Origin of the sequence: Phenylobacterium sp. (assembly GCF_004799515.1) — a bacterium.
In the GTDB taxonomy this organism is placed as follows: domain Bacteria; phylum Pseudomonadota; class Alphaproteobacteria; order Caulobacterales; family Caulobacteraceae; genus Phenylobacterium.
Genome location: NZ_SSMX01000054.1, coordinates 1 through 52930, shown reverse-complemented (window position 1 = coordinate 52930; position 52930 = coordinate 1). Strand labels below are relative to the sequence as shown.

59 protein-coding genes are annotated in these 52930 nt (G+C 70.1%); 25 read left to right on the top strand and 34 right to left on the bottom strand.

What is annotated here, in order from left to right; all coding sequences use genetic code 11:
• Positions 1-76: 76 nt before the first annotated feature.
• Complete coding sequence (locus tag E8A49_RS21590; RefSeq protein WP_293386366.1) at positions 77-271, top strand: hypothetical protein; 195 nt, start codon at positions 77-79, stop codon at positions 269-271.
• A gap of 75 nt (positions 272-346) precedes the next feature.
• Here E8A49_RS21590 and E8A49_RS21585 read toward each other — a convergent pair whose 3' ends face one another.
• On the bottom strand, positions 347-613 hold the full coding sequence (locus E8A49_RS21585) for a hypothetical protein (RefSeq protein WP_293386365.1): 267 nt from the start codon (positions 611-613) through the stop codon (positions 347-349).
• 346 nt (positions 614-959) lie between these two features.
• On the opposite strand from E8A49_RS21585, the gene E8A49_RS21580 reads away from it, so the two are divergent.
• Together E8A49_RS21580 and E8A49_RS21575 are read left to right on the top strand one after the other, a co-directional pair.
• Positions 960-1343, top strand: coding sequence for an AprI/Inh family metalloprotease inhibitor (locus E8A49_RS21580; RefSeq protein WP_293386364.1), 384 nt, complete (start codon positions 960-962; stop codon positions 1341-1343).
• Positions 1344-1476: 133 nt separating this feature from the next.
• Positions 1477-2433 carry a choice-of-anchor A family protein gene (locus E8A49_RS21575; protein ID WP_293386363.1) on the top strand — a complete coding sequence of 319 codons (957 nt, stop codon included), beginning with the start codon at positions 1477-1479 and terminating at the stop codon, positions 2431-2433.
• A 21-nt stretch (positions 2434-2454) separates the two neighbouring features.
• Here E8A49_RS21575 and E8A49_RS21570 read toward each other — a convergent pair whose 3' ends face one another.
• Positions 2455-4638 carry a primosomal protein N' gene (locus E8A49_RS21570; RefSeq protein WP_293386362.1) on the bottom strand — a complete coding sequence of 728 codons (2184 nt, stop codon included), beginning with the start codon at positions 4636-4638 and terminating at the stop codon, positions 2455-2457.
• Between the two features lie 46 nt (positions 4639-4684).
• On the opposite strand from E8A49_RS21570, the gene fsa reads away from it, so the two are divergent.
• Genes fsa through E8A49_RS21555 form a run of 3 tightly spaced genes read left to right on the top strand, consistent with a single transcriptional unit; the run spans position 4685 to position 6960 of the window.
• Complete coding sequence (gene fsa / locus E8A49_RS21565) at positions 4685-5338, top strand: fructose-6-phosphate aldolase (RefSeq protein WP_293386361.1); 654 nt, start codon at positions 4685-4687, stop codon at positions 5336-5338.
• Positions 5339-5351: 13 nt separating this feature from the next.
• Positions 5352-6035, top strand: a complete 684-nt coding sequence (locus E8A49_RS21560; RefSeq protein ID WP_293386360.1) for a DUF484 family protein — start codon at positions 5352-5354, stop codon at positions 6033-6035.
• A gap of 10 nt (positions 6036-6045) precedes the next feature.
• Positions 6046-6960, top strand: a complete 915-nt coding sequence (locus E8A49_RS21555; protein ID WP_293386359.1) for a tyrosine recombinase XerC — start codon at positions 6046-6048, stop codon at positions 6958-6960.
• On the opposite strand, the gene E8A49_RS21550 is transcribed toward E8A49_RS21555, so the two are convergent.
• From E8A49_RS21550 to E8A49_RS21490, 13 genes are all read right to left on the bottom strand, one after another.
• Positions 6926-7222, bottom strand: coding sequence for a hypothetical protein (locus tag E8A49_RS21550; protein ID WP_293386358.1), 297 nt, complete (start codon positions 7220-7222; stop codon positions 6926-6928). The two genes, E8A49_RS21555 and E8A49_RS21550, sit on opposite strands and share 35 nt — an antisense overlap.
• Positions 7219-7494, bottom strand: a complete 276-nt coding sequence (locus tag E8A49_RS21545; RefSeq protein ID WP_293386357.1) for a hypothetical protein — start codon at positions 7492-7494, stop codon at positions 7219-7221. Before E8A49_RS21545 ends, E8A49_RS21550 begins: the two co-directional genes overlap by 4 nt.
• 72 nt (positions 7495-7566) lie before the next feature.
• Positions 7567-7998, bottom strand: a complete 432-nt coding sequence (locus tag E8A49_RS21540; RefSeq protein ID WP_293386356.1) for a GNAT family N-acetyltransferase — start codon at positions 7996-7998, stop codon at positions 7567-7569.
• Positions 7999-8020: 22 nt separating this feature from the next.
• Complete coding sequence (gene lpdA / locus E8A49_RS21535; RefSeq protein ID WP_293386355.1) at positions 8021-9442, bottom strand: dihydrolipoyl dehydrogenase; 1422 nt, start codon at positions 9440-9442, stop codon at positions 8021-8023.
• Positions 9443-9445: 3 nt separating this feature from the next.
• Entirely contained in the window at positions 9446-9913 is a 468-nt protein-coding gene (locus E8A49_RS21530) for a PIN domain-containing protein (RefSeq protein ID WP_293386354.1), read from the bottom strand.
• Positions 9910-10161 carry an antitoxin gene (gene vapB / locus E8A49_RS21525; RefSeq protein WP_293386353.1) on the bottom strand — a complete coding sequence of 84 codons (252 nt, stop codon included), beginning with the start codon at positions 10159-10161 and terminating at the stop codon, positions 9910-9912. Before vapB ends, E8A49_RS21530 begins: the two co-directional genes overlap by 4 nt.
• Positions 10162-10223: 62 nt before the next feature.
• Positions 10224-11489, bottom strand: coding sequence for a 2-oxoglutarate dehydrogenase complex dihydrolipoyllysine-residue succinyltransferase (gene odhB / locus E8A49_RS21520; protein WP_293386352.1), 1266 nt, complete (start codon positions 11487-11489; stop codon positions 10224-10226).
• Positions 11490-11554: 65 nt separating this feature from the next.
• Positions 11555-14551 (bottom strand): 2-oxoglutarate dehydrogenase E1 component, encoded by a 2997-nt coding sequence (locus tag E8A49_RS21515; RefSeq protein WP_293386351.1) that lies wholly within the window; start codon positions 14549-14551, stop codon positions 11555-11557.
• A gap of 87 nt (positions 14552-14638) precedes the next feature.
• Positions 14639-15517 carry a succinate--CoA ligase subunit alpha gene (gene sucD, locus E8A49_RS21510; RefSeq protein WP_293386350.1) on the bottom strand — a complete coding sequence of 293 codons (879 nt, stop codon included), beginning with the start codon at positions 15515-15517 and terminating at the stop codon, positions 14639-14641.
• The gene (locus E8A49_RS21505) at positions 15517-16104 is read right to left on the bottom strand and encodes a hypothetical protein (RefSeq protein WP_293386349.1); all 588 of its coding nucleotides are present in this window, start codon (positions 16102-16104) and stop codon (positions 15517-15519) included. Before E8A49_RS21505 ends, sucD begins: the two co-directional genes overlap by 1 nt.
• The gene (sucC, locus tag E8A49_RS21500; protein WP_293386348.1) at positions 16104-17303 is read right to left on the bottom strand and encodes an ADP-forming succinate--CoA ligase subunit beta; all 1200 of its coding nucleotides are present in this window, start codon (positions 17301-17303) and stop codon (positions 16104-16106) included. Before sucC ends, E8A49_RS21505 begins: the two co-directional genes overlap by 1 nt.
• Positions 17304-17418: 115 nt before the next feature.
• Positions 17419-20787 carry a glycosyltransferase gene (locus E8A49_RS21495; RefSeq protein ID WP_293386347.1) on the bottom strand — a complete coding sequence of 1123 codons (3369 nt, stop codon included), beginning with the start codon at positions 20785-20787 and terminating at the stop codon, positions 17419-17421.
• A gap of 113 nt (positions 20788-20900) precedes the next feature.
• Positions 20901-21461, bottom strand: coding sequence for a hypothetical protein (locus tag E8A49_RS21490; RefSeq protein ID WP_293386346.1), 561 nt, complete (start codon positions 21459-21461; stop codon positions 20901-20903).
• Positions 21462-21625: 164 nt separating this feature from the next.
• Between E8A49_RS21490 and E8A49_RS21485 the strand changes: the two genes are divergently transcribed.
• Complete coding sequence (locus tag E8A49_RS21485; RefSeq protein WP_293386345.1) at positions 21626-22396, top strand: LytTR family DNA-binding domain-containing protein; 771 nt, start codon at positions 21626-21628, stop codon at positions 22394-22396.
• On the opposite strand, the gene E8A49_RS21480 is transcribed toward E8A49_RS21485, so the two are convergent.
• Positions 22393-22941: a GNAT family N-acetyltransferase gene (locus E8A49_RS21480; RefSeq protein WP_293386344.1), complete on the bottom strand. Its 549-nt coding sequence runs from the start codon at positions 22939-22941 to the stop codon at positions 22393-22395. The two genes, E8A49_RS21485 and E8A49_RS21480, sit on opposite strands and share 4 nt — an antisense overlap.
• Before the next feature lie 121 nt (positions 22942-23062).
• Between E8A49_RS21480 and E8A49_RS21475 the strand changes: the two genes are divergently transcribed.
• Complete coding sequence (locus E8A49_RS21475) at positions 23063-24733, top strand: pentapeptide repeat-containing protein (protein WP_293386343.1); 1671 nt, start codon at positions 23063-23065, stop codon at positions 24731-24733.
• A gap of 25 nt (positions 24734-24758) precedes the next feature.
• Here the strand turns inward: E8A49_RS21475 and E8A49_RS21470 are convergent, their stop codons facing one another.
• Positions 24759-25742: a malate dehydrogenase gene (locus E8A49_RS21470; RefSeq protein WP_293386342.1), complete on the bottom strand. Its 984-nt coding sequence runs from the start codon at positions 25740-25742 to the stop codon at positions 24759-24761.
• Positions 25743-25859: 117 nt separating this feature from the next.
• Here E8A49_RS21470 and E8A49_RS21465 point away from each other — a divergent pair, with 117 nt between their 5' ends.
• A complete protein-coding gene (locus E8A49_RS21465; protein ID WP_293386341.1) occupies positions 25860-26279 on the top strand; it encodes an HIT domain-containing protein in 420 nt (139 codons plus the stop codon).
• A 126-nt stretch (positions 26280-26405) separates the two neighbouring features.
• On the opposite strand, the gene E8A49_RS21460 is transcribed toward E8A49_RS21465, so the two are convergent.
• Both E8A49_RS21460 and E8A49_RS21455 read right to left on the bottom strand, forming a co-directional pair.
• On the bottom strand, positions 26406-27125 hold the full coding sequence (locus E8A49_RS21460; RefSeq protein ID WP_293386340.1) for a hypothetical protein: 720 nt from the start codon (positions 27123-27125) through the stop codon (positions 26406-26408).
• Between the two features lie 5 nt (positions 27126-27130).
• Positions 27131-28027 (bottom strand): CoA ester lyase, encoded by an 897-nt coding sequence (locus E8A49_RS21455; RefSeq protein ID WP_293386339.1) that lies wholly within the window; start codon positions 28025-28027, stop codon positions 27131-27133.
• Between the two features lie 53 nt (positions 28028-28080).
• On the opposite strand from E8A49_RS21455, the gene E8A49_RS21450 reads away from it, so the two are divergent.
• Complete coding sequence (locus E8A49_RS21450; protein WP_293386338.1) at positions 28081-28464, top strand: DUF2237 domain-containing protein; 384 nt, start codon at positions 28081-28083, stop codon at positions 28462-28464.
• Between the two features lie 24 nt (positions 28465-28488).
• On the opposite strand, the gene thpR is transcribed toward E8A49_RS21450, so the two are convergent.
• Positions 28489-29025, bottom strand: a complete 537-nt coding sequence (gene thpR / locus E8A49_RS21445) for an RNA 2',3'-cyclic phosphodiesterase (RefSeq protein WP_293386337.1) — start codon at positions 29023-29025, stop codon at positions 28489-28491.
• 148 nt (positions 29026-29173) lie between these two features.
• Here thpR and E8A49_RS21440 point away from each other — a divergent pair, with 148 nt between their 5' ends.
• A complete protein-coding gene (locus tag E8A49_RS21440) occupies positions 29174-29920 on the top strand; it encodes a Bax inhibitor-1/YccA family protein (protein ID WP_293386336.1) in 747 nt (248 codons plus the stop codon).
• Positions 29921-29999: 79 nt separating this feature from the next.
• Here the strand turns inward: E8A49_RS21440 and E8A49_RS21435 are convergent, their stop codons facing one another.
• The 3 genes from E8A49_RS21435 to acnA all read right to left on the bottom strand — a co-directional run bounded on the left by E8A49_RS21435 (position 30000) and on the right by acnA (position 34127).
• A complete protein-coding gene (locus E8A49_RS21435; RefSeq protein ID WP_293386335.1) occupies positions 30000-30335 on the bottom strand; it encodes a DUF2794 domain-containing protein in 336 nt (111 codons plus the stop codon).
• A 298-nt stretch (positions 30336-30633) separates the two neighbouring features.
• Positions 30634-31341, bottom strand: a complete 708-nt coding sequence (locus E8A49_RS21430; protein WP_293386532.1) for a DUF1223 domain-containing protein — start codon at positions 31339-31341, stop codon at positions 30634-30636.
• A 95-nt stretch (positions 31342-31436) separates the two neighbouring features.
• Entirely contained in the window at positions 31437-34127 is a 2691-nt protein-coding gene (gene acnA, locus E8A49_RS21425; protein WP_293386334.1) for an aconitate hydratase AcnA, read from the bottom strand.
• 187 nt (positions 34128-34314) lie between these two features.
• Here acnA and ccmA point away from each other — a divergent pair, with 187 nt between their 5' ends.
• The 7 genes from ccmA to E8A49_RS21390 all read left to right on the top strand — a co-directional run bounded on the left by ccmA (position 34315) and on the right by E8A49_RS21390 (position 37714).
• A complete protein-coding gene (gene ccmA, locus E8A49_RS21420) occupies positions 34315-34932 on the top strand; it encodes a heme ABC exporter ATP-binding protein CcmA (protein WP_293386333.1) in 618 nt (205 codons plus the stop codon).
• Positions 34929-35594, top strand: a complete 666-nt coding sequence (ccmB, locus tag E8A49_RS21415; protein ID WP_293386332.1) for a heme exporter protein CcmB — start codon at positions 34929-34931, stop codon at positions 35592-35594. The genes ccmA and ccmB overlap by 4 nt, the downstream gene beginning before the upstream one ends.
• A gap of 55 nt (positions 35595-35649) precedes the next feature.
• Positions 35650-36378, top strand: a complete 729-nt coding sequence (ccmC, locus tag E8A49_RS21410) for a heme ABC transporter permease CcmC (RefSeq protein WP_293386331.1) — start codon at positions 35650-35652, stop codon at positions 36376-36378.
• 5 nt (positions 36379-36383) lie between these two features.
• Positions 36384-36542, top strand: coding sequence for a heme exporter protein CcmD (ccmD, locus tag E8A49_RS21405; protein ID WP_293386330.1), 159 nt, complete (start codon positions 36384-36386; stop codon positions 36540-36542).
• Entirely contained in the window at positions 36539-37069 is a 531-nt protein-coding gene (locus E8A49_RS21400; RefSeq protein WP_293386329.1) for a DsbE family thiol:disulfide interchange protein, read from the top strand. The genes ccmD and E8A49_RS21400 overlap by 4 nt, the downstream gene beginning before the upstream one ends.
• 65 nt (positions 37070-37134) lie before the next feature.
• On the top strand, positions 37135-37410 hold the full coding sequence (locus E8A49_RS21395) for a hypothetical protein (RefSeq protein ID WP_293386328.1): 276 nt from the start codon (positions 37135-37137) through the stop codon (positions 37408-37410).
• A gap of 85 nt (positions 37411-37495) precedes the next feature.
• Positions 37496-37714, top strand: coding sequence for a hypothetical protein (locus E8A49_RS21390; RefSeq protein ID WP_293386327.1), 219 nt, complete (start codon positions 37496-37498; stop codon positions 37712-37714).
• 6 nt (positions 37715-37720) lie between these two features.
• Here the strand turns inward: E8A49_RS21390 and E8A49_RS21385 are convergent, their stop codons facing one another.
• The 3 genes from E8A49_RS21385 to ftsY form a co-directional block, all read right to left on the bottom strand.
• Positions 37721-38293, bottom strand: coding sequence for a MarR family transcriptional regulator (locus E8A49_RS21385; protein ID WP_293386326.1), 573 nt, complete (start codon positions 38291-38293; stop codon positions 37721-37723).
• A 90-nt stretch (positions 38294-38383) separates the two neighbouring features.
• Positions 38384-39055: an inner membrane-spanning protein YciB gene (locus E8A49_RS21380; protein WP_293386325.1), complete on the bottom strand. Its 672-nt coding sequence runs from the start codon at positions 39053-39055 to the stop codon at positions 38384-38386.
• A complete protein-coding gene (gene ftsY, locus E8A49_RS21375) occupies positions 39052-39996 on the bottom strand; it encodes a signal recognition particle-docking protein FtsY (RefSeq protein ID WP_293386324.1) in 945 nt (314 codons plus the stop codon). Before ftsY ends, E8A49_RS21380 begins: the two co-directional genes overlap by 4 nt.
• 59 nt (positions 39997-40055) lie before the next feature.
• On the opposite strand from ftsY, the gene E8A49_RS21370 reads away from it, so the two are divergent.
• Both E8A49_RS21370 and E8A49_RS21365 read left to right on the top strand, forming a co-directional pair.
• A complete protein-coding gene (locus E8A49_RS21370) occupies positions 40056-40685 on the top strand; it encodes a trimeric intracellular cation channel family protein (RefSeq protein WP_293386323.1) in 630 nt (209 codons plus the stop codon).
• Between the two features lie 96 nt (positions 40686-40781).
• Entirely contained in the window at positions 40782-41390 is a 609-nt protein-coding gene (locus E8A49_RS21365; protein WP_293386322.1) for a PEPxxWA-CTERM sorting domain-containing protein, read from the top strand.
• 19 nt (positions 41391-41409) lie between these two features.
• On the opposite strand, the gene mtaB is transcribed toward E8A49_RS21365, so the two are convergent.
• Together mtaB and dapF are read right to left on the bottom strand one after the other, a co-directional pair.
• Positions 41410-42690, bottom strand: coding sequence for a tRNA (N(6)-L-threonylcarbamoyladenosine(37)-C(2))-methylthiotransferase MtaB (gene mtaB / locus E8A49_RS21360; protein ID WP_366928845.1), 1281 nt, complete (start codon positions 42688-42690; stop codon positions 41410-41412).
• Positions 42687-43520: a diaminopimelate epimerase gene (gene dapF, locus E8A49_RS21355; RefSeq protein WP_293386321.1), complete on the bottom strand. Its 834-nt coding sequence runs from the start codon at positions 43518-43520 to the stop codon at positions 42687-42689. The genes mtaB and dapF overlap by 4 nt, the downstream gene beginning before the upstream one ends.
• A 126-nt stretch (positions 43521-43646) precedes the next feature.
• On the opposite strand from dapF, the gene E8A49_RS21350 reads away from it, so the two are divergent.
• The gene (locus E8A49_RS21350) at positions 43647-45773 is read left to right on the top strand and encodes a prolyl oligopeptidase family serine peptidase (RefSeq protein ID WP_293386320.1); all 2127 of its coding nucleotides are present in this window, start codon (positions 43647-43649) and stop codon (positions 45771-45773) included.
• Here the strand turns inward: E8A49_RS21350 and E8A49_RS21345 are convergent, their stop codons facing one another.
• The 4 genes from E8A49_RS21345 to E8A49_RS21330 form a co-directional block, all read right to left on the bottom strand.
• Entirely contained in the window at positions 45774-46139 is a 366-nt protein-coding gene (locus E8A49_RS21345) for a ferredoxin family protein (protein WP_293386319.1), read from the bottom strand.
• Positions 46140-46182: 43 nt separating this feature from the next.
• Entirely contained in the window at positions 46183-46479 is a 297-nt protein-coding gene (locus E8A49_RS21340) for a DUF2218 domain-containing protein (RefSeq protein WP_293386318.1), read from the bottom strand.
• Between the two features lie 11 nt (positions 46480-46490).
• Positions 46491-47066 carry a PadR family transcriptional regulator gene (locus tag E8A49_RS21335; protein WP_293386317.1) on the bottom strand — a complete coding sequence of 192 codons (576 nt, stop codon included), beginning with the start codon at positions 47064-47066 and terminating at the stop codon, positions 46491-46493.
• Between the two features lie 266 nt (positions 47067-47332).
• Positions 47333-48226 carry a hydrogen peroxide-inducible genes activator gene (locus E8A49_RS21330; RefSeq protein ID WP_293386316.1) on the bottom strand — a complete coding sequence of 298 codons (894 nt, stop codon included), beginning with the start codon at positions 48224-48226 and terminating at the stop codon, positions 47333-47335.
• A gap of 129 nt (positions 48227-48355) precedes the next feature.
• Between E8A49_RS21330 and E8A49_RS21325 the strand changes: the two genes are divergently transcribed.
• The gene (locus tag E8A49_RS21325; RefSeq protein WP_293386315.1) at positions 48356-48913 is read left to right on the top strand and encodes a peroxiredoxin; all 558 of its coding nucleotides are present in this window, start codon (positions 48356-48358) and stop codon (positions 48911-48913) included.
• 151 nt (positions 48914-49064) lie between these two features.
• Positions 49065-49601, top strand: a complete 537-nt coding sequence (locus tag E8A49_RS21320) for a carboxymuconolactone decarboxylase family protein (protein WP_293386314.1) — start codon at positions 49065-49067, stop codon at positions 49599-49601.
• A 111-nt stretch (positions 49602-49712) separates the two neighbouring features.
• Here E8A49_RS21320 and E8A49_RS21315 read toward each other — a convergent pair whose 3' ends face one another.
• Positions 49713-50237, bottom strand: coding sequence for an SRPBCC family protein (locus E8A49_RS21315; protein ID WP_293386313.1), 525 nt, complete (start codon positions 50235-50237; stop codon positions 49713-49715).
• 14 nt (positions 50238-50251) lie between these two features.
• The gene (locus tag E8A49_RS21310) at positions 50252-51103 is read right to left on the bottom strand and encodes an aspartate/glutamate racemase family protein (protein WP_293386312.1); all 852 of its coding nucleotides are present in this window, start codon (positions 51101-51103) and stop codon (positions 50252-50254) included.
• Between the two features lie 215 nt (positions 51104-51318).
• Here E8A49_RS21310 and E8A49_RS21305 point away from each other — a divergent pair, with 215 nt between their 5' ends.
• Together E8A49_RS21305 and E8A49_RS21300 are read left to right on the top strand one after the other, a co-directional pair.
• A complete protein-coding gene (locus E8A49_RS21305; RefSeq protein ID WP_293386311.1) occupies positions 51319-51561 on the top strand; it encodes a hypothetical protein in 243 nt (80 codons plus the stop codon).
• A gap of 61 nt (positions 51562-51622) precedes the next feature.
• Entirely contained in the window at positions 51623-52828 is a 1206-nt protein-coding gene (locus E8A49_RS21300) for an FAD-dependent oxidoreductase (RefSeq protein ID WP_293386309.1), read from the top strand.
• Positions 52829-52930: the final 102 nt, after the last annotated feature.

Sequence of the window (52930 nt, the reverse complement as noted above, 5' to 3'; positions counted from 1 at the left end):
CGCTATTGTCATGCCGCACGCACGGGGGCGTGATGTGGGACCGATCTCGGCCAGATCTATGCAGGAAGCATTCCGGGTGCTCGACGCCATCGCGCAAGGCGCTGGCGAGCCGCCCGAATATGATCGCGCCTGGGTCGAAGCGCTGAAGACCATTTCCTGGGTCGTGGAGACGGGTGGCGGGCTACGGCTCACCTCCGACGGACGCCAGGCCCACCGTGAGCTTTCCGGCAATCGCGCCAGCGCCCGCCCGCGCGGCCGGACGCCGGCCTAGGGCTTCGCGGCCCTGACGCCCCGGCGGCGGCCGGGCCGCCGGGGCGCCGGGCCGCCAGGGCGCGGACTAGGCGCCTTAGGCGTCTTCTTCTTCCATCTCTTCGTGGTCGTGCGCCACGTGATCACCCTCGTGGCCGTGGTGCTCGGCGTGGAGCTTGCTGGCCTCGGTCGCGTGGTGCGCGGCGTTGGCGGCGTGGCCGCTGGCGACATGGGCGTGGTGGCCCGCGGTCTCGGCGTCGCCGGCCTCGTGATGGCTGGCGGCTTCGCGATGATGATGCGCGGCCTTTTCGTGATGGTCAGCGGCGTGGGTGTGGTGTTCGTGCGCGGTATGGGCCGTGGTCATGCGGCGTCCTCTCGGGCTGGCGGGTTCGCGGGTCGGCGGGTTCGCTGCTGTGCAGGCCGCCCCCGCGCCATCAGTCTAAATCCGCCGCCGCGCCGCCGTTTGCGAACCTTGCGACAATTATTTGTGGCCGCTCTGAGCTTTTAAATGTCGCCGATCCATCATGGGGCTGTAAGCTTCACCGTGATTTCACCTCAGTTGCTTTCTAGAGATCTTTGAATTCCAATATCCTACAGCATGCTGATCTTTAGCTTGCGCCGGATACAGACAATTCGAATATCAACCCGCCTTCGGCGGCAACCACGGCGCCCGCCCTGCGTTTAGCAGGCCTCACCTGCCGGAGGTCATCATGACAGCCTCAACCCTGAACCTCTGCCTGGCGGCGGCCGCCGCCGCGGCTGCGCTCGTCGCCGGCGCCACCGGCGTCCACGCCGCGGACCACGAGGCCGGCGTGCCGCTCAACCCCTCTGAGGCGGCCGGCGCCTGGACCGTTTCCTCCAATGGACAGGACCTCTGCCGGGTGACCCTTGGCGCCGACCACGCGGCCAAGGCCGAGGCGCTGTGCCGCGATGCGATCCCCGGCGCGCCCGCCACCTGGCAGGCGACGTCCGACGGGGTGGAGTTCCTGGGGAAGGACGGCCATGAGCTGATCGCCTTCCACCGCTGGAGCAACAGCCTGTTCGTCTCCCACCGCTCGAGCGGCGAAGACCTTCAGCTGCGCCGCGGCGGCTGACGCCACCCCGACGGCTCCATAGCGGCCGAAACTCTACAGCGACGCTCTGACGCGGTTGCGTGGCTGCGTCCGAACCCCTACCTGGGCCGTAGAGTTAGTAATTGGCGATAAGTTCGCCTGGAGTATTATCGTCATGCGTAGAGTTCGCGGCCTCGCCGCCGCCACCGCCGCCCTTGCGGTCGTGGCCCTTACCCCCGTCGCCGCCCTGGCGGACCAAGCCCAAGATTACAACCTCTTCGTCCTGGGCAACATGAACATGAGCAGCAGCGATGTCGAAGGCCGCGTGGCCGTGGGCGGCAACGCCACGCTCGGGTCCTATTCGGTGGGCGCCGACGCGTCCGCCAGCACGGTCAACCTGGTGGTGGGCGGCAACCTCACCGCGCACGGCGGCTCGACCAAGGGCGGCACCATCGTCGGCGGGACCACCAACTACCAGAACTGGTCGACGGCCGGCCTGCAGCCCGCCGGCACGGCCCTGCCGGTGAACTTCGCCGCCGAGGCGACGCGGCTTGGCCAGGTCTCCACCCTGCTCAGCAACTATACGCCGAACGGCACGGTCTACGTCCCGCCGTGGGGCGGCCAGTACACGCTCACCGGCGCTTCCAGCGGCCTCAGCGTCTTCGATATCTCAGGCTCTCAGCTCTCCCACACCAACACGCTCACCATCAACCTGACGCCCGGGACCTTCGCGGTGATCAACGTCAATGGGACCGCCGACAGCTTCTCCAACGCCGGCATCACCATCAACGGCGGCAACGCCTCCGACGTGCTGTGGAACTTCTCCGACGCCACGACCCTGTCGTTCTCCGGCATCAGCATGCAGGGCTCGGTGCTGGCGCCCGACGCCGCCTACCTGGGCGGCTGGGGCCAGCTGAACGGCGAGCTGATCGTCAACAGCTTCAGCGATACCCTAGGCGCGACCCAGATCAACGACGGGAACCCCTTCGCCGGCAATCTGCTGGGCCTCGATCCGGCGCCGCCGCATGTGCCGGGCGTGCCGGAGCCGGCGGTCTGGGCCTTGATGATCCTGGGCTTCGGCTTCACCGGCGCGGCCCTGCGCCGCCGCCGCGCCGCGTTCGCCGCGGCCTGATCCGGACCGTCTGACCCGCCCCTACAGGAAACTGTAGGGGTCGATGTCGATGGCCACGCGCACCGAGGCCGGCGGCTTTATGCGCGCGCGCCAGGTGGCCATGTAGGCCGACAGGTCCACGCCCCGGTCGGCGCGCACCAGGAAGCGCTTGCGCCGGCGGCCGCGCACCAGGCCGAGCGGGGCGTCCGCCGGCCCATAGACCTCCACGCCGGGCGAATTGGGCGCGGCCTGGGCCATGGTCTGGACGAAAGCCTCCAGCTGCGCCGGATCGAGCCCGGAGACCACCGCCGCCGCCAGCCGCCCGAACGGCGGCAGGCCGGCCAGTTCGCGCTCGCCCATCTCGGCCTCGACGAAGGCGTCGCGGTCCTGCGCCGCCAGCGCCTGCATCACCGCATGCTCCGGCGCCCAGGTCTGCAGCAGGGCGCAGCCGGGCTTGTCCTTGCGCCCCGCCCGGCCCGTGGCCTGGGCCAGCAGCTGATAGGTCCGCTCCGCCGCCCGCAGGTCGCCGCCGCGCAAGCCGAGGTCCGCGTCCACCACGCCCACCAGGGTCAGGTTCGGAAAATTGTGCCCCTTGGCCGCGGCCTGGGTGGCCACCAGGATGTCGATCTGGCCGTCGGCCATGGCCTCGATCAGCCGCCGTCCCTCGCGGGCGTCGAAGGCGGTGTCGGAGGAGAAGACCGCCACCCGGGCCTGCGGGAACAGCTCGCGCGCCTCTTCCTCCACCCGCTCCACGCCGGGGCCGATCGAGACCAGGGAGTCGTGCGCGCCGCAATGCGGGCAGGCCTTGGGCTTCAGCATCGAAAAGCCGGTCAGGTGGCAGACCAGCCGGCCGGAATAGCGATGCTCCACCAGCCAGCTGTCGGTGTCGGGCGCGGTCATTCGCTCGCCGCAGGCCTTGCACAGCACCAGCGGCGCATAGCCTCGGCGGTTGAGGAACAAGAGGCTCTGCTCGCCCCGGGCGAAGGTCTCGCCCATGGCCTTGACCAGGGGCGGCGAGAGCCAGCGGCCGGCGTCCGGCGGGGCCTCGCGCAGGTCGATGAGCTGGATGTCCGGAAGCCGCGCCTCGCCGTGGCGCGCGGCCAGCCTCAGCCAGCGGTAGCGGCCCTGCTCGGCGTTGCGCAGGGTCTCCAGCGACGGCGTGGCCGAGGCCAGGATCACGCCGGCGTCCTCGATCTTGCCGCGCGCCACCGCCAGGTCGCGGGCCTGATAGATGAAGCCCTCCTCCTGCTTGAAGGAGGCGTCGTGCTCCTCGTCGACGACGATCAGGGCCAGCTTGCGGAACGGCAGGAACAGCGCCGAGCGTGCGCCGACCACGATACGGCAGCGGCCGCCGGCCACCGCCTCCCAGACCCGGCGCCGGGCCGGCGGGGCGACGTCGGAATGCCATTCGCCGGGCGCGGCCCCGAACCGTTCCGTGACGCGGGCGATCACCGCCTGGGTGAGCGCGATCTCCGGCAGCAGGATCAGCACCTGGGCGTCCGGGTCGGCCGTGAGCGCCGCGGCGGCGGCCTCCAGATAGACCTCGGTCTTGCCCGATCCGGTAACCCCGTCCAGCAGGGCGACGCTGAAGCCGCCCTCGCCCAGCATGGCCTTCAGGCTGGCCGCCGCCGCCGCCTGGCTGGCGTTGAGCGCCGCGCCCGCTCGCGCCGGGTCGGGCGGGTCGAAGCGGGCCTCGGCCTCCACCAGCCTCACGGTCAGGACGCCCTCCTCGATCAGCGCCTTGACCACCCCCGCGCCGACGCCGGCCGCGCGGCCCAGGTCGGCAGGGGCCAGCGCCTGGGCCCGGGCGGCCTCCAGCACCTTTGTGCGCGCCGGGGTGGGCCGCGCGGGCTCGGCGCCGGTGGCCTCGACCACCCGCACGGGCTTGGCCTTGGGCGCGCGCGCGCCGCGCAGCGCGATGGCCAGCGGCTGGCCCGGCCAATCCACCGAATAGCGCGCCGCCCACTGCACGAAGGCCAGGGTGCCCGGCGGCAGCCGCGGCTCCTCCAGCAAACCCTCCAGCGGCTTCAGTGGCCGGTTGCCGCCGGCGGCCTCGCGCAGACCCACCACCACGCCGCGCAGCAGCCGAGGGCCCAGCGGCGCGGCGACCTGGTCGCCCAGCTCCAGCCCCATGCCTTCCGGCTCGGCGTAGTCGAAGGCCTCGGGCAGAGGCATCGGCAGGAGAACGGAAGCGATACGGCTCATCGAAAGGGGTTTTGCGCGCATCTGCGGCCCGGCTACAAGCACGCTCCGCAACCGGCGAGGCTTTCCCATGCAGCTCTTCCTCGACACCACCGACGTGGCGATCCTCAGGGACCTCGCCGTCACCGGCCTTGTGGACGGCGTCACCACGAATCCGAGCCTGATCGCCAAGTCCGGCCGCCCGATGCTGCAGGTGATCGCCGAAATCTGCGACGCGATCGAAGGCCCGGTCAGCGCCGAGGTCGCGGCCATGGACACCGCCGGCATGCTGGACGAGGGCCGCAAGCTGGCCTCCATCGCCCCCAACGTCGTGGTCAAGGTGCCGCTGACCCGCGACGGCCTGATCGCCACCCGCGAGTTCTCGCTGGAGGGCATCGCCACCAACGTGACTCTGTGCTTCTCCGCCGCCCAGGCCCTGCTCGCCGCCAAGGCGGGGGCGAGCTACATCTCGCCCTTCGTCGGCCGGCTCGACGACCACGGCGCTGACGGCATGGACCTGATCGTCGAGATCCGAGCGATCTACGACAACTACGACTTCGACACCGAGATCTTGGCCGCCTCGATCCGCAGCCCGGGGCATGTGACGACGGCGGCCCTGGCCGGCTCCGACTGCGCCACCATCCCGCCCGACGTGTTCAACGCCCTCTTCAAGCACCCGTTAACCGAACGGGGCCTTGATCAGTTCATGAGCGACTGGGCCAAGACGGGTCAGTCGATCCTGTAATGGAGTCGGGCGCATGGACGGTTCGCAGGGCGGCATCGAAGAGGCTCCGCTGCAGCCGGCCGCCGTGCGCCGCTTCCTGTCGGACAATCCGGAATTCCTGACCGGCGATGTGGGCCTGTTGGGCGAGCTCGGCCTGAAGGTCGCCAGCGGCAACATCGTCGACTTCGGCCCCGCAGCGCTCGCCCGTGTGCATGCCGCCCACCAGCGCGAGGCCAGCCAGCGCCAGATGCTGGAGGAAACCGCCCGCGCCAACTTCGCCGCCCAGGCCCAGACCCACGGCGCGGTGGTCGACCTGCTGGATTCACGCAACCACTCCGACCTCGCCCGCCGGCTGGACGAGATCGCCTGTCAGCGCTTCAACCTGGCCGCCGGCGTCATCGCGCTGGAGACCGAGGGCCATCCGCCGGCCGGCTGGAAGCGGCTGGTCGAGGGCCAGGTGGACATGATCCTGGGCGGGCCGCAGCGGCTGGCGCGCATGGGCCTGGCCCCCACCGCGCTCGGCCTGTTCGGCGACCGGGCCGCGGCCGTCGCCTCCATCGCCATGGTGCGGATGGCGATCTGGGAGCCCTCGCGCCAGGGCCTCCTGGCCTTCGGTTCGGCCGACCCCGAGGGCTTCACCGAGGACATGGGCCACGAGCTGGTGGCCTTCCTCGCCCGCGTGGTCGAGCGCACCGCCGAGCGCTGGCCAATCCTGTGACCCCCCGCCCATGACCGGCGCCGAGGCCCTGGCGGCCTGGCTGCAGCATCTGGCGCTGGAGCGCCGCTCTTCGCCGCGCACGCTCGAGGCCTATGGCTTCGCTGGCCGCCGCTACCTCAGCTTCCTGGAACAGCATCGGGCCGAGGCGATCTCCCTCGGCGTTCTCGGCGGCGTCACCGCCGGCGAGGTCCGCGCCTGGCTCGCCCACCTGCGCCAGGGCGAGCGGCCGCTGTCGCCGCGTTCGCTAAGCCAGGCGCTCTCGGCGATCCGCAGCTTCCACCGCTTCCTCGACCGCAGGCTGGATACGCCCAACCCCGCGCTCGCCCTGGTGCGCGGGCCACGCGTCAAGCCCGGTGCGCCCCGGCCGGTCAGCGAGGACCAGGCGCGCGGGATGCTGGCCGAGCCCGGCCTGGACCCTGACCGCGAGGCCTGGGAATCGGCCCGCGACGAGGCGGTGCTGACCCTGCTCTACGGCTGCGGCCTGCGGATCTCCGAGGCGCTGTCGCTGAAACGCTCCGACGCGCCGTTCCCCGACACCCTGCGCATCGTCGGCAAGGGGTCGAAGACCCGCATGGTCCCGGTCCTGCCCGCCGTGCGCGAGGCCACCGAGGCCTATCTGGCGGAGGTCCCCTTCGCGCTGGCCCCCGGTGAGCCGCTGTTCCGCGCCAAGCGGGGCGGGGCCTTAAGCCCTCGCCACATTCAGGCGACGGTGCAGAACCTTCGAGGCCGCCTGGGCCTGCCGGCCAGCGCCACGCCGCATGCGCTGCGTCACTCCTTCGCCACACACCTCCTGGGCGCCGGCGCCGACCTGCGCTCGATCCAGGAATTGCTGGGTCACGCCTCCCTGTCGACGACCCAGCGCTACACCCAGGTGGATGCCGCGGCCCTGCTCAGCGCCTATTCGAAGGCGCATCCTCACGCTTAGGCGGCGGATCGGCCGTCGCCGCGCCGGGCTGCAGATAGCTGGGGTGATAGCCTACCGGCGTCGGCACGCCGCAACCGCCCAGGGTGCGCATGACGGCGTATTCGGCGGCGGGAACCTGGCCGTTGAAGGCGACCTTCTGGCGTTCGACCTCGCGGCTGACCACGTCGTGGCAGTAGGCCGGCTGGTGATAGAGGTTGGGCGTCGGCTCGGCGATGGGCGGCGCGCCGGCGATGGCCGCGGCGGCGAAGGCGGCGAAGATCATCGGCCTGTCTCCGTCAGGCAGAGGTGGCCATCGGGATAGGCCGCCCAATAGCCGAACACCTTCGCCGGGCGGTCGCCGTGGCGATAGAGCGCCGCCGGCTGTGCGAGGGACACCTCCATCCTGCCGGCGGCGCCCGCGCAGGCGCTCTTGGCGGGCAGGGTGCGGATGATGTCGCCGGCCCGGGTCTGGGACGGCGGGTCGAACAGCTGGGCGTGTGGATCGGCCAGCGGGGCCTGGGCCGAGAGCTGGGCGGCGAGGAGCAAAGCGATCATGGCGCGTCTCCGGTTCGCAAACGTAGCCCCAGGCTCTCACCGGACGCCGCCGGCGCCAAGTTAACTCTGGACCTAGCCCTGGGCGGCCCGCTTCGCCCGCACCAGTCGCAGCCAGGCCACGTCCGAGCCGGGGTCGCGGCCGTGCTCGGTGCAGACGAAGCCCTCGCGGCGGTAGAAGGCCTGGGCGCGCAGGTTCGGCGCCTGGACCTTCAGCGAGACCGGCCCGCCGGCCACAGCGCTGACGTGGTCCAGGAGCGCCTTGCCGACGCCGCGCCCGCGCGCATCCACATAGAGCGAATGCAGGAAGTTCTGCGGCCGGTAGAAGCCGGCGACTCCGAGGATCGCGCGGTCCTCGACCGCCACATAGATCTCCTCGTCCTTGGCCGCGCGCAGGAAGTCGTCGCGCCGGTGCCGGTCGGGCGGCAGCCAGGTGAAGGTGTCGCGCAGCACCCGCACATAGAGGTCGGCGCAGGCGCCGAGCTCATCGGACCTGGCGCGCCGCACCTCCATCGCCGAGCGGCGGTCCTCAGGCCTGCATGGTCCACCCCTCGACGCCCATCGCGGCCTGACGCAGGGCCTCGGAGCGGGTGGGGTGCGGATGGCAGGTGCGGGCCACGTCCTCGGAGGCGGCGCGGAATTCCATGGCGACACAGTACTCGCCGACCATCTCGGAGACCGACGGGCCGATCAGGTGCGCGCCCAGCACCTCGTCGGTGACGGCGTCGGCCAGCACCTTCACGAACCCCTCGGTCTCGTGGTTGATCTTGGCGCGGCTGTTGGCGGTGAAGGGGAACTTGCCCACCTTGTAGGCGCGGCCCTCGGCCTTCAACTCCTCCTCGGTCTTGCCGACCCAGGCCACCTCAGGCGTGGTGTAGACCACGCTGGGGATGATCCCGTAGTTCACGTGGCCCGCCTTGCCGGCGATGGTCTCGATGCAGGCCACCGCCTCATCCTCGGCCTTGTGCGCCAGCATCGGCCCGTGGGTGACGTCGCCGATCGCCCAGATCCCAGGCGCGGAGGTCTTCCAGTGGTCGGTCTCGATGAAGCCGCGCTTGTCCGGCGTGATCCCGACGCTCTCCAGGCCGAGGCCCTCGGTGTAAGGCCGCCGGCCGACGCACAGCAACAGGTAGTCGGCTTCGATGGTCTCGGCCGCGCCGCCGGCCACCGGCTCGACGGTGACGCTGACGCCCTTCTTCGAGGCCTTGGCGCCGGTGACCTTGCTGGAAAGCTTGAAGACCATGCCCTGCTTGGTCAGGGATCGTTGGAAGGTCTTGGCGACCTCGGCGTCCATCCCGGGCGTGATGCGGTCGAGGAACTCGATCACGGTCACCTGCGCGCCCAGCCGGCGCCAGACCGAGCCCAGCTCCAGGCCGATGATGCCGGCGCCGATGACCACCAGGCTCTTGGGGACTTCCGGCAGCGAGAGCGCGCCGGTGGAATCGACGATGCGGCCCTGGTCGACGGTGACGCCCGGCAGGCTGGACGGCAGCGAGCCGGTGGCGATGACGATGTCCTTGGCCTCCAGCGCGGTGACCGCGCCGTCCGGGCCGGTCACCTCGACCTTGCCGGGGCCGGTGATCTTGCCCGCGCCCCGCACCCAATCGACCTTGTTCTTCTTGAACAGGAACTCGATGCCCTTGGTGAGCTGGGCCACCGAGGCGGCCTTCTGAGCCATCATCTGGGTCAGGTTCAGCTTGGGCGCCGGAACCTCGATGCCGAGTTCGGCGAAGTGGTTGGCCGCGGCGTCGAACATCTCCGAGGCGTGCAGCAGGGCCTTGGACGGCATGCAGCCGACGTTGAGGCAGGTGCCGCCCAGGGTCGCGCCGCCGTCGATCCCCTTGTCGACGCAGGCGACCTTCAGGCCCAGCTGGCCCGCGCGGATGGCGGCGTTGTAGCCGCCGGGGCCGCCGCCGATGATGATGACGTCGTAGATCGCGGCTTCAGCCATGGCTCAGTCCTTCGATGGGCGGCGCAACCTAGCCATCGCCCCGGTGACGTCAATTACGCCGGCTGGATTGGACCAGTCGACGATCTGCAAACCCTTGAAGCGGGCAAAACCGGCCACGTCGGCCGTCACCACGACCCAGTCGCGGGCAAGGGCCTGGCCGGCGATCATGGTGTCATAGGCGCCGACGCCGCGGCCCACGACCTCCAGTTCGGCGCGCAGGCGACCGGTGGCCAAGGCGTCTTCCCAGGACCAGGGCTCAACCTCCATCTGGGCCAGCACCGCGCCGACAAGCTCCAGCTGATCCTGAACCCTGCCGCTCTTGTGTGCGCCAAGGACCAGTTCGTGCGCCACCACGGTTGAAACCTTGAGTGCGGCGCCGGCTGCGGCGGCCTCTTGCATGTGCCGCCGAACCTGTGGACGTCCCCGCCGCATAAGGTCCACCAGCACATTGGAGTCGAGACTGAAGATCAAAACCTGACCTTCGGCTCGGGAAGCGGAAGATCGGCGGGCGGGTCGGGAAACGGTTCGCCGGCCGCCTCGGCCAACTGGTCGATTTCGTCCCAGAAGGCGTCCCAATCCCGCTCCATGGGTTCCAGGATGACCTTGTCCCCATCCTTCCGGATACGAACCTCGCCGCCCGCGAAACGGAATTCCTTGGGCAAACGCACCGCCTGGCTGCCGCCATGGGTGAACAGCTTTGCGGTCTTCTGGACGCCCATCAGCGCGCTCCATATCTACAGGCTGTAGATACGTCCTCAGGCGGGGCATTTCAAGGCCTCGCCTAGAGGTCGAGCAGTAGGCGCTGCGGCTCCTCGATGGCTTCCTTGACGTGGACCAGGAAGGTGACCGCGCCCTGGCCGTCCACCACCCGGTGGTCGTAGGAAAGCGCCAGGTACATCATCGGCCGGATCACCACCTGGCCGCCGATGGCCATGGGCCGCTCCTGGATCTTGTGCATGCCCAGGATGCCCGACTGCGGGGCGTTCAGGATCGGCGTCGACATCAAGGAGCCGTAGACCCCGCCGTTGGAGATGGTGAAGGTGCCGCCCTGCAGATCCTCCAGCGCCAACTGGCCGTCGCGGGCCTTCTTGCCCAGAGCGCCGATGGCCTTCTCGATCCCGGCCAGGCTCATGGCGTCGGCGTCGCGCACCACCGGGGTGACGAGGCCACGCTCGGTGCCGACCGCGACGGAGATGTCGTAGTGGTTCTTGTAGATCAGGTCCTGGCCGTCGATCTCGGCGTTGACCTCCGGGACCATCTTCAGCGCGTGGACCACCGCGCGGACAAAGAAGCTCATGAAGCCGAGCTTCACGCCGTGGGTCTTCTCGAAGACGTCCTTGTACTGGGCGCGCAGCGCCATGACCGCGGTCATGTCCACCTCGTTGAAGGTGGTCAGCATGGCGGCGTTGTTCTGGGCTTCCTTCAGCCGGCGCGCGATGGTCTGACGCAGGCGGGTCATGCGCACCCGCTCCTCGCGCTCGTGTACCTCGCGCGGGGCGGCGGGCGCGGCCGGCGCGGGCGCCGGGGCCGTGGCGCGGGCCTCCAGGGCGGCCAAGGCGTCGCCCTTGGTGATGCGGCCGTCCTTACCGGTGCCTTCGATCTTCGAGACGTCCAGGTTGTTCTCGGCGGCGACCCGCTGGGCAGAGGGCGCCAGCACCGGCTCGGCGGCGGGCTTGGCCGGGGCGGCAGGCGGTGGGGGGGGTGCGGCGGCCTTCGCCGGTTCGGGCGCCGGCGGCGGGGCCTTCTCAGCGGGGGGAGCGGGCGCGGCGGCCGGAGCAGGCGCCCCGGCCGGAGCGGCCTTGGCCCCGGCGGCGCCTTCGGTGATCTTGCCCAGCACCGCGCCGGGCTCGACGGTGGCGCCTTCCTCGGCGGTGATCTCGGCGAGCGTCCCGTCCGAAGGGGCGGCCACTTCCAGGCTCACCTTGTCGGTCTCCAGCTCGACCAGGATCTCGTCCTTGCGCACCGCATCGCCGGCCTTCTTCGTCCAGCGCGCCACCGTCGCCTCGGTGACGGACTCGCCCAGCGCTGGCGTCATGATGTCGGCCATGGGGAAGGTGTTCCTTTTGCTTGCCGGGTCGCGGTCTTTAGAGGGCGGTCGGGTTGGTCGTCGGGTCAGGCGAAGGCTTCGGTGAGGAAGGCCTCGAGCTCTTTCAGGTGGCGCGCCATCAAGCCGGCGGCGGTGGACGCCGATGCCGGGCGGCCGACGTAGCGGGCGCGCTTGGCCTTGATGTTCAGCCGGTCCAGCGTCAGCTCCAGCCACGGGTCGACGAAGGTCCAGCCGCCCATGTTCTTGGGCTCTTCCTGGCACCAGACCAGCTCGGCGTCCTTGAAGCGCTTCAGGACGTTCGAGAGCGACTTCAGCGGCCACGGATAGAACTGCTCCAGGCGCAGCAGGTAGATGTCGTCGCGGCCGGTCTTGGCCCGGTGGTCCACCAGGTCGAAGTAGACCTTGCCCGAGCAGAGGATCACCCGGGTGATCTTGTCGTCGGGCTTCAGGGTGATGCCGCCCACGTCGGCGCCGGCCTCGGCCCCGTCGGGCATCACCCGGTGGAAGCTGGTGCCCTCCGCCATGTCCGAGAGGTTAGAGACCGCCCGCTTGTGGCGCAGCAGGCTCTTGGGCGTCATGACGATCAGCGGCTTGCGGAACTCGCGGATCATCTGGCGGCGCAGGACGTGGAAGTAGTTGGCCGGCGTCGAGCAGTTGACCACCTGCATGTTGTCCTCGGCGCAGGACTGCAGATAGCGCTCCAGGCGCGCGGAGGAGTGTTCCGGCCCCTGGCCCTCGTAGCCGTGCGGCAGGAGCATGACGAGGCCGCTCATCCGCAGCCACTTGCGCTCGCCCGACGAGATGAACTGGTCGACCACCACCTGGGCGCCGTTGGCGAAGTCGCCGAACTGGGCTTCCCACATGTCGAGCGTGTTGGGGTCGGTGAGCGAAAAACCGTATTCGAAGCCCAGCACCGCCTCTTCCGACAGCGCCGAATTCAGCGCCTCGAAGTGCGCCTGGCCGGGGCCGAGGTTGCGGAGCGGGAAATAGATCTCCTCGGTCTTCTGGTCGATGATCCCGGAGTGGCGCTGGGTGAAGGTGCCGCGGATGGAATCCTGGCCCGACAGGCGCACCGGGTAGCCCTGGTCGAGCAGGGTGGCGAAGGCCAGGCTCTCGGCGGTGGACCAGTCCAGGCCCTCGCCCTTCTCGATGGCTTCGCGGCGGCCGGCGATCACCCGCTCCACGGTCTTGTGGACGCTGATCCGCTCGGGGACCGTGGTCAGCTTGTGGCCCAGGTCGATGAGCTTCTGCCTGGAGACGCCGGTGACGCCGCTCTCCTCGGCCCCCGGCAGCTTCAGCCCCGACCACTTGCCGTCCAGCCAGTCGGCCTTGTCGGCGTGGTAGGTCTTGCCGCTGTCGAATTCCTTGTCGAGGAAGCTGTCGAACTCGGCGATCCAGCCGTCGATCTCCGCCTGTGTCGCCGTGCCCTCGGCCACGAGCCGCTGGGCGTAGAGGTCGCGGACGGTGGGGTGGTCCTTGATCTTGGCGTACATCAGCGGCTGGGTCATCGTCGGGTCGTCACCTTCGTTGTGACCGAACCGGCGGTAGCAGAACATATCGATGACCACGTCCTTGCCGAACTGCTGGCGGTATTCGGTGGCGACCTTGGCGGCGAACACCACCGCTTCCGGATCGTCGCCGTTGGCGTGGAAGATCGGCGCCTCGACCATTAGGGCCACGTCCGACGGATAGGGGGACGAACGGCTGTTCCTCGGGCTGGTGGTGAAGCCGATCTGGTTGTTGACGATGAAGTGCAGCGAGCCGCCCACGCCATAGCCGCGCAGGCCCGAGAGCGCGAAGCACTCGGCCACCACGCCCTGGCCCGCGAAGGCCGCGTCACCGTGCATCAGCAGCGGCATGACGTGGCTGCGGCCGGCGCTGGCGTTCTGGCGCAGGGTGAAGGCCTGCTTGGCGCGGGCCTTGCCGATCACCACCGGGTTGACGATTTCCAGGTGGCTGGGGTTGGCGGTCAGCGACAGGTGGACGCTGTTGCCGTCGAACTCGCGGTCCGACGAGGCGCCCAGGTGGTACTTCACGTCGCCGGAGCCTTCCACGTCGCTGGGCAGGGACGAGCCGCCCTGGAACTCATGGAAGATCACCTGGTAGGGTTTGTGCATCACCGCGGCCAGGACGTTCAGGCGGCCGCGGTGCGGCATGCCGACGATGATGTCCTTCACGCCCAGCGCGCCGCCGCGCTTGATGATCTGCTCCAGCGCGGGGATCAGGCTCTCGCCGCCGTCGATGCCGAAGCGCTTGGTGCCGGGGAAGCGGCGGTGCAGGAACTTCTCGAAGCCCTCGGTCTCGATCAGCTTCTTCAGGATGGCGACCTTGCCCTCCTTGCTGAACACGATCTCCTTGTCGCGGCCCTCGATACGGGCCTGCAGCCAGCCCTTCTCCTTGGGATCGGAGATGTGCATGTACTGCACGCCGATGTTGCCACAGTAGGTGCGCCGCAGGATCTCCAGGATCTCGCGGATGGTGGCCGTCTCCAGCCCCAGCACGAAGTCGAGGAAGATCGGCCGGTCGAAGTCGGCTTCCGAGAAGCCGTAGGTCGCCGGGTCCAGTTCGGAGGCGTCGCCGGGCGTCGTGGCGATGCCCAGCGGGTCGAGGTTGGCCTTCAGGTGGCCGCGCATCCGGTAGGCGCGGATCATCATGATGGCGCGCAGGCTATCCAGGGTGGCAGCGCGCACCGCGTCTGTGGAGATGTCGGCGGGCGCCGCCGCCGGCTGGGCGGCCGCCCTTGTCTGGTCAGATTGGGCGCGCTCGGCGATCTTGGCGCCGACCTTGGCTTCCACGGCGGGCCAGAGGCCGTCGATGGCCGAGAGCCAGTCGGGACGGGTCGTGGGCGGCGCGGCCTTGGTCCAGGCCGGTTCGCCGGCATTGCGCTGCACATCGGCGGCGCTGTCGTGCAGGGTGGCGAAGAAGGCGCGCCAGGAGGGCTCGACGGAATTGGGGTTGGCCGACCACTGGGCGTAGAGGTCCTCCACGAAGGCCGAATTGCCGCCGTAGAGGAAGGAGGTCTCCGCCAAGACCTCGTTGATCAGACCCGCATCGTCCGCCATGTCGTCCGCTTCCCTGAGCCGGGGCCGCGGAGCTTCTCGAATGAAGGAGCCGAGCGCGGACCGCTCTAAACGCTAAAGATGTCGCCCTTAGGCGCCTTTCAGAACCTCAAGCAGAGTCTCGCCGAGCTTCGCCGGAGACGGAGACACGCGGATGCCCGCGGCTTCCATCGCGGCGATCTTGTCCTCGGCTCCGCCCTTGCCGCCGGAGATGATCGCACCCGCGTGACCCATGCGCCGCCCAGGCGGCGCGGTGCGTCCCGCGATGAAGCCGACCATAGGCTTCTTGTTCGGTGAATTCTTGATGAACTCCGCCGCGTCCTCCTCGCCGGCCCCGCCGATCTCGCCGATCATGATGATCGACTCGGTCTCCGGGTCCTTCAGGAACAGGTCGAGCATGGCGATGAATTCGGTCCCCTTCACGGGATCGCCGCCGATGCCCACGGCCGTTGTCTGGCCGAGGCCCACTTGGGTGGTCTGGAACACGGCTTCATAGGTAAGCGTGCCGGAGCGCGAGACAACGCCCACCGAGCCCTTCTTGAAGATGTTCCCCGGCATGATGCCGATTTTGCATTCGTCCGGGGTCAGCACGCCCGGGCAGTTGGGCCCGATCAGCCTGGATTTCGAGCCCGAGAGCGAGCGCTTGACCTTGACCATGTCGGCCACCGGGATGCCCTCGGTGATGCAGATGATCAGCGGGACTTCCGCATCGATGGCTTCCAGGATCGAGTCCGCGGCGAAGGGCGGCGGGACGTAGATCACCGAGGCGTCGGCGCCGGTCTCCTTCACCGCCTCGCCGACGGTGTCGAACACCGGCAGGCCGATGTGGGTGATGCCGCCTTTGCCCGGGGTCACGCCGCCGACCATCTTGGTCCCGTAGGCGATGGCCTGCTCGGAGTGGAAGGTGCCCTGCGCGCCGGTGATGCCCTGGCAGATGACGCGGGTGTTCTTGTTGATCAGGATCGACATTAGGTGGCGGGGCTCACATCGAAGGGGATGGCGAAGGCGAGCATGTGGATGGACTTGCTCTCCTGCACGAAGGCGAGGCGCAGATGGCCGGACTTGGCCATGGCCATGGCGGCGGCGGGATCGTCCATCGGGACCGGCTTGTGGCCACCGGCGTCGTCGAGGAAGAAGTAGCCGGTCTGCCCGGGCTTGCTCATGGACGCCGCCGCGGGCACCGCGGCCCAGGCGGAAAGCGCGTCGGGGAGCTGGCCGGCCGGCGGCGCGGCGGTGGTGGCGACAGCGCAGAAACGCACGCTCAGCGTCGCGCCGCCCACCGGGAGCTGCTTGTGACCGACCAGGACGAAGCTCAGGCCATTGGCGTCGGAGCGCATCCGTCCGTCGGCGTCCTGCACGCCGGCCGCGCCGCTGAACTGCGCCAGCAGCGGCGCCGGGACCGGCGACCAGCCGCCGGCGGTGGCTGCGGCCACGGTGGCCGCGGGGTCGGCGGCGGTCTTCACGCACAGCCCCTGGAAGTCGTCGAACATCGGCGCGGCCCAGGCCGCGCCCGCCGGGAGGGCGAGCGCCAGGGCCAGGAGGCCGGCCTTCAGCATCAGGCCGCGCCCCGCACGGCCTTGACGATCTTCTCGGCGCCGTCGGACAGGTCGTTGGCGGCGATGACGTTCAGGCCGCTCTCGTTGATGATCTTCTTGCCGAGTTCGGCGTTGGTGCCTTCCAGCCGCACGACCAGCGGCACCTTGAGGCCCACCTGCTTCACCGCGGCGACCACGCCCTGGGCCAGGATATCGCAGCGGGCGATGCCGCCGAAGATGTTGACCAGGATGCCCTTCACGTTGGGGTCGGCGATGATGATCTTGAAGGCTGCGGTGACCTTGGCCTCGTCGGCGCCGCCGCCCACGTCCAGGAAGTTGGCGGGCTCCGCGCCATAGAGCTTGATGATGTCCATGGTGGCCATGGCCAGGCCCGCGCCATTGACCATGCAGCCGATCTCGCCGTCGAGGGCGATGTAGGAGAGGTCGTACTTCGAGGCCTCGATCTCCTTGGGGTCTTCCTCGCTCTCGTCGCGCAGCGCGCGGATTTCCGGATGGCGGAAGAGGGCGTTGTCGTCGAAGGACATCTTGGCGTCGAGGACGCGCAGCTGGTCGTCGGCCGTGACGATCAGCGGGTTGATCTCCAGGAGGCTCATGTCCTTGGCCACGAAGGCCGCATAGAGCTGGCCGAGCAGCTTGCCGGCCTGCTTGGCGAGGTCGCCCTTCAGGCTGAGCGCAGTCGCCAGCATCAGGCCGTGGTGCGGCCAGACGCCCGTGGCCGGGTCGATGGTGAAGGTGGCGATCCGGTCGGGGGTGTTGTGCGCCACCTCCTCGATGCTCATGCCGCCCTCGGTGGAGGCGACCACCGAGACGCGGGAGGTCTCGCGGTCGACCAGCAGCGAGAGGTAGAGCTCCTTGGCGATGGCCGCGCCTTCCTCGATGTAGAGGCGGTTGACCTGCTTGCCCTTCGGCCCGGTCTGCTCGGTGACCAGCACCCGGCCCAGCATTTCCTGGGCCGAGGCCTTCACGTCCTCAATGGACTTCAGTACGCGCACGCCGCCCTTGGCGTCGGGACCCAGGCCCTCGAAGCGGCCCTTGCCGCGCCCGCCGGCGTGGATCTGCGACTTCACCACGAAGACCGGACCCCCCAGCTTCTCGGCGGCCTGGACGGCCTCGTCGACGGTGAAGGCCGGATAGCCCTTGGGGACCGCCACGCCGAACTCGGCGAGGACGGCCTTGGCTTGGTGTTCGTGGATGTTCATGGGGCTCGCGGAGGACGCGGTTGCGATGACGCCTCGCCGGGCCGGCGAGTGCGCGGCGTTATAGGCGCCGCTCCCTTCGAAGACAACCGCAGCGCCGTCTTAAAACGCCGGTCTTCTAGCCGGCGCCCTCGAAGGCGGCGCTGGCGCGGCGCTCCAGCTTGCCCCAGCCGACCCGCGCGCCATGCAGGGCCGCGTCGATGGACTTCACCACCACGTAGTACATGAGCTGGCGGTAGCCGAAGCGCTGGACCGGCATCCAGACCAGGTCCGCCCAGGGCGCGCGGCGCTCCAGGGCCATGCCCAGCGCGCCTGCCGACAGGTCCAGGAAGATGAAGGCGGCCCAGTAGGACAAGGGCCGGATCAGGTCGTCCGGCGACCATTCCGTGGAGTGGTTGGTGAAGCCGTAGATCGCCGAGATGATGCTCCAGATCACCGCCAGGTCGATCAGGGGCGCGACCGCGGTCAGCAGGATCTGGAAAAGCCAGATCTGCGGCAGGGCGACGAAGCCCAGCACCGGATGCTTCGGGCTGAACAGGGCCGCGCGGTGTTTGTAGATGCACTGCAGGGTGCCGAACGACCAGCGGAAGCGCTGCTTCAGCAGGCCGGCGACCGTCTCCGGGGCCTCGGTGTAGGCGCGCGCCTCGGGATCGAACTCGACGCGCCAGCCGGCCCGCTGGATGGCGATGGTCAGGTCCTGGTCTTCGGCCAGGGTGTCGTCGGGATAGCCGCCGAGCTGCTCCAGGGCGGCCTTGCGCCAGGCGCCCACCGCGCCCGGCACCACGGTGACCGCGCCAAGCGCCGCCAGCGCCCGGCGCTCCAGGTTCTGGGCGGTGACGTACTCCAGCGCCTGCCAGCGGGTGATCAGGTTGCGGCGGTTGCCGACCAGGGCGTTGCCGGCCACCGCGCCCACCCGCGGGTCGACGAACCAGCGGGCCAGCCGGGCCAGGGTCTCCGCCGGGAACAGGGTGTCGGCGTCCAGCGCCACCACCACGTCGCCGTGCGCCTTGGTCAGGCCCTTGTTAAGCGCGCGCGCCTTGCCGCCGTTCTCGAAGCTCATCAGGGTCACGCGCGGCTCGTCGGCGAAGGCCTTGCGCACCACCTCGGCGGTGTGGTCGGACGAGCCGTCGTCCAGCACCAGCACCTCCAGCTTGGCCCAGTTGGACGCCAGGATCCGGCGCACCGAGCTTTCGATCACCGCCTCCTCGTTGAAGCAGGGGATCAGCACGCTGATCAGCGGCCCCGTGGCCGGATCGAGCATCGGCGGGGTGCGCCGGGCGATGGTCGAACGGTGGATCAGGGCCAGCACGCCCAGCACCAGGAGCCGCGCCACGCCCAGCACGATGGCGGTGATGAACAGGGTCGAGAGCGCGACGTTGAGCCCGTGGAAGAAGCCGAAGCCGATCCGGTCGAGCAACAGCTCGAAGGAGTTGCGGCTGGTGGGCGGCATGGCCTCCTGCGGCGTCATGCCGGCGAGGTCGGCGACCGTCACCAGCTTGTAGCCGTGCGCCCGCAGCGCATCGATCAGGCCGGGCAGGGCCTTGACGGTCCACCGGCGGTCGCCGCCTGAATCGTGCAGCAGGATCACCTGGCCCGGCCGCTGGGTGTCCTTCAGTCGCGAGAGCGCGGTGTCGACGATGTGCTCTGGCGTGGATGCGTTCGGATTGCGCCAGTCGTCGGGATCGATGCGCAGGCCCACCGTCAGGTAGCCCTGCATCTGGCCCAGCATGACGCGGCTGACTTCCAGCGGGGTGTCCGGCTCGGCGTCGCCGAAGAACGGCGGCCGGAACAGTCGCATGGAGCGGCCGGTGATGGTCTCGAACAGCCGCTGGGTCGCCGACAGCTCCACCGAGGTCTGGGCGGCCGGGATGAAGGCGATGTCCGGGTGCGTCCAGGTGTGGTTGCCGACGTCGTGGCCCTCGTCGACCTCGCGCTGCACCAGGCCCGGCTTGGCGGCCATGTTCTTGCCGATGACGAAGAAGGTGGCCGGGGCGTGCTTGGCCTTCAGGATGTCGAGGATCTGCGGCGTCCAGCGCCCGTCCGGCCCGTCGTCGAAGGTGATCGCCACCCACCCCGGGTGGAAGCCGTAGCGCTGGACGACGTAGGAGGTGGGCATCACCTCGTAGGTCTCGCCGCTGATCAGGCCGGTGTCGGAGTCGATCTCGATGGAACGGCGTCCCGGCGTCGGGATCGAGGAGACGTGCAGCACCTCGCCGTCGCCGTCGAACTCCACGCCGCTGCCGGGCCTGAGCGCCTCCAGCCCGTCGGGCTTGCCCTGGCCGTAGTCGTGACGCAGCACCTGGTAGTCGAGCTGGTCCTCATGGCCCATCCGCCAGAGCGCGTAGCCCAGCGGCCGGAAGCCGTCGGCGACGTGGATCTGGTTGAACAGGGTGGGCGCGTCCAGGAACCAGACCACGTGCTTGTGCATCTGGTCGTCCTGATAGCCGAAGGTCGGGTTGAGGGAGTTCTCCTCCATCTCGACCTGGGCCTCGGCGTCGTGGGCCCGCTGGGTCGCGTCGGCGAACAGGGCCGACTCCGACGAGGCCTTGTTGTGCGGCCCTGGCAGGGTCCAGTCGTAGCCCACGTTGTCGAGGGCGATGATGGTCTTGGCCGGGTCCAGGTGCTCCATGCGCTTGGCGAGGTTGGACTCGAACCAGTCCTGCGCCGCCACCGGCCCGGGCTCGCCGCCGCCATAGTGCTGGTCGTAGGCCATCAGCATGATCGCGTCCGACGCGTCCTGCAGGGCCTTGTAGGGGTAGTCGTCGTCGGCGAAGACGGTGGTCACCCAGACGTCGCGGCCGATGGCCTTCAGCGCCGTGCGGGCCTGGGCGATGAAGCCGGGATAGGCGCGCAAGCCCGCCTCCGACAGCTCCTCGAAGTCGAAGACATAGCCGGCGTAGCCGCGCTTCTGCGCCTGGGCGACGAGGTCGGCGATCATCGCCGCCCGCGCCTGCGGGTTCATCAGGAAGGCGCTGGCCATCGCCCCGTTCCATTCGCCGCCCGTCGGCTTGTTATAGATCTGCGGCAGGACCGACGGCGGGTGCTTGGCCGCGGCGATGATCGCGCGCGCCTGCGGGTCGGAGGTGTAGCTCAGGCCGCCATTGGCGTTGATGAGCTCGATCCACTGCGGCGAGACCACGTCCAGCTGGTCCACGTGGTCGGTCAGCGACTGCCGCGAGCCCTCGTCCCAGGACACATAGATGCCCACCGCCAGCGGCCGGGTCGGGCCGGCGGCCGCGGGGCCGGCGCGCGGGTGCGGGATCTTGTTCCATTGGGCGCGCCCGCGCAGCTTGTGGGCCGTCTCCTGATGCAGGGCCTCCAGCGCGCGGGGGTCCTTCAGGTTGACGGTCGGCAGGCGCGGCGCGAACGCCAGGGTCGCGAAGAAGCCCGCCACCAGCAGGGCCACGAACGAGGCCACAAGCCCGCCTACGAAGCGCACGCGTCTGGCCCGGCGTCCGGTCGGATCGTGGAAGACGAGATCGGCCATAGGGTGCGGGCAGGCGCCTTGGTGAATCGGCGGAATCTTATGCCCCGCCACGATGTCCGAAGCTAGGCGTGGGCGCGGCCGCCGCCCGCGCGGCGCGCAAGGCCGGCCGGGACCTAGCCGAAGAACACCCGCCACAGGACCCGGCCGGGGATGAAGGTCAGGGCGAGGTTGAAGGCGAAACCGCCATAGAACAGGCCCATCATCGTCCGGCGGTGGCGCGCCACCGCGTGCCGCTTCGCCCACAGCACCCCCAGCGGCAGGATGATCAGCACCCAGCCGCTAAAGAGGTGCAGGACCGAGAAATGCCCTGGCCGCAGCGTGGTGATGAACAGCGACGATCCCGCCGTCAGGGCCACCAGTCCGACCCACATCCAGCCGGCGGCGCGGTGGAAGGTCCGCCCCTTGTGTACGATCATCAGCGCCGCGCCCAGGCCCAGCGCCAGGAGGGCGGCGGCGAGATGGATCTGGATCGGCCTCGGCAGGGCCGCCAGCAGCGCCAGGTCCGGCGTCCGCAGATGCGCGCCGGCGGCCTGTGCGATCAGGGCCGGCGCGGCGGGCGTGAGGGCCAGGACCACCACCACGGCGGCGACCGCCGCGGGCCAGGCCGCGGCGCGCCAGACCCGAGTCCTCGGTTGGCCGGCGGTCCGCGGCGGCGTTTGCGAAACAGACGACATCCGCTATCTCCAATCCTTCAGCGGCGCCTGAGGCGGCGGCGCATCGAGGTCAGGCTTGGAGACTGCGGTCGCGATGGGCAAAGGCCGATGCGCCAGCTGACAGCGGGACTTCGCGAAGGCGCGCCTGGCGCCGTTCACGCTTCGCCAACGGCGGGTCCGCGCTGATGGCCCAGGCCAAAGCGCCGTTCAACTTCGGTCCCTTCGACGACGTGCGGGGCGTGGTTCGCAGCCTGGCGGTGACCCAGGTGGGCGGCCTCTTCCTCGCGCTGGCCGGCGCCTTCGGTTCGGGCCAGGCGCCGATCTACGCGCGGCTGGTCTATTGGGTTGTCCTGATGGGGCTGGGCTGGCTGTGGGGGATCCTCGTCTCCCGCTTCTTCTTCCGCCAATCCACCTGGCCCGGGTCGCTGTGGATGCGGGTGGTGGTCTCGGCCCTGGTCATGGCGCTGCCCTTCTCGGCGGTGGTGGCTGGCGTGGGGATGATCATCTTCCACCAGCACTCCTACCCCGCCGCGGCCATACCGGAGCTCACCGCCTCGGTGACCGCGGTCTGCCTTGTGATGGTCGCCATCAACGTCCTGGTCGAAGAGCGCATGGGAGGCATGACGGAAGCCTCCGCCGAGCCGCCGAAGTTTCTGGAGCGCCTGCCGCTCAAGCTGCGCGGCGCGGAGCTCTGGGCGGTGGAGGCCGAGGACCATTACCTGCGCCTGCACACCTCGAAGGGGCAGGACCTGATCCTGCTGCGCCTGTCCGACGCCGTCTCCGAACTGGATGGGATCGAGGGCGCCCAGGTCCACCGCTCCTGGTGGGTGGCCCGGGACGCGATCGCCCAGGCCGTGCGCGGCGACGGGCGGGCCACCCTGACGCTGAAGGACGGCGCCGAGGTCCCGGTCAGCCGCCCCTATGCGCGGCTGCTCCGGCAAAAGGGCTGGATCTAACGGCCGCGGCGGCCGATCCACGCGTCCCGCGTCTGGCTCCAGATCTCCGCCTTGGAGTCCTCGTAGGGCGGCGGCATCTTCGCGGGCCCCTTCAGCGTCGAGCCCAGCGCCTTGGCCACGGCCTGCGAGGCGGTGTTCTCCGGCTCGATGGTGTGGATCGCCTCGGCCCAGCCCAGGACGTCGAAGACGTAGTCCATGCAGGCCGCCGCGCCCTCGCGGGCGTAGCCCTTGCCCCAGCAGTCGCGGTTGAGGGCCCAGCCGACCTCGGAACCCGGCCAGCCCTCCGGCTGCCAGGGGCCCAGGCGCCCGACCCAGCGGCCGGTCGACTTCTCCAGCAGCGAGAACATCGAGAAGCCGCGGATCTGCCAGGCGCCGACCACCGAGCACAGGCCGCGCCAGGCGACCGGGCGCGACTGCGCCCCGCCGATGTGGCGCATCACCTCCTCGTCGGCGGCCCAGGCGGCGTAGGCCTCGAAGTCCTCGGCGATGGGCGCGCGGAGGATGAGGCGATCGGTCTCAAGAATTGGCGCTGGCGCAAATGACATATTTCAGGCTCAATATGGTCGGGGAGAGAGATCGGTGCGGGGGTTGCCAGCTTAGCCGTGGGCGCGGCTAGTCGACCAGCGCAACGTTTGTCGAGGGATCCGCTTAGGGGCTGGATCTCGCATGACACGTGACGATTCTTCTGAAGACCATCGCAACGCGGACCGGGGCGCCGAAGGCGCCGGTCTTGTCCTGCCGCCGCCTGAACGCCGTTGGCGGCCGGGCGCGCGGGCGATCCTGTTCGCCGGCGTGGCCGGGGCCTGCGCGCTCGGCGTGGGCCTCGGCCTCTGGGCGCGCCCTGACCCGCACGAGCGCGGGATCGCCGTGGCCCAGGCGGCCGCGGACACGCCGGACCCCCAGCCGGCCGGGCGCAAACTGCAGATCGTCATCGGCGACCGTCCCGCTCCGGTCGGCGCGCCCATTGAGGTGCTGCCCCAGGCGCCGAGGTCGCTGTTCGCGGCGCTCACGCCCGCGCCGCATCCGAACGCCGCCCGGGCTGCGGTCCCGGCCCCGGCGCCGGTCCTGGCCTCCGCCACATCGCCCGCCCCGGCGTCGCACCCGGATATCCTGCCCCGGCTGGCGCCGCTGATGACCGCCGCCCTGGCCGCGCCGCGCCTCTTCGTGGAGAAGATCAAGGCCGTCGAGCCGCCGGTCTTCGCCCAGGCTCAGACAGACAGGGCCAAGGCCGAACCGCCGACCGTCCGCCGCACCCCGATGTTCGAGGCCGACGCCCGCGCGACCCGGCTTGCGGTCATGCGGCTCGCCGCGGAAAAGGCCGCCGCCCAGGCCGATGCGGATCAGGCGGCCGCCCACCGGATGGAGCTCGCCCAGGCCGCCGAGGCCAAGGCGGCCCAGGCGAAGGCGCAACAGGCCAGGCTCGCCGAGGCGAAGCTCGTGGAGGCCAGGCTCGAGGCGGTCAAACTCGCCGACGCCAAGGCCGCGCAGGCCAAGCTCACCCAGGCGAAACTGACCCAAGCGAAATTGGCCCAGTCCAAGCTCGCCCAGTCCAAGCTCGCCCAGTCCAAGCTCGCCCAGGCCAAGCTGACGCAGGCCAAGCTCGCCAAGGCCGCCGAAGCCAGGCAGGCGCAGCAGATCCGCCTGGCGCAGGCGGCGCAGGAAAAGGCCGCCGAGGCGAAGGCGGAGAAGGCCGAGGCGATCCGCCTGGCCAAGGCCGAGAAGTCGCAAGCCTTGCGCCTGGCCCAGGCGGAGGCCAAGGGGCGCGCCGAGGCCCAGGTCGAGGCCAAGGCCATGGTGCTCGCCGAGGCCCGTGACGAGGCGAAGAAGCGCGCGCGCCTGGAGGCCCTGGTCCATGCGGTCCAGAAGGCCCTGCCGCACATGGCGCCGGCGCCGGTGGAGACCGCCAAGCTCGACGCCAGACGCGCCGCCCGCAGCCGCCATGACGAGGCCGTGGTGGAGCGCGCCTCGCTGAAGGCCCGCAAGAGCCCGCATCCGGCCGAGCCACCGGCGCGCAGCCGCCCCGCGCCGGTGGTCCCGGCGCCGCCGTCCGGCCTGGTGAAGGTCTCGGCCCCGCGCTGCGCCTCACGCGATCCGGGCGAGGCCCTGGTCTGCGCCGATCCCAGCCTGGGCGCGGCCGACCGCCAGCTCACCCGCGCCTACCAGGGCGCGCGCGCCGCCGGGGTGCCGGAGGCCCAGCTGCAACGCCAGCAGCAGCAATGGCTGGCCGCCCGCTCCGCCGCGGCGCGCGAGGCGCCGTGGGCGGTGCGCGACGTCTACCTGGCCCGCATCGCCGAGCTGAACGGCCTGGCCAAGGACGCCCACGGCGACGGCTACTGAGGGCCGCCGCCGGCTTGCCTAGGCCTTAGCCCAGCAGGTCCTTCACGGTGTCGCGTTCGCCGACCAGCTCGTCGTTGGTCAGCGCGATCTTCGACTTGGCGAAGTCGTCCATCTCGTAGCTGTCGATGACCTCGTAGCCGGCCGCGGTGCTCTTCACCGGCATGCCGGCCCAGACGCCGTCGGCGAAGCCGTAGCGGCCGTGGCTCTCGACGCCCACCGAGTGGATCTTGCCGGGCGTGACCAGGTCGCGGACGTGGTCGACCAGGGCGTTGGCCGCCGAGGCCGCCGAGGACAGGCCGCGCGCCTCGATGATCGCCGCGCCGCGCTTGCCCACCGCCGGCAGGAAATCGTTCTTGAGCCAGGCTTCGTCGCCGATCACCTCGGCGGCGGCCTTGCCGCCGATCTTGGCGTGGGTGAAGTCGGCGAACATGGTCGGGCTGTGGTTGCCGTAGATGAAGGTGTCGGTGACCGCGTCGATGGCGACGCCGGCCTTCTTGGCCAGCTGGGCGCGGGCGCGGTTCTCGTCGAGGCGCACCATGGCGGTGAAGCGGTCCTTCGGCAGGCGCTTGGCCTGGTTGGCGGCGATCATCACGTTGGTGTTGCAGGGGTTGCCCACCACCGCCACGCGGCAGTCGTCGGCGGCCACCTTGTCGATGGACTGGCCCTGGGCGATGAAGATCTTGCCGTTGTCCTTCAGGAGGTCGGCGCGCTCCATGCCCGGCCCGCGCGGCTTGGAGCCGACCAGCAGGGCCCAGTTCACGTCCTTGAAGGCCACGTCCGCCTCGCCGGTCAGCACCATGTCGCTGAGCAGGGGGAAGGCGCAGTCCTCCAGCTCCATGGCGACGCCCTTCAGCGCCTTCTGCGGGCCCTCCACCGGGATTTCCAGGAGCTGCAGGATCAAGGGCTGGTCCGCGCCGAACATCTGGCCGGAGGCGATGCGGAACAGGAGCGCGTAGCCGATGTTGCCCGCGGCGCCCGTGACCGCCACGCGGAGGGGTGTCTTCGCCATGTCGCTGCTCCTTTATGCTGTTGCGGCGGGTCCCTAGCCCACCGGCGGGCGGGCCGCAATGCTGCGGCGCGGGGAAACGGCTGGCAGGCGCGCGCGGCGGCGTCCAAGCTGGCCGGCATGTTCGAGATCGACCCCGCCTTCATCGCCACCTCGCACGCCCTCGGCGACCTAGCGCTCTGCCACGCGCGCCTGCAGGCCGACGCCCGCTTCCCGTGGATCGTGCTGATCCCCCGGCGGGTCGGCGCGCGGGAGCTGGAGGACCTAGCGGCGGGCGAGCGCGACGTCCTGATGGACGAGGTGCTGCGGGCCGGCGCGGCGGTGCGCGCGATCGCCGAGGCGCTGGGCCGCCCGGCCGCGAAGCTCAACGTCGCCCAGCTCGGCAACGTCACCCCGCAGCTGCATGTGCACGTGATCGCCCGCCGCCCCGACGACGCCGCCTGGCCCGCGCCGGTCTGGGGCGTCGGGGTCGCCGAGGGCTATACGCCCGCGGCCCAGTCGGCGGCCGAGGCTGCGGCGCGACGGGTGCTGGGATTGTAATCCGCTCGTCCCGAAGGCAGGGATCCAGATGGAATGACTCAGAGGCGGGTTCCAGCACCCTCAGCGTTCATCCCAACCATCTTCCAGCCTTTGGATCCGGGTCCCGGCCTTCGCCGGGATGAGCGGCTAAGGGCTCGTCCGGCGCAGGACCACGCTCCGGCGCGCGCCGGCTTCGGTCAGCTCGCCGGTCCAGACGCCGCCGCCGTTGTCGCGCAGGGTGGCCACGACGGTTGGCGCGCCGGGCTGCGGGACGAAGCGCAGGGTGAGGGCGCCGCCCTGCCGCTCCAGATCGTCTACCAGTCCCGAGGCGTCCCGGGCGCCGCGGCGGCGCGGGTCGCGCCAGACGCCTTCCAGCCGGTCGCGGCGGTCGACCAGCTGCAGGATGTAGAGGTCCTGGCCCGCGCCGGAGAGCGTCCAGCCCCCATCCAGCGGCCCCTGGAAGCTCTGCGCCGAGGCGAAGGACGAGCGGATGCGCGAATCGTAGGCCAGGTCACGGATGGCCATCGGCCCGTCCGGTGTGCGGGCGAGGTCGTCCAGAGCCACCGGGGCGTCGGTCTGCGGGCGCGGCGGCGGCGGGAACGGGATCACCGGCGCGCCGGGCCGGGGCGGGGTGAAGCGCGGCTCGCTGTCGGCCTGGGTCCCGCGCGTCTGGCCGGCGACGTCCGGCTCGTCCTCGTCGCCGGGCGCGCGGCCGTGCTGGTCGATCAGGGCGCCGATCACGTCGGGCGAGCCGGCGGTCGGCGGCGGGGCCTGGGTGGGCGGCTGCGGCTCGGACGCGCCGGCCTGCGCCCAGGCGCAGGGGCCGGCCGCCACGCTCACCAGCAAGCCCAGCCAAGCGATCCGCATCGCCGTCAGACCTCCGAGTCCGAGGCCGCTTCCCGGGCGGCGATGGCTTCCGCCACCGCGATCAGCCGCCGGGCCTCGGCCAGGTGCAACCGCTCCACCATACGGCCCTCCACCTTGAGGACGCCTTTGCCGGTATTTTCCGGCGAATCGAAGGCCTTGGCCACCGTGCGCGCCCAGGCCACGGCGTCGAGCTCTGGCGTAAAGATGTGGTTGGCGGCGTCCAGGTGGCTCGGATGGATCAGGCTCTTGCCGTCGAAGCCCAGGTCCGCGCCCTGGCGGCACTCCCGGGCGAGGCCGTCCAAGTCGGGGATGTCGTTGTAGACCCCGTCCAGGATGGCGATCCCATAGGCGCGGGCGGCCAGGACGGCGAGCGACAGCGACGCCACCAGCGGCGTGCGCGCCGCATCCGGCCGGCAGCGCATCTCCTTCACCAGGTCGTTGGCGCCGACCACCCAGGCCGTGACGCCGGTGTCGGCTGAAGCCCCGCCCAGGGCGTCCAGGGCGAAGACGGCGCGGGCGGTCTCGATCATCGCCCACAGCGGGACCTTGTCGCCCAGCGCCCGGCGGCAGGCGGCGAGGTCGGCGGGCGTGCTCATCTTGGGGACCAGCACCGCGTCCGGCGCCGCCTCGCTCAGGGCGGCCAGGTCGTCCGCGCCCCAGGGCGTGTCGAGGCCGTTCGCCCGCACCACCAGCTCGCGTCCGCCATAGCCGCCCAGCCGCACCGCCTCGCAGGCGAGCGCGCGGGCCGCGATCTTGGCCTCCGGCGCCACGGAATCCTCCAGGTCGAGGATCGCCACGTCGCAGGGCAGCGTGCGGGCCTTCTCGATGGCGCGCGCGTTGGACGCCGGCAGATAGAGGGCGCTGCGGCGCGGGCGGACGGAGAAGGCGGCGGGGGCGGCCATTTAGGCTCCTTCGCGCATGGATATTGCACAGTCTTAGCGGTTAGGGTGGGGCCATGACCACACGCTACGATCCAGGCGCCCGCAACGTGCTGGGCGGCGAACTGAAGCCCTGCTCGCTGGACCCGGTCACCGGCTTTTTCCGCAACGGCTGTTGCGAGACCAGCCACGAGGACGTGGGCCTGCACACGGTCTGCGCGGTGATGACCGACGAGTTCCTGGCCTTCAGCCGGGAGATGGGCAACGACCTTTCGACCCCGGTGCTCGAGGCCGGCTTCCCGGGTCTGAAGGCCGGCGACCGCTGGTGCCTCTGCGCGCCCCGCTGGAAGGAGGCGCTCGACGCCGGCGCCGCGCCGCAGGTGGTGCTGGACTGCACCCACGAGGAGACCCTGGCCATCGTCCCGCTGGGCATCCTGAAGGACCACGCGGTCCGGGCGTGAAATTCCTCCCCCGGCGGGGCGCAACTAGAGGAGCGGATATTCCGCCTCCAGCCGGTGGTGGGCGTGCTCGCTGCCCAGGAAGCTGGAGTAGAGGCCGAAGCTGGCCACGTGGATCGGCGGGGACTTGAGCAGGTTGTTCGCCTGGATCCAGGCGCCGACCTCCGCCGGGTCCGCGCGCTTCAGATAGGCGAGGGTGACGTGCGGCCGCCAGGCGCGGGTGTCGGGTTTCAGGCCGACGCGGCGGGCGGCGGCCTCACAGGCCTTGGCCAGCCGGCTCAACGGCTCGCTGGGGGCGAGGCCGGCCCACAGCACGTGCAGGTCCGGCCCCTCGCCGAAGGCGCCGACGCCGGAAAGCTCGATCTCGAAGGGTGGCGCGCGCACCGCCATCAGTTCGGCGTCGAGGTCGCGGGCCACGTCCTCGCGCACGTCGCCGAAGAAACGCAGGGTCAGGTGCAGGTTCTCCGGCGGGCTCCAACGGGCGGCCTCGACGCCCGTCTGGCGGCGGGTCAGGCCCGCGACGGCCTCCGCGGGCATGGGTAAGGCGGCGAAGAGCCGGATCATCGGGCGGAAATACCCCAGCCGGCGGGGTTTCGGAACGCCCGGGGCCTTCACAAGACCTTCAGCAACAAGGCCTTGCTTCCGCCTCTTAGGACTCCGATATTTCAAGGGCGCCCAATCGGGGCGTCTAGACTTTAGGGATTCTGCTCTCATGAGCGACTTCAACCGCGGCTACGCGCGCCCCACACCGGTCGGCGCGGCCGACATGTCGGTGGACGCGGGCCTGCGCAGCTTCATGCTCGGGGTCTACAACAAGATGGCCCTGGGCCTGGTGGTCTCCGCCGCCCTGGCCTACCTGACGAGCCAATATCCGCCTGTCCGCGACCTGATGTTCAACGTCGTGGGCAACCGTATCGCCTACACGCCGATCGGCATGGTCGTGGCCTTCGCGCCGCTGGCCGTGATCCTGTTCAGCGCCTTCGTGATGAAGAACGCCACCCCGCGGTCGTCGGGCATCGTCTACTGGCTGATCGTCAGCCTGATGGGCGCGGGCCTGGGCGTGCTGGGCCTCGTCTACACGGGGACCTCGATCGCCACGACCTTCCTGATCACCGCCAGCGCCTTCGGCGTGCTCTCGCTGCTGGGCTACACCACCAAGCGCGACCTCACCGGCATGGGCAGCTTCCTGATCATGGGCCTGTGGGGCGTGATCATCGCCTCGGTGGTCAACATCTTCCTGCAGTCGTCGATGATGGCCTTCATCGTCAGCCTGGTCGGCGTGGCGATCTTCGCGGGCCTCACCGCCTACGACACCCAGAAGCTGAAGATGCAGTACTACCAGCTGGGCGGCGACCAGGCGGCCCTGGGCGTGGCCACCAACTACGGCGCGCTCAACCTCTACCTGGACTTCGTGAACCTGTTCGTCCTGCTGCTGCGCCTGACCGGCGCCCGCCGCTAGGTTCGGCCTCGGTCCCGACGATCAAGCCCCGGCGGGAAACCTCCGGGGCTTTTTCGTGGGTCCCTGCTTCGCCGGGGCCCTAGTCGACCACCTTGAAGCGGCCCTTGTCGAAGACGCGCAGCACCTGCTCCAGCTCGTGGCCGCGGCGCAGGACCATGCCGCCCTGGCCGATCACCGCCCAGGCGCCCTGCCGCCGGGCCAGCGCCGGGCGCTTCTCGACGCGGTACAGCGGCGCCTCCGAGGCGCGCCGGTAGACCGAGAACACCGCCGATTCGCTCAGGCCATCGATGGCGTAGTCGCGCCATTCGCCAGCGGCGACCATGCGGCCATAGAGGGAAAGCAGGCGGTTGAGCTCACGCCGCTCGAAAAAGACGGTCGCCTGACGCGGCGACACGTGGGACGTGTCGAAAGCCATCGGACGCGAGCCTAAACCGGAATCGCCGCCTTGGGCCAGAGCCGCTTTATCGGCGCGCATTCCGGGCGCGCATGCCGCGAAATGACCTTATTTGCGACCCGCGAGCGCCCGATGCGCCCACGATCTTATGAGGGTCGGTTGGTCAGCCTCGGTGGTCCCGGATCCTGAACAGCCCCCCCAGCCCCCTGGGATCGGCGGACTGGCTGACCGACGCCTAGATCTCCTCCTAGTTCGAAGCCCTCGCGGACTCTCTCCAGTCGCGGGGGCTTCGTCCGTTTTGGGGGTATTGTTTGGCCGCTCAGCCCTTGGGCTCGGCCGCGCCGAGGATGCGGCCGCCATGGCCGGCCTGCACCAGCACGACCGTCTTCAGACCCTCGTCCTGCGCCGCCGGCAGGCGGAAGGCCGTGGGTTTGCCCTTCCAGCCGCCCAGGCGGGTGAGTTCGCGCACCACGTTCCGGGCCGCGATGGTCTGGCCCTTGTTGTCGCCGCTCTTGACCGCCACCTCCTGCTCGCGCGGGTCGTAGCGGACCAGCCAGACCTCGCCGCCGCCCTTGGGCGCGCGGGCCGACCCCACATAGACGCGGCCGCCGGCGAAATGGACGTCGGGCGGGTCGCGGGGGGCCTTCTCGGCGCCGGCCACCAGGGCGTCGACCTTCTGGGCCTTGGAGCCCGCGGTCTGCACCGCCCCGTCGACCACCACCTGCGGAGTGTAGGGCTCGCGCAGGGCGAACTTGGCGACATAGGCCTTCTGGCGGTCGGCGAACTCCGGCTTGGCGAAGGTGTCCGGCCAGCCCAGGTAGTCCCAGTAGTCGACGGAGAAGGTGAGCGCGAGTACGCCCTCCTTGTCGGCCAGCTTGGCCACATGCGCATTGGCCTCGCCGCAGGAGGCGCAGCCCTGGGCGGTGTAGAGCTCGACCACCACGGGGGTCTTGGCCGCCGCCGACCCCGCGAAGACGGGAATCGGCAGGGCGAGCACGACCAGGCTGAAAAGCGCCGCTTTCCGCATCGCCATTGGGCTTAAAGGGGCTCAGGCGCCCTGTAAATTACAACAAGGCGTGAGCGGCGGCGGAGAGCGGGTCGCGCCCTCCGCCGCCATCAGGCTCAGGCCTCGGGCTTGGCCAGGTTGCGCAGCACGTAATTCAGCACGCCGCCGTTCTTGAAGTACTCCAGCTCGGTGGGCGTATCGATCCGGCAGCGCACCGGGAAGCGGGCGATGCGGCCGTCCGAGGGGCGGTACATCTCGATGGTCAGCTGCCGGCGCGGCGACAGATCGGTCAGACCACGGATGGTCACGATCTCCTCGCCGGTGAGGCCGAGCTTGTGCCAGCCTTCCTGCAGGAACTGCAGCGGCAAGACGCCCATGCCCACCAGGTTCGAGCGGTGGATGCGCTCGAAGCTTTCGGCCACCACGGCGCGGACCCCGAGCAGCTTGGTGCCCTTGGCCGCCCAGTCGCGCGACGAGCCGGTGCCGTATTCCTTGCCGGCGAACACCACCAGCGGCCGGCCCTCGCCCTGGTAGCGCATGGCCGCGTCGTAGATCGCCATGACGTCCTGCGACGGGAAGTGCTTGGTCATCCCGCCCTCGATCTCGGGCGTGATACGGTTGCGGATGCGGATGTTGGCGAAGGTGCCCCGCATCATCACCTCGTGGTTGCCGCGCCGCGCGCCGTAGGAGTTGAACTCCGAGGTCGGCACCTGGTGGTCGCGCAGGTAGACGCCCGCCGGCGAACTGGCCTTGATCGAACCGGCCGGGGAGATGTGGTCGGTGGTGATGGAGTCGCCGAACACCGCCAGGATGCGGGCTTCCACGATGTCGGTGACCGGCTTCGGCTCCATCGACATGTCCTGGAAGTAGGGCGGGTTCTGGACGTAGGTCGAACCCATGTCCCAGGCGTAGGTCTGGCCGCCCTCGACCTTGATCCCTTGCCACGACTTGTCGCCCTTGAAGACGTCGGCGTAGCGGGTGGCGAACATCTTCTGGGTGACGAACTTGCGCTGCAGGACCGCGACCTCCTCCGCCGTGGGCCAGATGTCCTTCAGGTAGACCGGCTTGCCGCCCTTACCCTCGCCCAGCGGCTCGGTGGTGATGTCGATCGACATGGACCCGGCGAGCGCATAGGCCACCACCAGCGGCGGCGAGGCCAGGTAGTTGGCGCGCACGTCGGGGTTCACCCGGCCTTCGAAGTTGCGGTTGCCGGAGAGCACCGAGACCGCCACCAGGTCGCCCTTCTGCACGGCCTCCGAGATCGGCTCGGCCAGCGGGCCGGAGTTGCCGATGCAGGTGGTGCAGCCATAGCCCACCAGGTTGAAGCCCAGCGCATCCAGGCCCTTGGTCAGGCCCGCGGCCTTCAGATAGTCGGTGACCACCTGGCTTCCGGGGGCCAGGGAGGTCTTTACCCAGGGCTTCACCTTCAGGCCCAGTTCGACGGCCTTCTTGGCCACCAGGCCCGCGGCGATCAGCACGCTGGGGTTGGAGGTGTTGGTGCAGGAGGTGATGGCGGCGATCACCACGTCGCCATGGCCCACGTCGAACTTCTCGCCCTGCACGGGGATGCGCGTGGCCATGTCGTCGTGCTTGCCGAAGTCGCCGGCCAGGGCGGCCTTGAACTCCACCGCGGCGTTGGTCAGCACCACCCGGTCCTGCGGCCGCTTCGGGCCGGCGAGCGAGGGCAGCACGCTGCCGAGGTCCAGTTCCAGGGTGTCGGTGAACACCGGGTCGGCGTCATCGGCGTCGCGCCACAGGCCCTGCTCCTTTGCGTAGGCCTCCACCAGCTGCACCCGGGCCGGGTCGCGGCCGGTGGCGGTCAGGTAGTCGATGGTGGATTGCGTCACCGGGAAGAAGCCGCAGGTCGCGCCATATTCCGGGGCCATGTTGGCGATGGTCGCCTGGTCCTCGATGGTCATCTTCGCGAGGCCGGGGCCGAAGAATTCCACGAACTTGCCGACCACGCCCTTCTTGCGCAGCATCTGGGTGACGGTGAGCACCAGGTCGGTGGCGGTCGCGCCCTCGGGCATGGCGCCGGTCAGCTTGAAGCCGATCACTTCTGGGATCAGCATCGGGATCGGCTGGCCCAGCATGGCGGCTTCCGCCTCGATGCCGCCCACGCCCCAGCCCAGGACCGAGAGGCCATTGACCATGGTCGTGTGGCTGTCGGTGCCGACCACCGTGTCCGGGTAGGCCACCGCATGGCCGGCGTCCTCGTTCACCCAGACCGTCTGGGCCAGGTACTCCAGGTTCACCTGGTGACAGATGCCGGTGCCGGGCGGCACCACGCGGAAGTTGTTGAAGGCCGAGGAGCCCCAGCGCAGGAAGCGGTAGCGCTCCATGTTGCGCTCGTATTCGCGCTCGACGTTCTCGCCGAAGGCCTTGGCCGTGCCGAAGTAGTCGACCATCACCGAGTGGTCGATGACCAGGTCCACCGGGTTCAGCGGGTTGATCTTCTCGGGGTTGGCGTCGAGCTTGGTCATGGCGTCGCGCATGGCGGCGAGGTCGACCACGGCCGGCACGCCGGTGAAGTCCTGCATCAGCACCCGGGCCGGGCGGAAGCTGATCTCGTGCTCGACGGAGCCCCGGTTCTCGACCCAGGCGGCGATCGCCTGCAGGTCGTCGCGGCCCACCGACAGGCCGTCTTCGTTGCGCAGCAGGTTCTCCAGCAGCACCTTCATCGAGATCGGCAGGCGGGAGACGCCGGAAAGTCCAGCTTCCTCGGCGGCGCGAAGGCTGTAGTAAGCGTAGGTCTTGTCGCCCACCGTGAGTTCGCGGCGGGTCTTGAGGCTGTCAGCTGACGCCATTTGGGGAGATCCTCTCTCTGTTCCCGGCCGATCCACGCCAGCTCCAGAGATCGCGCGCTTCCAGGAGCGGACACACAGCGTCCGATCCCGCGCGGCGAGGTCCCTCCCAAGCGACGGCGGCCGCGCGCTTCATAGACCCCAGAGTCTCAACCGTCCATGTATGGCCATGGTTCAGCTTGGCGGCGGCATGATCCGGTCCCTGGAGCTTCGCGGTGTGGCGCTCAGCCGGGGCGGGCGGCTGTTGTTCAAAGGCCTGTCGCTGAGCCTCGGCGCGGGCGAGGCCTGCGCGCTCACCGGGGCCAATGGCTCGGGCAAGACCAGCCTGCTGCGCGCGGTGGCGGGGCTGGCGGCGATCGAGGCGGGCGAGGTCGGGTTCGGCGGGGTCGATCCGGCCGACGCACGGGCCGGCGGCCTGCACCTGGCCGGCCACCAGGACGGGCTGAAGCCGGCGCGCACCGCCCGTGAGGAGCTGGAATTCTGGAGCGTCTGGAGCGGCGGCGATGCGGCCAGCGCCGCAGGCGCGGCCGAGGCGCTGGAGCTCCGTCCCCTGCTGGACCTTGAAGTGCGGCGGCTCTCGGCGGGCCAGCGGCGGCGGCTGGCGCTCGCGCGCCTGCTGGCCGCGCCGCGGCCGCTCTGGCTGCTGGACGAGCCGCTCAGTCCCCTGGACGCGGCCTGGCGCGAGCGGTTCGGGGCGATGATGCAGACCCACCTGGCCGGCGGCGGCCTGATCCTGGCGGCGGTGCACGATCCCCTGCCGATCGCGGCGCGGACGCTGGAGATCGTCGGGCCGGAGATGGGTGCTTGAGCCGGTTCTCCACCCTGCTCGCCCGCGAGACGGCGCTGGCCTGGGGCCGCGGCGGCGGCCCGATGGTCAGCGTCGGCTTTTACGCCGGCGTCGCCACCCTCCTGCCGCTGGCCATCGGGCCGGAGCCCGCCCGCCTGGCCGCCATCGCGCCGGGTGCGGCCTGGGTGGCCCTGGCGCTGGCGTCGCTGCTTTCCCTCGACCGGCTGTTCGAGCGCGACTACGAGGACGGCGCGCTCGACCACCTGACGCTGTCGCCGGTCCCGCTGGAGCTGACCTGCGCGGCCAAGTGCTTCGGCCAGTGGCTGGCCACCGGCGCGCCGCTCGCCCTGGCCGCGCCGGTCGCCGCCATCGCGCTCGGCGCGCCCTTGAGCCTCACGCCGCTGATCCTGGCCTGCGCGCTGATCGGCGGCCTGGCCTTCGCCTTCACTGGCGGCATCGGCGCGGCGCTCAGCCTGGGCGCCCGGCGCGGCGGCCTGCTCACCGCGGTGATCGTGCTGCCGCTGTTCACCCCGCCGGTGATCTTCGGCGGCGGGGTGCTGTCGGCCTTCCTGAGCGGCCTGCCCTGGACGGCAGGCTTCGTCCTGCTTTGCGCCTACGCCCTGGCCTTTGTGGCGCTCGGGCCCTTGTTCATGGCCGCGGCCTGCCGCAACGCGCTCTCGTGACGGCCTTGGCCTCTCGCTTGCCGCGATCCGGCCCACGGTCTAATCCCGCGTCAGCATGATCCCGGCGCCCGCCTTCCTGACCAACCCCGAGCGGTTCATGGCGTTCTCGCGCTGGGCCGCGCCGATGTTCGGGGCGATCGCGGTGATCCTGGGCCTGGCCGGCCTGTGGCTCGGGTGGAGCGCGCCGCCGGACTACCAGCAGAGCTGGACGGTCCGCATCCTGTTCATCCACATCCCGACCGCCTGGCTGAGCGAGTTCGCCTACGCCTGCCTGGCGTCAGCCAGCCTGCTGTCGCTGGTCTGGCGCCAGCTGCTGGCCGACGCCGCCGCCCAGGCCGCAGCCCCGCTGGGCGCGGGCTTCACCCTGCTCACGCTCGCCACCGGCTCGCTCTGGGGACGGCCGGAGTGGGGAACCTGGTGGGTGTGGGACGCGCGCCTGACCTCGGAGCTGATCCTGTTCCTGATCTACCTGGGCTACATGGCGCTCCGCGCCTCCATGGACGATGAGATCAAGGGCGCGCGGGCCGCGGCGATCCTGGGCCTGGTGGGCGCGTTGATCCTGCCGATCATCCACTACAGCGTCTATTGGTGGAACACCCTGCACCAGGGCGCCTCGGTGTTCCGGTCCGGCGGCTCGGCGCTGGCGCCGGTGTTCTTCTGGCCGGTGATCCTGATGGTCCTGGCCTACACCTCGGCCTTCGGGTCGCTGTGGCTGGTGCGCATCCGCGGCGAGGTCTGGCGCCGCCGCGCCGACGCCGCGGCGCTGCGCGCGGCGAGGGCTTAGACGCGATGATCCATCTGGAGACCGGCAAGTACGCCTTCTACGTCTGGACCGCCTATGGGGTGAGCGCGGCGGTGATGGCGGTGATGGTGGCGGGCGCGCTGGCGCATGCCCGCCGCTGGAAGGCGAAGTTCGAGGCGCTGAACCAAGGTCAGGTCCGCAAATGAGCCGCTGGATCGCGGTCCTGCCCCTGGCGGTGCTGGCGGCCCTGGCGCTGTTGTTCGCCGGCTACGCCCTGCACCGCGACCCGCACGTCAATCCGCAGGCCCTGGTCGGCAAGCCGATGCCGGACCTGACTCTGGCCAGCCTTGACGATGGGACCCCGGTGCGGCTGAAGGAAGCGGCGCGCGAGGGCCCGATCCTGGTCAATTTCTTCGCCTCCTGGTGCGGCCCCTGCGCGGTCGAGCATCCGGTGCTGATGCAGATGAGCGCAAAGCACGCCCGCATCGTCGGCATCGCCTACGAGGACGTGCCGCCCCGCGGCGCGCCGGAGAACACCAAGGCCTTCCTGGCCAAGCTCGGCGACCCCTTCATCGCCCGCCTGACCGACCCGGACGGCCGCGCCGGCATCGAGTTCGGGGTCACCGGCGTGCCGGAGACCTATCTGGTTGGGACCGACGGCCAGATCCTCCTGAAACACACCGGCCCCTTGAGCGAGGCGGACGCCAAGGCGCTGATCGCGCGGGCGCGTTAACCATACGTTGATCGCGGGGCGGCAGATTGAGCGGGCGTTAACCATAACCCCAGCTCCGAGCGCCCGTGACGCCGATCCGCCCCAACGCCTTTCCGGCCCACGTTGCGCCTTCGTCCGCCGGCTCCGCCGCGGATGCCGCCCGCAACGCGGCGCAGCGGGCGTTCTTCGACGCCGCCATGGGCCGCGCGAACGCCCCGGCGCAGGCGGCCGCCCCTCAGGCGGCGGCGTTCACGCCCACAGCCGCGCCGGCCCCGCGCGCCGAGATTCGGCCCGCCGCGACCCCTACCGAGCCCCCGGCCAAGGTCCTGCGGCCGGGCTCGCTCCTGGACATTCGCGTCTGAGGCGAGTCAGCCACAGACCTAAGTCTTTAAAATAATTAACCTTCCAGAATTGGAACGGAGCGCCCCGATCGGTGTTTGCTCAACCATGGACGGTCGCCAACAGCGTATCTACGAGGAAGCCACCGCGCTCTGGCGCGAGGTTTTCGGCGAGCCGCCGCCGGTGCGCGCCGAGGGCGAGGACCTGCTGGAGATCGTCACCCGCTGCCTGCCGGAGCTGCCCTACGAGCGCCTGCGCTCGCCGCATCTGCGGCCCGGGACCATCGCCGGTCCGGGTCAGCCGGGGACGGAGACGCCAGCCTCGTAAGAGGTCCTAGGCAGCTTTCTTCTTCGCCTTCTTGCCCTTGTGCGGCTTGCCGGCCTTGGCGGGCTTCGCAGCCCTGGGCGCCTTGGCCTTGGCGGCCTTCTTCTCCGCCGCCGCCTCGGCGGGCGGCGCGGCCCGGGTCAGGTCGCGCAGGAGGCCAACGAAGGCCGCGCGGCGGCCACCGCCGGAAATCAGCTTCAAGAGACGCCCGTCGGCCTGGGCCATCTTCGGCCTGGCCTCGATCAGGGCCTCGCGGCCGGCGTCGGTGAGGCGCACGGCGTTGGCCCGGGCGTCGACGTTGGAGCGTTCCCGCTCCAGGAGCCCCTTGCCGATCATCCGGCGCGCCATGTCGGCGAGCGTCGAGCGGTCGATGCCGGTGATCCGCACCAGGTCGGCCTGAGTGGCCCCCTCGTGCTCGTCGGCGGCGGCCAGCACCGCGAACTGGCGCTGGGTGATGCCGCTCTCGCCGAACTCTTCCACATAGATGTCGAGGGCGCGCTGCAGCGCCCGGTGCAGCAGGTGGCTCGGCGATTGATCGAGGGCGGCGATGCCCCCCTTAGCGCCGGACTTGCTCTTGGCCATCGGTCTTCCCCCGCGAGGCTCAAAAGCGTCACTAGAGTAAGAATACGTCTGTTTGATTACAGACATTCCGTGGGCGTCGCACCAATCGATTCAGAGGGCGTCCGTCGGGGGTTTCGCGCCACCCGCGGCCTGACTTCCCGCCGCCTTCTCCGAGGTCTCGTCCTCGTCGGGCATATGCTTCATCATCAAGGGCGCCTGGCTCATGGCGAAGGCGAAGAGCAGGATCGCCACGCCGGGGAATTTGAAGAAGGCCCAGGTGACCGTGCTCTGGGTGCGCCACACCGCCTCGTTGGCGATCGCGAGCGCAAAGAAGAACAGGGCGTAGCGCAAGGTCAGCGTGCGGACCACCGGGTCCGGCAGGTGGAAGGCGTCGCCCATCAGGACCTTCAGCGGGTTCTTGCCGCGCAGGGCTCCGGTGATCAGGAACAGGCCGAGGATCCCGTAGAGGATGGTCGGCTTGACCTTGATGAACCTCTCGTCGTGGAAGGCGAGGGTCAGGCCGCCGAAGATCAGGCCGACCACCGCGGTCACCAGCGGCATGGGCGCGATGCGCCGCTCGACGATCAGCCCAACGCCGAGCGCCAGCAGCGAGGCGCCGACGATCACCCAGCTGGAGGTGACGGCCGCGTCGCTCCGGTGCATGAGGTTGAGCATGAGCAGGGTCAGCAGCCAGGCGACCAGGCCGCCGTAGTCGATGACGTAGTGCACCCACTTGGGAAGCTTGGGGCGCGCCTCGGCGGGCGTCTCTGTCTCGCCGCTCATCGGACGGTCTCTCCAAGGCCCACCAGGGAACGGGCGAAGGCGTGGGCGTCGAAGGGCTGCAGGTCATCGATTCCTTCGCCCACGCCCACCAGCTTGATCGGGCTGTCCGAGGCCTGAGCGACCGGCACCAGGACCCCGCCGCGGGCGGTGCCGTCCAGCTTTGTCATGACGATCCCCGAGACCCCGATCTGGTTGCCGAAGATGTTTTCCTGGGCCAGCGCATTGCGGCCCACGGTGGCGTCCAGCACCAGCAGGGTCTCGTGCGGCGCGTCCGGATCGACCTTCTTCACCACGCGGATGATCTTGTGCAGCTCGTCCATCAGCCCCTGCTTGTTCTGCAGCCGCCCGGCGGTGTCGATCAGCACCACGTCGTGTCCTTGCGCCTTGGCGCGCTCCAGGGCCTCGAAGGCCAGGCCGGCGGCGTCGGAATTCATCGGCCGGGAGATGAAGTCGGCGCCGGCGCGGTCGGCCCAGACCCGCAGCTGCTCGACGGCGGCGGCGCGGAAGGTGTCGCCGGCCACCACCAGCACCTTGGCGCCGCGGCCGGTGAGGTCCGACGCGATCTTGCCCAACGTCGTCGTCTTGCCCGAGCCGTTGACCCCGATGAACAGCACCACATAGGGCCGGGGCCCCGACAGGGCGTCGAAATGGCCCTGGCGGCTGGAAAGCTCGTCGCCGATGGCGGCGGCCAGGGCCTCCTTGATATCGGCTTCGTCGACGTCCTTGCCGAACTTCTCGTCGGCGAAGCGCTGGGTGATCCGCGCCGCCGAATGCGGGCCGAGGTCGGCCTCGATCAGCATCTCTTCCAGTTCATCGAGCTTGGCCTGGTCCAGGGGCTCCTTGGCCACGAAGACCTGGGTGATCTGGTCGCCGATCTGTTTGGAAGATCGCGTCAGGCCCTCGGTCAGGCGCTGGAACCAGCCGCGTTTGGGTTCGCTCATGGAGGCGCTAATAGCGGGCCACTTGCGCGGCGTCACGCGCCCTTCCAGGGTGGCGCCCCATGGACCGACTCACGGCCACGCTTGCGGTGCTCGACTATGCGGCGGTCGCGGTGTTCGGCGCGACCGGGGCCCTGGCCGCCGCGCGGCGCCAGCACGACATCGTCACCTTCGGCTTCTTCGCGGCGATCACCGGCGTCGGCGGCGGCACCTTGCGCGACCTCCTGATCGGGGCGCCGGTGTTCTGGGTGGGGCGCCCGGCCTACATCATCGTCTGCCTCTCGGCCGCCGCGGCGGTGTGGATCCTGGGGCCGCGGCGGTTCCGCGGGCACACGCTCACCTGGCTGGATGCGCTGGGCATGGCGGCCTATGCGGTGGTCGGCGCCCTGAAGGCCCTGTCCTGGCACGTCCCACCGTTCAGCGCGGTGGTGATGGGCGTGCTGACGGCCACCTTCGGCGGGGTGATCCGCGACGTCCTGGCCCACGAGCCCTCGGTCCTCCTGCAACGCCAGCTCTATGTCACCCCGGCCCTGGCCGGGGCGGCGGCCTTCGTGGTGCTGAGCCTGGTGGGCATGCCGACGATCCCGGCGGGCGTGGCGGGGTTCGGTATCGCGCTCACCATCCGCGCCGGGGCGATCCTGTGGAACTGGTCGTTGCCGGGCTTCGGCGGGCCGACAGACGCCGGCGGCTGACGCCGGTCATTGTCACGCGTTTGCCATGAAACCTTGGCCGAGCCGCGACGGAGCCGGGCTAGCCATCCCGCTCCTGTAAACCGAAGAGCGTCAGTCATGTCCTTGCTTCCCACGGCCCGATTGGCCGCCGCCCTGGCCTCCGCTGCGCTCCTCGCGCCCCTGGCCGCTCACGCCGCGCAACCCACCACCGCGAGTTTCACCTTCACCGGCTCCGGCTTCAGCGGGACCGATCCGCTGGCCGGCGCCTGGACCGTGTTCCCCGAGAGCTTCGGGCCCATGCTGCTTGACGAGCCGCCGTTCGGCGATGGGGACATGCAGGTCTTCCAGGGCGGCCACGGCCTGGCGGACGCGACCTCCTTCACCCTCACCTATACCGGCTCGAAGCCGGACGCCTTCGACAAGACCCTGGGCTCGGGCCTGACCCATGTCGAGACGCCGGAAGGCGTGACCTGGAAGACCAAGTTCATCTCCGCCACCGAGGTGGAATTCATCGCGCCGAAGGGCGACGAGCTAAAGCCCGGCGACACCTTCGACTTCCAGGTCGCGTTCAACAAGACCATCCCCGCCGCCGACTTCAGCTTCACCGCCACCTGGGCGGGCGACGCGGTTCCGGCGCCGGAGCCGCAAAGCTGGGCGCTGATGATCCTGGGCTTCGGCGCGGCGGGCGCTTTTCTGCGCCGCCGGGGGCGCGCGGCCGCGGCCTAAGCTCTCCGGCCACGCCGGCTTATTCGGCGGCCTCCAGCACGGCGACCCGCGCCAACGCCCGCTTGCCGTCGTGGCCGGTGACGCTGAGGGCGGCCAGGCCGCCGACCTCCGCCGGTCCCTCGAAGGCGATCTCGGTGAAGTCCTCGGCGCGGGCCATGCCGTCCCGTTCGACAAGGCCTATCAGCGTACGCCCGACCTGCCGCTGCAGATGCCGCGCCAGCGCCGCCTCGCCCGCCGCCCGCAGGCGCGCGGCGCGGGCCTTGACGTCCGCACGCGCCACGGCCGGCATCCGCGCGGCGGGCGTGCCCGGACGTGGGCTGTAGGGGAAGACATGCAGGAAGCTCAAGCCCGCCTCGTCCACGAGCGAGAGCGTGTTCTCGAACATGGCGTCCGTCTCGGTGGGGAAGCCTGCGATCAGGTCGGCGCCGAAGGCGGTGCCGGGGCGCACCGCGCGGACCGCGGCGATCAGGCGCAGGGCGTCTGCGCGGCTGTGGCGGCGCTTCATCCGCTTCAGGATCATGTCGTCGCCGGCCTGCAGGGACAGGTGCAGATAGGGCGCGAGCCTGGGCTCCTCGGCGAAACAGCGCAGCAGGTCGGCGTCGATCTCGGCGGCGTCGATGGACGACAGGCGCAGGCGCGCCAACTCCGGGACCAGCTTCAGGATGCGCGCGACGAGTTGGCCCAGCGTCGGCTGGCCGGGCAGGTCGGCGCCCCAGCTGGTCACGTCGACCCCGGTCAGCACCACCTCGCGGTAGCCCTGGGCGGCCAGGCGGCGGATCTGCTCGACCACCTCGCCGGCGGGCGCGGAGCGCGAATTGCCCCGCCCGAACGGGATGATGCAGAAGGTGCAACGGTGGTCGCAGCCGTTCTGCACCTCGACGTAGGCCCGCGCGCGGTCCTTGAGCCCGTCCACCAGATGCCCGGCGGTCTCGCGCACGCTCATGATGTCGTTGACCCGCACGCGGCCGAGCTCCGGCTGCGGAAGGTAGGACCCCGCCTGGCCCTTCTCGGCGTTGCCCAGCACCAGGTCGACCTCCGGCATGGCGGCGAAGGCGGCGGGGTCGATCTGGGCCGCGCAGCCGGTGACGATCAGCCGTGCGCCCGGCCGCTCGCGCCGCGCCTTGCGGATCGCCTGGCGCGCCTGACGCACCGCCTCGCCGGTCACCGCGCAGGTGTTGAAGACCACGGCGTCCGAAAGGCCGTCGGCGGCGGCCTGGGTGCGGATGATCTCGCTCTCATAGGCGTTCAGCCGGCAGCCGAAGGTCACCACGTCCACGTCGGAAGCCAGGACCTCGCTCACGGCAGCTCACCCGCGAAGTCGACCGCGGCGGGGCCGGTCATGATCACGTGGTCGTCCTCGGCCTTCCACTCGACCAGCAGTTCGCCGCCGTCCAGGACGAGCACGGCGGAACGGTCGGCGAGGTCGCGGCGGGCGGCGGCCACCAGGGCCGCGCAGGCGCCGGTGCCGCAGGCCTTGGTCAGGCCCGCGCCACGCTCCCAGACCCTGAGGCGGATGCGGCCGCGGTCGATGATCTGGGCGAAGCCGACGTTCGCCTGCTCGGGGAACAGCGCGTGGCGCTCCACCAGCGGACCGATGGTCGTCACCGGCACGAGGTCCACATCCGGCGTGAAGAAGACCACGTGGGGATTGCCCATGGAGACGCAGCCCGGAGACGTCGCCAGCGCCGGATGGTCGTAGAGGACGACGTCCAGCGCGCGGGTGTCCTGCTCGCGGGCCAGCGGGATGTCGGCCCAGTCCAGCCCCGGCTTTCCCATGTCGACGCTGACCAGCCGCTCGCCGGCGCGGGTGGCGATCAGGCGCCCGGCCTTGGTCTCGATCACCGCCCGATCGGCGCCGGAGGCCTGCATCAGGAGCCAGCCCACGCAGCGCGTGCCGTTGCCGCAGGCGAAGATCTCCTCGCCGTCGGAGTTCCAGAAGCGCACCCGCGCATCGGCGCCCTCGTCCGGACGCGGCGGCGCGATGGCGATGAGCTGGTCGAAGCCTATGCCGCTCGTCCGGTCGCCCAAGGCGCGCACCTCGGCGGCCGTCGGCTCGAACGGCGCGGTGCGGGCCTCGACCACGACGAAGTCGTTGCCGAGCCCGTTCATCTTCAGGAACGGACGGCTCATGGCGGCGGACATATAGGGGAAGACGGCCCTCGAAGCACGCCGGGCGTTTCGCCGCCGGAACCCCACGAAGCGACGAGAGACGACTCAGCGCGAGACAGCCGCGTTTCCGCCCGGCTAGAAAAGCGCATGAAAGCTCTGCTGACGGCCCTCGCGGCCCTGGCTTCGGCCGTCTCCTTCGCCCCCGCCCAAGCGCAAGCGCCGGCGCAACCCCCGGCTCAAGGGGCGCCCGCCGCCGCGGCCGCAAGCGCCGACGATCCCTTCATCTGGCTGGAGGACATCGATTCACCCCGGTCCATGGCCTGGGTCGAGGGCCAGAACGCCAAGACGCATGTGCGCCTGGAGGAAGACCCGCGCTACGAGACCTTCCGCCAGGAAGCGCTGAAGATCTTCACCGCCCAGGACCGCATCCCGACGCCGCGCTTCCGCGCCGGCGGGGTCGACAACTTCTGGCAGGACGGCGCCCACGTGCATGGGATCTGGCGCCACACGACGCTGGCCTCCTACCGCACGGCGGCGCCGCAGTGGCAGACCCTGCTGGACCTCGACGCCCTGTCGAAGGCCGAGGGCAAGAATTGGATCTGGAAGGGCGCCGACTGCCTGAAGCCGGCGCAGACCCTCTGCCTGGTGCACCTTTCCAACGGCGGCAGCGACGCGGTGGAGGACCGCGAGTTCGACACCACGACCGGCAAGTTCGTGGCCGGCGGCTTCTTCTTCCCGAACGGCAAGCAGAACATCCGCTGGATCGACCACGACACCCTGATCGTCGCCCGCGCCTGGACGCCGGACGAGGTGACCAAGTCCGGCTATCCCTATGTGGTGAAGATCGTCACCCGCGGCGGGGCCGCGCCGCGCGAGGTGTTCCGCGGCGCCAAGACCGACGTGCAGAACTCCGGCGACGTCCTGGACGGCCCGCACGGCGCCGACGCCGTCCTGATCCAGCACGGCCTCACCTTCTACGAGCGCGAGTTCAGCCTGCTTGGACCGAAGGGCGAACTCACCGCCATCCCGCTGCCCAAGAAGGTGGAGTTCGGCGCCTATGCCGACGGCCAGGCGGTCTTCGTCATCAAGGAGGACTGGAAGACCTTCCACGCCGGCGCGGTGATCAGCTACGACCTCGCCGAGCTGAAGCGCGGCCCGGCGACCGCCAAGCCGCAGCTGGTCTTCATGCCCACCGCCCACGACGCCGTGGAGCGGGTGGCGTCGTCCAAGGACCGGCTGGTCATCGTCCTCTTGCAGGACGTGAAGGGCGCGGTGGACACCTACGACCACAAGGCCGGCGTCTGGCTGCCGCGCCGCCTGAAGCTGCCGGCCAACGCCAACATCAACCTGGTCAGCGCCTCGGACGACGACAACCAGCTGTTCTTCACCGCCGAGGGCTTCCTGGACCCGACCTCGCTGTGGCTGGCGGACGCCGACGGCGCCGTCGCCAAGGTCAAGCAGCTGCCGGCCCAGTTCGACGCCTCGAAGGACGTTGTCGACCAGTACTGGGCGGTCTCCAACGACGGGACCAGGATCCCCTACTTCCTGGTCCACCGGAAGGACATGAAGCTGGATGGCTCCACGCCCGTCCAGATGTTCGGCTATGGCGGGTTCGAGCTCTCCGAGCCGCCGGCCTACATCCCGCAGATGGGCAAGCTGTGGCTGGAGCGGGGCGGCGCCTACGTCATCGCCAACATCCGCGGCGGCGGCGAGTTCGGGCCGGCCTGGCACGAGTCGGCCCTGCGCGAGCACCGGCAACGGGCCTTCGACGATTTCGCCTCGGTGGCCCGCGACCTGGAGACCCGCAAGATCACCTCGCCGCGGCACATGGGCATCTACGCCCGTTCGAACGGCGGGATCCTGACCACGGTGTCGATGACCCAGCATCCGGAGCTGTTCAACGCCATCGTCATCGAGAGCCCGCTGATCGACATGCTGCGCTACAACCACCTGTCGGCCGGCGCGTCCTGGGTGGCGGAGTACGGCGATCCGGACATCCCCGCCGACCGCGCCTTCATCGCCAAGTACTCGGGCTACCAGAACCTGAAGGCCGGGGTGAAGTATCCGGAGCCCTACATCACCACCAACACGCGGGACGACCGGGTGCACCCGGGACATCCGCGCAAGTTCGCGGCGAAGATGGAGGCCATGGGCCTGCCCTATCTCTATTACGAGCAGACCTTCGGCGGTCACGCCAACGACGCCGACCCCGAACTCAACGCCCGCCGCTGGGCCAGGCACTATGTGTACCTGTCCCAGAAGCTGATGGACTGATCACCCTTCGAAGATCAGGACGATCGCCTGCTCCGGGCAGGCCGCGACACAGAGGCCGCAGGCTTGACAGGCGTCGGCGTTCGGCGTCTGGGCGGTCTTCTTGCCGTGCGCCCAGACCTTGATCCGGGCGCCCAGCGGCAGGGCGCGATAGACGCTGTCCTCGATCGGTCCGACCTTGAAGACGTCGTGTGGGCAGACAGCGACGCAGTCGGCCTTGCCCTCGCAACGCCCCGGGTCGACGCGCGGCCGGTAGGCGCCGGGCGCCGCGCCGCAGCGCTCGCCGACCCGCCTCGGGCTGAGGCTCGCCCGGCTCACCTTGTCGGGGTCGAGCCGCGATGGCTGCGCGGTGGGTTCGGTATCGGACACGATGGGAGTCTCCGTTTCCGGCCGGGCCGTTGAGGGTGGCGCCCTAGACGGGCGGCGGCGCGCGGCGCCAGTCGAGAGCCATCTCAGGCTCGCGGAAGGCGAAGCGTTTCAGGTGGCTTTCGATCACCTGTTCGAGGCGCTCGATCCCGCTGGTCTCCGGCGCCTCGGCGCGGAGCATCAGGGTCTGAGGCGCCGCGCGCAAGCCGACCTTGCCGACCTCGAAGACGATTTCGCCCTCGCGCTCGCCATAGGTCGCCGACGCGCGATGGCCGAAATGCTTGCAGAGCTGGATCATGTACTTGCGCGCGTTAGGCGTCAGCAGGGTCGCGCTGGATCTCATCGCGTGGCCCCCTAGACCTTCTCGATCGCCGCAGCGGTGTCGTCGATCATCGAGATGATCTTGTCGATCTGCTCTTCGCTGATCTCGCGGCGCATGCGTTGGCCGAGCGCCATGCCGAGGTTGGCCATGGCCCGGCCGACCCGGTGGCCGCCCATGCGCGAGCCTTCCGACGCCTCGGCCATGCGGCTGAAGACGGCGTCGACGCCGGCGCGGTTCTGCTCCAGGGCGGTCTGGCCCTCGGGGGTGATCTCGAACAGCTTGCGGCCGCCTTCTGCCTGGGCGGGGCGGATGAAGCCCTCGTCCTCGAGCATGGCGAGCAGAGGATAGATCACGCCGGGCGAGGGGCGGTAGGCGCCGCCGGTGCGGTCTTCCAGCTCCTTGATCAGTTCGTAGCCGTGGCGCGGCTGCTCGGCGATCAGGGCCAGGACCACGAAGCGCAGGTCGCCGTGTTCCAGGAACCGGCCGACGCGCCCACCGCGATGGTGGCCGTGGTGCTCATGTCCGTGGCGCATGCCGCGCATGCCGCCCCAGGGACCGCGGCCGCGGTGTTCGTCCCGGCCGCCGAAAAAGTGATGGTGTCTATGCATATCGAAAGCCCCCTCCTTATCGGGGCGCCATCGATATATCTAATCCATATCGGCGATGCAAGTGTATTTTGATATATCTAAACGAGTCTAAGATATTTCCCTATCCGTCGTCATGGCCGGGCTTGTCCCGGCCACCCATACGCACCGATGGCGCAGGCAAGGGCTGGCCATCGCCGCGGATAGCCTCCCACGCAGGTGTTCATGGGTGGCCGGGACAAGCCCGGCCATGACGATTGATGGGGCGGTGAATGGGAGCGCCACGCCCCCTAGTCCCGCAGCACCTCGGCCAGCAGGCGGCCCTCGGCGGCGCGGTTGGAGCCAGCGCGCCAGGCGACGACGATCTCGCGGCTGGCGTGGGCCGGGGCGATGGGCCGGGTGGCGACCGACGTGGCGTCGGTCAGCCCGCCGTTCACCGCCATGGCCGGCAGGAAGGTGACGCCGAGGCCGGAAGAGACCATCTGCACCAGGGTCGGCAGCGAGGTGGCGGCGAAGCCCTCCTCGCCGGCGGCGGTCTTCGGCGGCTTCAGGCCGCAGGCGGCGAGGGCGTGGTCGCGCAGGCAGTGGCCGTCCTCCAGGAGGATCAGGTCCTCGTTCTCCAGCGCCGCCGGGTCGGTGGACTTCAGCTTGGCCAGCGGGTGGTCCGCGGGCATGGCGGCCAGGAGCTCGTCGTCGGAAACGTGCGCCCAGTTCAGGCCGTGCATGTCGAAGGGCAGCGCGATCAGGGCCGCGTCGAGCTGGCCGGCCTTCAGCGCCGCGATCAGCCGCTGGGTCAGGTCCTCGCGCAGGAACAGGCGCAGCTTGGGGAACCGCTGGCGCAGCATCGGCAAAGCGCGCGGCAGCAGGAAGGGCGCGACCGTCGGGATGACGCCCAGGCGGAAGCGGCCGGTCAGGGGCTGGCCGGCGTTCTTGGCCGCCTCCACCAGTTCCTCGGTCTCGTTGAGGATGACGGTGGCGCGGCGCAGCGCCTCTTCGCCCACGGCGGTCAGGATGACGCCGGAGCGGGCGCGGTCGACCACCGGGGCGTTCAGGGTCTTCTCCAGCTCCTGGATGCCGGAGGAGAGCGTGGGCTGGGTGACGTGGGCCGCCTCGGCGGCGCGGCCGAAGCTGCCGTGTTCGGCGAGCAGCTTCAGGTACTGGAGCTGGCGAAGGGTGGGGAGCATGGCTCCAACATAGGGCTGCTCTATCGAAAATCCAGAGCCAATCGATTGGCTATTAGATCAGGGCCGCCCTATCTCCACCTCATCGCCGGGGCCAACGGGCCTCGCCTGAAAATTCAATTGGAGATCAATATGTTGACTGTCGGCCAAACCCTGCCGGACTTCAAGATCGTTGGCGTGAAGCCGGGCTTCATGCGCCACGAACAGGATGGCCAGAGCGCCTTCGAGACCCTGACGCCGGAAAGCTTCCCGGGCCAGTGGAAGGTCATCTTCTTCTATCCCAAGGACTTCACCTTCGTCTGCCCGACGGAGATCGCCGAGTTCGCCAAGCTGAACCCGCAGTTCGCCGAGCGCGACGCGGTGGTGCTGGGCGGCTCGACCGACAACGAGCACTCCAAGCTGGGCTGGCGGCGCGAGCATCCGGACCTGCACAACCTGCCGATCTGGAACTTCGCCGACAGCTCCGGCAAGTTCGCCCGCGCGCTGGGCGTGCTGAACGAGGACGAGGGCGTCGCCTACCGCGCCACCTTCGTGGTCGATCCGGACAACGTCATCCAGCACGTCTACGTCACCAACCTGAACGTCGGCCGCAATCCGCAGGACACGCTTCGCGTCCTGGACGCTTTGCAGACCGACGAGCTCTGCCCCTGCAACCGCGCGGTCGGCGGCGACACCCTGAAGGCGGCGTAAGCCGTCGCCTATCCACACACACGCGTCGTCATCACCCGGCTTGTCCGGGTGACCCAAGCTGAGTTGGCCAATGCGGCTGCGCAGCTTGGGTCCCCCGGATCGCCTATTCGGGCGACCGGAGGATGACGCGGCAGATATTTGGAGATCCCTGATGTCCCTCGACGCCCTGCGCGAGACCCTGCCCGCCTACGCCAAGGACCTGAGCCTCAACCTCTCGAGCCTGGCCGGCGAGATCCTGCTCAGCGACCAGCAGAAGTGGGGCGCCTTCGTCGCCTCCGCCCACGCCGCAGGCCAGCCCGACGTGATCCGCGCGGTGGAGGCCGCCGCCATCGCCGCCGGCCTGTCCGGCGAGGCCCGCACCGCCGCCAAGGCCGCGGCCGCGATCATGGGCATGAACAACGTCTACTACCGCGCCGTCCACCTGCTCTCGAACAAGGAATACCAGACCCTGCCGGCCCGGCTGCGGATGAACATCCTGGCCAATCCGGGCGTGGAGAAGGTCGACTTCGAACTCTGGTCGACAGCGGTCTCGGCGGTGAACGGCTGCGGCATGTGCCTCGACGCCCACGAGGCCGAGCTGAAGACCCATGGCGTCTCGGCCCAGCAGATCCAGGCCGCCCTGCGCATCGCCGCCGCCGTCAACGCGGTGAGCCGCGTCCTGGCCGGCGAAGCCGCCCTCGCGGCCTAGAGTTGCTCCCCTTCGGGGGAGCTGTCAGCGAAGCTGACTGAGGGGGTCCTCCGCGACCCGGGGTGACCCCCTCCGGCGCTTCGCGCCACCTCTCCCGAAGGATAGGAATTCCTACTCCGGCTTGCCCGTCTCGACCGATTTCTTGAGACGGGCGAGCTGCTCGCCCAGCACCCGGTCGACGGGACTCGCATAGATCTCGCTGAGGCCGCCCCTGGCGTAGCCGCCGACGTCATAGGTCATGACCACGTCCGTCCCGGCGCCGGCGGGCTTCAGCGTCACCGCCAGGTGGCCGGACGCGCCCGTGGTCTGCAGCGGGCCCAGGGCCCCGAACATCCGCAGCTGCGTCGCCCCGTCGGTGTAGACGATGGTCATGTGACGCACCGCGCCGTCCTTCAGGCGCTCGCAGAAGCAGCCCGAGGGATCGAAGTAGAGGTTCTTGGCGTCATGCGACCAGGTGTGCTCGGGACTCCACCAGCGGTCGATCCGCATCAGGCGGTCCCAGACCTTGCCGGGCGGCGCGGTCACGCTGATCCGTTCGGTGACCTCGAAGCCGGCCGCTGAACGGTCGGTGATCTCGGCCCGCGCGGCGCCCGCCGCACAGGCGGCGAACAGCGCCAGAATCGCCAGTCTTTTCATGGAATGAAGACCCCTCAAGCCGCTTCGAAGCTTAGGGCCGATCCCCAGAAGGAGGCAACCAGGCCGGATTGGGCGCCCGACCGGCCGGTGGTCATGAAGCGCTGCGTCCCGCCGCCGCCCGCCGCATATTCCGGATGCCGCTCCAGGTAGCGCGCCAGTGCGTCGGCGGTGGCCCGCGGCTGGTGGATCAGCGGCGTGTCCGGCGGCAGGGCGGCGCGGAACAGGTCGGCCACGATCTCATAGTGGGTGCAGCCGAGGATGGCGCGGTCCGGCGGCCGGCCGATCCGCGTCGCGATCGTCTTCGCGTGGGCGGCGATGGCCTGGGCCAGCTCGTCGCGCGGCGCGCCCTGCTCGATCATCGGCGCAAGCTCGGGACAGGGCTGGGAGAAGACCGCCACGTCCTGGCGGCGCTTGTCGATCTCGATCTCATAGACCCGGGAGTTGACGGTGGCGGGCGTCGAGAACACCGCCAGGATGTCCAGCTTCTCGATCTTGTCGCCGCGCAACTCGACCTCCTGCGCCCAGGGCAGGCCGGTGGCCGCCTCGATGGTCGGCACGATGATCCCCAGCACATTGACCGGCCGCCCGAGCTCGCGACGCAGGCCCGGCAGCCAGGTCTGTTGCAGGCGGCGCAGGGCCACGCCCGAGGCGGTGTTGCAGGCCAGGACCACCAGGCTGCAGCCCTCGGCGAACAGCCGCGCGCAGCCGGCCCGGGTCAGCTCGACGATCTCCTCGCCGGGCCGGCCGCCATAGGGGGTGTTGGCCTGGTCGGCCAGATAGATGAAGTCGGCCTCAGGGAACCGCTCCACCAGCCTGTGATGGACGCTCAAGCCCCCCACGCCGGAATCGAACACGCCGATGGCCATGTGAGCGGTGTTAGCGGGGCGCTCGGCCGGCGTCCATGCCCTCGCGTCCGGGCTGTCCGCGGACCGGCGGTGTCCCAATTTGGGGCGCTCTGTTGAAACTGTGGCCAAGCCGACACATATCCCGGCGTGAGCCTCACTGTTCGACCGGACGCTCCCCGCCGCCTGCCGGCGCGCGGGCGCGTCGGTCGGTTCCCCCATTGGATTGAACCTCAGCCATGAACCCCAAGCCGCAGCCGCCGGCGGACCCCATCGCCGCCGTCGCCCAGGAAATCGACGCCCAGACCGCGCTCGCCCTGTCGCGCGCCACGACCCGCGCCATCACCGCCATCTCGCCCAAGGCCCACCGCGCCATGATGGACGCGCTGGGCGTGGAGGTGGCGAACCAGGAGATCCAGGGCGGCCCCGTCGCCGAGCTGGTGGCCGTGCTGCTCAAAGGCCACCTCGACCAACTGAAGTAGGGCGCCTTCCACTGGCTCCGTCCGCCCGCTAAGCCGATAGCGGAACCGTTCGGAGGCGCTCATGATCCCACCCAGCATCCTGGATCGCCGCCGACTGATGCTGGGTTCCGCAGGCCTTGGCCTGCTGGGCCTCGGCGGCTGCGCCACGACCTCGGCCGGCGCGCCGGCGCTTGCGCCGAGCAGCGTTCCCTTCGCGGAGCAATACCCGCCGATCCGGCCGCTCCACGCGCGCATGGATCGGGTTTTCGACATCACCGTCTGCCTGCGCCCGTTCCGCGCCCAGGGGCCGCGGATCGAGGCCGAGACGGTGGGCGATACGCTGGTGGTGCACAACTACGGCCACGGGGGCTCCGGCTGGTCGCTGTCCTGGGGCTCCGGGACGCTCGCGGTCCGCAAGGCCATGGCGGGCAGCCCCAGGGAGATCGCCGTCGTCGGCTGCGGCGCCATCGGCCTCTCCTCGGCGATCCTCGCCCAGGAGGCCGGCGCCAGGGTGAGCGTCTACGCCAAGGACCTTTTGCCCGACGCCCGTTCGGCGCGGGCCACCGGCAGCTGGACGCCCGACAGCCGCATCGCGCTCACCGACAAGGCCGGGGCGCAGTTCCCCGTCCAATGGGAAGAGATGGCGCGGATCTCCTTCAAGCGTTTCCGCCGCTATCTGGGGTTGGCGGACAGTCCGGTGGAGTGGTCCGACCGCTACTTCCTGTCCGACCCGCCGAACGAGCCTGAGCCGGCGCGGGCGGGCCCGGAGCTGGATTTCGCGTCCTACATCGACCGCATCCGGGACCTCACGCCCCGCGCCGAGATCCTGCCGGCGGGCGCCTCGCCGTTTCCCGGCGCCGGCGTGCGGCGCACCTCGCAGATGCAGTTCAACGTCGCCGACTACGGCCACACCCTGATGGCCGACTTCCTGGCCAGGGGCGGCCACATCGAGCACCGCGAATTCCAGAGCCTCGCCGACCTCGCGACCCTGAAGGAGAAGGTGGTCATCAACTGCCCGGGCTACGGGGCCCGCGCGCTGTGCCGCGACGAGAGCATCGTCCCGGTGCGCGGCCAGATCGCCTGGCTGATCCCGCAGCCGGAGGTGAACTACGGCGTCTACTACAAGGACGTCAGCATGCTCTCGCGGCGCGACGGCATCGTCGTCCAGGCGTTGTGGGGCGGCGACATGTTCGGCTACGGCAACGACCAGGAGGTGGTCGACCGGGCGGAGGCCGAGAAGGCAGTGAAGACCTTGGCCGAGCTCTACGGGCGGATGAAGCCGGTCTAGGTGTCGAAGCTACGAAGGTTGTTCACCCGGGATCGGGTTGAGAGAGTGGGGTTGCGAAGCTCCAACCTCTAACCGGGAGACCCCGGATGAACGTCCATAAGA

Excerpts from the sequence above, each read along its gene's own strand:
- E8A49_RS21585 (WP_293386365.1), bottom strand. The coding sequence starts at position 613 with ATGACCACGGCCCATACCGCGCACGAACACCACACCCACGCCGCTGAC.
- E8A49_RS21580 (WP_293386364.1), top strand. The coding sequence starts at position 960 with ATGACAGCCTCAACCCTGAACCTCTGCCTGGCGGCGGCCGCCGCCGCG.
- E8A49_RS21575 (WP_293386363.1), top strand. The coding sequence starts at position 1,477 with ATGCGTAGAGTTCGCGGCCTCGCCGCCGCCACCGCCGCCCTTGCGGTC.
- E8A49_RS21570 (WP_293386362.1), bottom strand. The coding sequence starts at position 4,638 with ATGCGCGCAAAACCCCTTTCGATGAGCCGTATCGCTTCCGTTCTCCTG.
- fsa (WP_293386361.1), top strand. The coding sequence starts at position 4,685 with ATGCAGCTCTTCCTCGACACCACCGACGTGGCGATCCTCAGGGACCTC.
- E8A49_RS21560 (WP_293386360.1), top strand. The coding sequence starts at position 5,352 with ATGGACGGTTCGCAGGGCGGCATCGAAGAGGCTCCGCTGCAGCCGGCC.
- E8A49_RS21555 (WP_293386359.1), top strand. The coding sequence starts at position 6,046 with ATGACCGGCGCCGAGGCCCTGGCGGCCTGGCTGCAGCATCTGGCGCTG.
- E8A49_RS21550 (WP_293386358.1), bottom strand. The coding sequence starts at position 7,222 with ATGATCTTCGCCGCCTTCGCCGCCGCGGCCATCGCCGGCGCGCCGCCC.
- E8A49_RS21545 (WP_293386357.1), bottom strand. The coding sequence starts at position 7,494 with ATGATCGCTTTGCTCCTCGCCGCCCAGCTCTCGGCCCAGGCCCCGCTG.
- lpdA (WP_293386355.1), bottom strand. The coding sequence starts at position 9,442 with ATGGCTGAAGCCGCGATCTACGACGTCATCATCATCGGCGGCGGCCCC.
- vapB (WP_293386353.1), bottom strand. The coding sequence starts at position 10,161 with ATGGGCGTCCAGAAGACCGCAAAGCTGTTCACCCATGGCGGCAGCCAG.
- odhB (WP_293386352.1), bottom strand. The coding sequence starts at position 11,489 with ATGGCCGACATCATGACGCCAGCGCTGGGCGAGTCCGTCACCGAGGCG.
- E8A49_RS21515 (WP_293386351.1), bottom strand. The coding sequence starts at position 14,551 with ATGGCGGACGATGCGGGTCTGATCAACGAGGTCTTGGCGGAGACCTCC.
- sucD (WP_293386350.1), bottom strand. The coding sequence starts at position 15,517 with ATGTCGATCCTGATCAACAAGAACACCCGCGTCATCTGCCAGGGCATC.
- E8A49_RS21505 (WP_293386349.1), bottom strand. The coding sequence starts at position 16,104 with ATGCTGAAGGCCGGCCTCCTGGCCCTGGCGCTCGCCCTCCCGGCGGGC.
- sucC (WP_293386348.1), bottom strand. The coding sequence starts at position 17,303 with ATGAACATCCACGAACACCAAGCCAAGGCCGTCCTCGCCGAGTTCGGC.
- E8A49_RS21495 (WP_293386347.1), bottom strand. The coding sequence starts at position 20,787 with ATGGCCGATCTCGTCTTCCACGATCCGACCGGACGCCGGGCCAGACGC.
- E8A49_RS21490 (WP_293386346.1), bottom strand. The coding sequence starts at position 21,461 with ATGTCGTCTGTTTCGCAAACGCCGCCGCGGACCGCCGGCCAACCGAGG.
- E8A49_RS21485 (WP_293386345.1), top strand. The coding sequence starts at position 21,626 with ATGGCCCAGGCCAAAGCGCCGTTCAACTTCGGTCCCTTCGACGACGTG.
- E8A49_RS21480 (WP_293386344.1), bottom strand. The coding sequence starts at position 22,941 with ATGTCATTTGCGCCAGCGCCAATTCTTGAGACCGATCGCCTCATCCTC.
- E8A49_RS21475 (WP_293386343.1), top strand. The coding sequence starts at position 23,063 with ATGACACGTGACGATTCTTCTGAAGACCATCGCAACGCGGACCGGGGC.
- E8A49_RS21470 (WP_293386342.1), bottom strand. The coding sequence starts at position 25,742 with ATGGCGAAGACACCCCTCCGCGTGGCGGTCACGGGCGCCGCGGGCAAC.
- E8A49_RS21465 (WP_293386341.1), top strand. The coding sequence starts at position 25,860 with ATGTTCGAGATCGACCCCGCCTTCATCGCCACCTCGCACGCCCTCGGC.
- E8A49_RS21460 (WP_293386340.1), bottom strand. The coding sequence starts at position 27,125 with ATGCGGATCGCTTGGCTGGGCTTGCTGGTGAGCGTGGCGGCCGGCCCC.
- E8A49_RS21455 (WP_293386339.1), bottom strand. The coding sequence starts at position 28,027 with ATGGCCGCCCCCGCCGCCTTCTCCGTCCGCCCGCGCCGCAGCGCCCTC.
- E8A49_RS21450 (WP_293386338.1), top strand. The coding sequence starts at position 28,081 with ATGACCACACGCTACGATCCAGGCGCCCGCAACGTGCTGGGCGGCGAA.
- thpR (WP_293386337.1), bottom strand. The coding sequence starts at position 29,025 with ATGATCCGGCTCTTCGCCGCCTTACCCATGCCCGCGGAGGCCGTCGCG.
- E8A49_RS21440 (WP_293386336.1), top strand. The coding sequence starts at position 29,174 with ATGAGCGACTTCAACCGCGGCTACGCGCGCCCCACACCGGTCGGCGCG.
- E8A49_RS21435 (WP_293386335.1), bottom strand. The coding sequence starts at position 30,335 with ATGGCTTTCGACACGTCCCACGTGTCGCCGCGTCAGGCGACCGTCTTT.
- E8A49_RS21430 (WP_293386532.1), bottom strand. The coding sequence starts at position 31,341 with ATGCGGAAAGCGGCGCTTTTCAGCCTGGTCGTGCTCGCCCTGCCGATT.
- acnA (WP_293386334.1), bottom strand. The coding sequence starts at position 34,127 with ATGGCGTCAGCTGACAGCCTCAAGACCCGCCGCGAACTCACGGTGGGC.
- ccmA (WP_293386333.1), top strand. The coding sequence starts at position 34,315 with ATGATCCGGTCCCTGGAGCTTCGCGGTGTGGCGCTCAGCCGGGGCGGG.
- ccmC (WP_293386331.1), top strand. The coding sequence starts at position 35,650 with ATGATCCCGGCGCCCGCCTTCCTGACCAACCCCGAGCGGTTCATGGCG.
- ccmD (WP_293386330.1), top strand. The coding sequence starts at position 36,384 with ATGATCCATCTGGAGACCGGCAAGTACGCCTTCTACGTCTGGACCGCC.
- E8A49_RS21400 (WP_293386329.1), top strand. The coding sequence starts at position 36,539 with ATGAGCCGCTGGATCGCGGTCCTGCCCCTGGCGGTGCTGGCGGCCCTG.
- E8A49_RS21390 (WP_293386327.1), top strand. The coding sequence starts at position 37,496 with ATGGACGGTCGCCAACAGCGTATCTACGAGGAAGCCACCGCGCTCTGG.
- E8A49_RS21385 (WP_293386326.1), bottom strand. The coding sequence starts at position 38,293 with ATGGCCAAGAGCAAGTCCGGCGCTAAGGGGGGCATCGCCGCCCTCGAT.
- E8A49_RS21380 (WP_293386325.1), bottom strand. The coding sequence starts at position 39,055 with ATGAGCGGCGAGACAGAGACGCCCGCCGAGGCGCGCCCCAAGCTTCCC.
- ftsY (WP_293386324.1), bottom strand. The coding sequence starts at position 39,996 with ATGAGCGAACCCAAACGCGGCTGGTTCCAGCGCCTGACCGAGGGCCTG.
- E8A49_RS21370 (WP_293386323.1), top strand. The coding sequence starts at position 40,056 with ATGGACCGACTCACGGCCACGCTTGCGGTGCTCGACTATGCGGCGGTC.
- E8A49_RS21365 (WP_293386322.1), top strand. The coding sequence starts at position 40,782 with ATGTCCTTGCTTCCCACGGCCCGATTGGCCGCCGCCCTGGCCTCCGCT.
- dapF (WP_293386321.1), bottom strand. The coding sequence starts at position 43,520 with ATGAGCCGTCCGTTCCTGAAGATGAACGGGCTCGGCAACGACTTCGTC.
- E8A49_RS21350 (WP_293386320.1), top strand. The coding sequence starts at position 43,647 with ATGAAAGCTCTGCTGACGGCCCTCGCGGCCCTGGCTTCGGCCGTCTCC.
- E8A49_RS21340 (WP_293386318.1), bottom strand. The coding sequence starts at position 46,479 with ATGAGATCCAGCGCGACCCTGCTGACGCCTAACGCGCGCAAGTACATG.
- E8A49_RS21335 (WP_293386317.1), bottom strand. The coding sequence starts at position 47,066 with ATGCATAGACACCATCACTTTTTCGGCGGCCGGGACGAACACCGCGGC.
- E8A49_RS21330 (WP_293386316.1), bottom strand. The coding sequence starts at position 48,226 with ATGCTCCCCACCCTTCGCCAGCTCCAGTACCTGAAGCTGCTCGCCGAA.
- E8A49_RS21325 (WP_293386315.1), top strand. The coding sequence starts at position 48,356 with ATGTTGACTGTCGGCCAAACCCTGCCGGACTTCAAGATCGTTGGCGTG.
- E8A49_RS21320 (WP_293386314.1), top strand. The coding sequence starts at position 49,065 with ATGTCCCTCGACGCCCTGCGCGAGACCCTGCCCGCCTACGCCAAGGAC.
- E8A49_RS21315 (WP_293386313.1), bottom strand. The coding sequence starts at position 50,237 with ATGAAAAGACTGGCGATTCTGGCGCTGTTCGCCGCCTGTGCGGCGGGC.
- E8A49_RS21310 (WP_293386312.1), bottom strand. The coding sequence starts at position 51,103 with ATGGCCATCGGCGTGTTCGATTCCGGCGTGGGGGGCTTGAGCGTCCAT.
- E8A49_RS21305 (WP_293386311.1), top strand. The coding sequence starts at position 51,319 with ATGAACCCCAAGCCGCAGCCGCCGGCGGACCCCATCGCCGCCGTCGCC.
- E8A49_RS21300 (WP_293386309.1), top strand. The coding sequence starts at position 51,623 with ATGATCCCACCCAGCATCCTGGATCGCCGCCGACTGATGCTGGGTTCC.